This window comes from Streptomyces sp. YIM 98790, from assembly GCF_011421595.1.
Lineage (GTDB): Bacteria > Actinomycetota > Actinomycetes > Streptomycetales > Streptomycetaceae > Streptomyces.
This window is the reverse complement of record NZ_WTLH01000006.1, coordinates 1-54,739: the sequence shown is the minus strand read 5'-3', so window position 1 is coordinate 54,739 and position 54,739 is coordinate 1. Positions and strand designations below refer to the sequence as shown.

The 54,739-nt window shown below is 73.7% G+C and carries 58 protein-coding genes and 3 tRNA genes (1 of these 61 cut by a window edge); 33 read left to right on the top strand and 28 right to left on the bottom strand.

Going from position 1 to position 54,739, the window contains the following annotated elements:
• The 8 genes from serS to GQS09_RS02205 all read right to left on the bottom strand — a co-directional run.
• Positions 1 to 1,150, bottom strand: the 5' portion of a protein-coding gene (serS, locus tag GQS09_RS02240) for a serine--tRNA ligase (RefSeq protein ID WP_165984245.1). 131 nt of this gene lie to the left of the window's left edge; only the first 1,150 of its 1,281 coding nucleotides appear in the window; the start codon lies at positions 1,148 to 1,150; its stop codon lies beyond the left edge, outside the window.
• A 563-nt stretch (positions 1,151 to 1,713) separates the two neighbouring features.
• Positions 1,714 to 2,667 carry a prephenate dehydratase gene (gene pheA, locus GQS09_RS02235; protein WP_165984244.1) on the bottom strand — a complete coding sequence of 318 codons (954 nt, stop codon included), beginning with the start codon at positions 2,665 to 2,667 and terminating at the stop codon, positions 1,714 to 1,716.
• Between the two features lie 44 nt (positions 2,668 to 2,711).
• Entirely contained in the window at positions 2,712 to 4,040 is a 1,329-nt protein-coding gene (gene efeB, locus GQS09_RS02230; RefSeq protein ID WP_165984243.1) for an iron uptake transporter deferrochelatase/peroxidase subunit, read from the bottom strand.
• Positions 4,041 to 4,092: 52 nt separating this feature from the next.
• The gene (locus tag GQS09_RS02225; RefSeq protein ID WP_165984242.1) at positions 4,093 to 6,153 is read right to left on the bottom strand and encodes a copper resistance protein CopC; all 2,061 of its coding nucleotides are present in this window, start codon (positions 6,151 to 6,153) and stop codon (positions 4,093 to 4,095) included.
• Between the two features lie 23 nt (positions 6,154 to 6,176).
• Complete coding sequence (locus tag GQS09_RS02220; RefSeq protein WP_165984241.1) at positions 6,177 to 6,758, bottom strand: copper chaperone PCu(A)C; 582 nt, start codon at positions 6,756 to 6,758, stop codon at positions 6,177 to 6,179.
• Positions 6,755 to 7,432 carry an SCO family protein gene (locus GQS09_RS02215; RefSeq protein ID WP_165984240.1) on the bottom strand — a complete coding sequence of 226 codons (678 nt, stop codon included), beginning with the start codon at positions 7,430 to 7,432 and terminating at the stop codon, positions 6,755 to 6,757. Before GQS09_RS02215 ends, GQS09_RS02220 begins: the two co-directional genes overlap by 4 nt.
• 113 nt (positions 7,433 to 7,545) lie before the next feature.
• Positions 7,546 to 8,346, bottom strand: a complete 801-nt coding sequence (locus GQS09_RS02210) for a YcnI family protein (RefSeq protein WP_165984239.1) — start codon at positions 8,344 to 8,346, stop codon at positions 7,546 to 7,548.
• Positions 8,347 to 8,451: 105 nt separating this feature from the next.
• A complete protein-coding gene (locus tag GQS09_RS02205) occupies positions 8,452 to 9,309 on the bottom strand; it encodes a hypothetical protein (protein ID WP_207957370.1) in 858 nt (285 codons plus the stop codon).
• 267 nt (positions 9,310 to 9,576) lie between these two features.
• On the opposite strand from GQS09_RS02205, the gene GQS09_RS02200 reads away from it, so the two are divergent.
• From GQS09_RS02200 to GQS09_RS02185, 4 genes are all read left to right on the top strand, one after another.
• On the top strand, positions 9,577 to 10,041 hold the full coding sequence (locus GQS09_RS02200; RefSeq protein ID WP_165984238.1) for an ATP-binding protein: 465 nt from the start codon (positions 9,577 to 9,579) through the stop codon (positions 10,039 to 10,041).
• Between the two features lie 164 nt (positions 10,042 to 10,205).
• A complete protein-coding gene (locus GQS09_RS02195; protein WP_165984237.1) occupies positions 10,206 to 13,208 on the top strand; it encodes a SpoIIE family protein phosphatase in 3,003 nt (1,000 codons plus the stop codon).
• A 184-nt stretch (positions 13,209 to 13,392) separates the two neighbouring features.
• Positions 13,393 to 13,848, top strand: a complete 456-nt coding sequence (locus tag GQS09_RS02190) for a hypothetical protein (RefSeq protein ID WP_165984236.1) — start codon at positions 13,393 to 13,395, stop codon at positions 13,846 to 13,848.
• Positions 13,849 to 14,041: 193 nt separating this feature from the next.
• A complete protein-coding gene (locus GQS09_RS02185; protein ID WP_313895955.1) occupies positions 14,042 to 14,836 on the top strand; it encodes a sporulation protein in 795 nt (264 codons plus the stop codon).
• Between the two features lie 26 nt (positions 14,837 to 14,862).
• Here the strand turns inward: GQS09_RS02185 and GQS09_RS02180 are convergent, their stop codons facing one another.
• The 4 genes from GQS09_RS02180 to GQS09_RS02165 all read right to left on the bottom strand — a co-directional run bounded on the left by GQS09_RS02180 (position 14,863) and on the right by GQS09_RS02165 (position 19,232).
• On the bottom strand, positions 14,863 to 15,960 hold the full coding sequence (locus tag GQS09_RS02180) for a galactose-1-phosphate uridylyltransferase (RefSeq protein WP_165984235.1): 1,098 nt from the start codon (positions 15,958 to 15,960) through the stop codon (positions 14,863 to 14,865).
• Between the two features lie 27 nt (positions 15,961 to 15,987).
• Positions 15,988 to 17,436, bottom strand: coding sequence for a glycosyltransferase (locus tag GQS09_RS30565; protein ID WP_207957369.1), 1,449 nt, complete (start codon positions 17,434 to 17,436; stop codon positions 15,988 to 15,990).
• Positions 17,437 to 17,600: 164 nt separating this feature from the next.
• Positions 17,601 to 18,302, bottom strand: a complete 702-nt coding sequence (locus GQS09_RS02170; RefSeq protein WP_313895953.1) for an ElyC/SanA/YdcF family protein — start codon at positions 18,300 to 18,302, stop codon at positions 17,601 to 17,603.
• 159 nt (positions 18,303 to 18,461) lie between these two features.
• Complete coding sequence (locus GQS09_RS02165; protein ID WP_313895952.1) at positions 18,462 to 19,232, bottom strand: SDR family oxidoreductase; 771 nt, start codon at positions 19,230 to 19,232, stop codon at positions 18,462 to 18,464.
• A 234-nt stretch (positions 19,233 to 19,466) separates the two neighbouring features.
• Here GQS09_RS02165 and GQS09_RS02160 point away from each other — a divergent pair, with 234 nt between their 5' ends.
• Positions 19,467 to 20,786, top strand: coding sequence for a CdaR family transcriptional regulator (locus GQS09_RS02160; RefSeq protein ID WP_165984232.1), 1,320 nt, complete (start codon positions 19,467 to 19,469; stop codon positions 20,784 to 20,786).
• Positions 20,787 to 20,888: 102 nt separating this feature from the next.
• Here the strand turns inward: GQS09_RS02160 and GQS09_RS02155 are convergent, their stop codons facing one another.
• Positions 20,889 to 21,800, bottom strand: a complete 912-nt coding sequence (locus tag GQS09_RS02155; protein ID WP_207957367.1) for a DMT family transporter — start codon at positions 21,798 to 21,800, stop codon at positions 20,889 to 20,891.
• 331 nt (positions 21,801 to 22,131) lie between these two features.
• On the opposite strand from GQS09_RS02155, the gene GQS09_RS02150 reads away from it, so the two are divergent.
• The 3 genes from GQS09_RS02150 (at position 22,132) to GQS09_RS02140 (ending at position 25,137) form a co-directional block, all read left to right on the top strand.
• The gene (locus tag GQS09_RS02150) at positions 22,132 to 23,721 is read left to right on the top strand and encodes a M28 family metallopeptidase (protein WP_207957366.1); all 1,590 of its coding nucleotides are present in this window, start codon (positions 22,132 to 22,134) and stop codon (positions 23,719 to 23,721) included.
• A 223-nt stretch (positions 23,722 to 23,944) separates the two neighbouring features.
• On the top strand, positions 23,945 to 24,241 hold the full coding sequence (locus GQS09_RS02145; protein ID WP_165984230.1) for a type II toxin-antitoxin system VapB family antitoxin: 297 nt from the start codon (positions 23,945 to 23,947) through the stop codon (positions 24,239 to 24,241).
• Between the two features lie 185 nt (positions 24,242 to 24,426).
• Positions 24,427 to 25,137 carry a LytR C-terminal domain-containing protein gene (locus GQS09_RS02140; RefSeq protein ID WP_165984229.1) on the top strand — a complete coding sequence of 237 codons (711 nt, stop codon included), beginning with the start codon at positions 24,427 to 24,429 and terminating at the stop codon, positions 25,135 to 25,137.
• A 128-nt stretch (positions 25,138 to 25,265) separates the two neighbouring features.
• Here GQS09_RS02140 and upp read toward each other — a convergent pair whose 3' ends face one another.
• A complete protein-coding gene (gene upp / locus GQS09_RS02135) occupies positions 25,266 to 25,898 on the bottom strand; it encodes a uracil phosphoribosyltransferase (RefSeq protein WP_165984228.1) in 633 nt (210 codons plus the stop codon).
• A 194-nt stretch (positions 25,899 to 26,092) separates the two neighbouring features.
• Between upp and GQS09_RS02130 the strand changes: the two genes are divergently transcribed.
• From GQS09_RS02130 to GQS09_RS02100, 7 genes are all read left to right on the top strand, one after another.
• Positions 26,093 to 26,281 (top strand): hypothetical protein, encoded by a 189-nt coding sequence (locus tag GQS09_RS02130; protein WP_165984227.1) that lies wholly within the window; start codon positions 26,093 to 26,095, stop codon positions 26,279 to 26,281.
• 190 nt (positions 26,282 to 26,471) lie between these two features.
• Entirely contained in the window at positions 26,472 to 26,999 is a 528-nt protein-coding gene (locus tag GQS09_RS02125; RefSeq protein ID WP_165984226.1) for a hypothetical protein, read from the top strand.
• A 17-nt stretch (positions 27,000 to 27,016) separates the two neighbouring features.
• A complete protein-coding gene (gene tadA / locus GQS09_RS02120; RefSeq protein WP_399552382.1) occupies positions 27,017 to 27,565 on the top strand; it encodes a tRNA adenosine(34) deaminase TadA in 549 nt (182 codons plus the stop codon).
• 119 nt (positions 27,566 to 27,684) lie between these two features.
• Positions 27,685 to 27,771, top strand: a tRNA-Ser gene (locus tag GQS09_RS02115).
• Between the two features lie 322 nt (positions 27,772 to 28,093).
• The gene (locus tag GQS09_RS02110) at positions 28,094 to 28,258 is read left to right on the top strand and encodes a hypothetical protein (RefSeq protein ID WP_165984225.1); all 165 of its coding nucleotides are present in this window, start codon (positions 28,094 to 28,096) and stop codon (positions 28,256 to 28,258) included.
• 257 nt (positions 28,259 to 28,515) lie between these two features.
• Complete coding sequence (locus GQS09_RS02105; RefSeq protein WP_313895951.1) at positions 28,516 to 29,331, top strand: RNA polymerase sigma factor SigF; 816 nt, start codon at positions 28,516 to 28,518, stop codon at positions 29,329 to 29,331.
• A 203-nt stretch (positions 29,332 to 29,534) separates the two neighbouring features.
• Positions 29,535 to 30,506, top strand: a complete 972-nt coding sequence (locus GQS09_RS02100; RefSeq protein ID WP_165984224.1) for an RNA polymerase sigma factor SigF — start codon at positions 29,535 to 29,537, stop codon at positions 30,504 to 30,506.
• 277 nt (positions 30,507 to 30,783) lie between these two features.
• Here the strand turns inward: GQS09_RS02100 and GQS09_RS02095 are convergent, their stop codons facing one another.
• Positions 30,784 to 30,984 (bottom strand): hypothetical protein, encoded by a 201-nt coding sequence (locus GQS09_RS02095; RefSeq protein WP_165984223.1) that lies wholly within the window; start codon positions 30,982 to 30,984, stop codon positions 30,784 to 30,786.
• A 130-nt stretch (positions 30,985 to 31,114) separates the two neighbouring features.
• Between GQS09_RS02095 and GQS09_RS02090 the strand changes: the two genes are divergently transcribed.
• Both GQS09_RS02090 and GQS09_RS02085 read left to right on the top strand, forming a co-directional pair.
• Positions 31,115 to 32,719, top strand: coding sequence for an SDR family oxidoreductase (locus tag GQS09_RS02090; RefSeq protein ID WP_165984222.1), 1,605 nt, complete (start codon positions 31,115 to 31,117; stop codon positions 32,717 to 32,719).
• 87 nt (positions 32,720 to 32,806) lie between these two features.
• Positions 32,807 to 33,244 (top strand): hypothetical protein, encoded by a 438-nt coding sequence (locus GQS09_RS02085; RefSeq protein WP_243761041.1) that lies wholly within the window; start codon positions 32,807 to 32,809, stop codon positions 33,242 to 33,244.
• Between the two features lie 63 nt (positions 33,245 to 33,307).
• On the opposite strand, the gene GQS09_RS02080 is transcribed toward GQS09_RS02085, so the two are convergent.
• Positions 33,308 to 34,105, bottom strand: a complete 798-nt coding sequence (locus tag GQS09_RS02080) for a VOC family protein (protein ID WP_165984221.1) — start codon at positions 34,103 to 34,105, stop codon at positions 33,308 to 33,310.
• An 873-nt stretch (positions 34,106 to 34,978) separates the two neighbouring features.
• Here GQS09_RS02080 and GQS09_RS02075 point away from each other — a divergent pair.
• The 11 genes from GQS09_RS02075 to GQS09_RS02025 all read left to right on the top strand — a co-directional run bounded on the left by GQS09_RS02075 (position 34,979) and on the right by GQS09_RS02025 (position 40,667).
• Entirely contained in the window at positions 34,979 to 35,407 is a 429-nt protein-coding gene (locus GQS09_RS02075; RefSeq protein ID WP_165984220.1) for a hypothetical protein, read from the top strand.
• A complete protein-coding gene (locus GQS09_RS02070) occupies positions 35,404 to 35,775 on the top strand; it encodes a DUF6907 domain-containing protein (RefSeq protein WP_165984219.1) in 372 nt (123 codons plus the stop codon). The genes GQS09_RS02075 and GQS09_RS02070 overlap by 4 nt, the downstream gene beginning before the upstream one ends.
• Positions 35,772 to 36,575: a hypothetical protein gene (locus tag GQS09_RS02065; RefSeq protein WP_165984218.1), complete on the top strand. Its 804-nt coding sequence runs from the start codon at positions 35,772 to 35,774 to the stop codon at positions 36,573 to 36,575. The genes GQS09_RS02070 and GQS09_RS02065 overlap by 4 nt, the downstream gene beginning before the upstream one ends.
• Before the next feature lie 3 nt (positions 36,576 to 36,578).
• On the top strand, positions 36,579 to 36,725 hold the full coding sequence (locus GQS09_RS02060; RefSeq protein ID WP_165984217.1) for a hypothetical protein: 147 nt from the start codon (positions 36,579 to 36,581) through the stop codon (positions 36,723 to 36,725).
• Between the two features lie 10 nt (positions 36,726 to 36,735).
• On the top strand, positions 36,736 to 37,221 hold the full coding sequence (locus GQS09_RS30235) for a hypothetical protein (protein WP_165984216.1): 486 nt from the start codon (positions 36,736 to 36,738) through the stop codon (positions 37,219 to 37,221).
• Positions 37,221 to 37,862, top strand: coding sequence for a hypothetical protein (locus GQS09_RS02050; protein WP_165984215.1), 642 nt, complete (start codon positions 37,221 to 37,223; stop codon positions 37,860 to 37,862). Before GQS09_RS30235 ends, GQS09_RS02050 begins: the two co-directional genes overlap by 1 nt.
• 188 nt (positions 37,863 to 38,050) lie before the next feature.
• Complete coding sequence (locus GQS09_RS02045) at positions 38,051 to 39,292, top strand: helix-turn-helix transcriptional regulator (RefSeq protein ID WP_165984214.1); 1,242 nt, start codon at positions 38,051 to 38,053, stop codon at positions 39,290 to 39,292.
• Between the two features lie 100 nt (positions 39,293 to 39,392).
• Positions 39,393 to 39,641, top strand: coding sequence for a hypothetical protein (locus GQS09_RS02040; RefSeq protein WP_165984213.1), 249 nt, complete (start codon positions 39,393 to 39,395; stop codon positions 39,639 to 39,641).
• Positions 39,638 to 39,925, top strand: a complete 288-nt coding sequence (locus GQS09_RS02035) for a hypothetical protein (protein WP_165984198.1) — start codon at positions 39,638 to 39,640, stop codon at positions 39,923 to 39,925. Before GQS09_RS02040 ends, GQS09_RS02035 begins: the two co-directional genes overlap by 4 nt.
• An 11-nt stretch (positions 39,926 to 39,936) precedes the next feature.
• Positions 39,937 to 40,155: a hypothetical protein gene (locus GQS09_RS02030; protein ID WP_165984212.1), complete on the top strand. Its 219-nt coding sequence runs from the start codon at positions 39,937 to 39,939 to the stop codon at positions 40,153 to 40,155.
• 224 nt (positions 40,156 to 40,379) lie between these two features.
• On the top strand, positions 40,380 to 40,667 hold the full coding sequence (locus GQS09_RS02025) for a hypothetical protein (RefSeq protein WP_165984211.1): 288 nt from the start codon (positions 40,380 to 40,382) through the stop codon (positions 40,665 to 40,667).
• Between the two features lie 42 nt (positions 40,668 to 40,709).
• Here GQS09_RS02025 and GQS09_RS02020 read toward each other — a convergent pair whose 3' ends face one another.
• The 10 genes from GQS09_RS02020 to GQS09_RS01975 form a co-directional block, all read right to left on the bottom strand.
• The gene (locus GQS09_RS02020) at positions 40,710 to 41,312 is read right to left on the bottom strand and encodes a bifunctional DNA primase/polymerase (protein ID WP_207957364.1); all 603 of its coding nucleotides are present in this window, start codon (positions 41,310 to 41,312) and stop codon (positions 40,710 to 40,712) included.
• Positions 41,313 to 41,872: 560 nt separating this feature from the next.
• On the bottom strand, positions 41,873 to 44,275 hold the full coding sequence (locus GQS09_RS02015; RefSeq protein WP_165984210.1) for a phage tail tape measure protein: 2,403 nt from the start codon (positions 44,273 to 44,275) through the stop codon (positions 41,873 to 41,875).
• Positions 44,276 to 44,344: 69 nt separating this feature from the next.
• On the bottom strand, positions 44,345 to 45,085 hold the full coding sequence (locus tag GQS09_RS02010) for a hypothetical protein (RefSeq protein WP_165984209.1): 741 nt from the start codon (positions 45,083 to 45,085) through the stop codon (positions 44,345 to 44,347).
• A complete protein-coding gene (locus GQS09_RS02005) occupies positions 45,085 to 45,489 on the bottom strand; it encodes a helix-turn-helix domain-containing protein (RefSeq protein ID WP_165984208.1) in 405 nt (134 codons plus the stop codon). The genes GQS09_RS02010 and GQS09_RS02005 overlap by 1 nt, the downstream gene beginning before the upstream one ends.
• On the bottom strand, positions 45,486 to 45,740 hold the full coding sequence (locus tag GQS09_RS02000; RefSeq protein ID WP_165984207.1) for a hypothetical protein: 255 nt from the start codon (positions 45,738 to 45,740) through the stop codon (positions 45,486 to 45,488). The genes GQS09_RS02005 and GQS09_RS02000 overlap by 4 nt, the downstream gene beginning before the upstream one ends.
• On the bottom strand, positions 45,730 to 46,050 hold the full coding sequence (locus GQS09_RS01995) for a hypothetical protein (protein ID WP_165984206.1): 321 nt from the start codon (positions 46,048 to 46,050) through the stop codon (positions 45,730 to 45,732). Before GQS09_RS01995 ends, GQS09_RS02000 begins: the two co-directional genes overlap by 11 nt.
• Positions 46,051 to 46,253: 203 nt before the next feature.
• Positions 46,254 to 47,558 (bottom strand): AAA family ATPase, encoded by a 1,305-nt coding sequence (locus GQS09_RS01990; RefSeq protein ID WP_165984205.1) that lies wholly within the window; start codon positions 47,556 to 47,558, stop codon positions 46,254 to 46,256.
• Positions 47,555 to 48,067, bottom strand: a complete 513-nt coding sequence (locus GQS09_RS01985; RefSeq protein ID WP_165984204.1) for a hypothetical protein — start codon at positions 48,065 to 48,067, stop codon at positions 47,555 to 47,557. The genes GQS09_RS01990 and GQS09_RS01985 overlap by 4 nt, the downstream gene beginning before the upstream one ends.
• Complete coding sequence (locus tag GQS09_RS01980) at positions 48,064 to 48,303, bottom strand: hypothetical protein (protein WP_165984203.1); 240 nt, start codon at positions 48,301 to 48,303, stop codon at positions 48,064 to 48,066. Before GQS09_RS01980 ends, GQS09_RS01985 begins: the two co-directional genes overlap by 4 nt.
• Positions 48,300 to 48,506: a helix-turn-helix domain-containing protein gene (locus GQS09_RS01975; protein ID WP_313895950.1), complete on the bottom strand. Its 207-nt coding sequence runs from the start codon at positions 48,504 to 48,506 to the stop codon at positions 48,300 to 48,302. Before GQS09_RS01975 ends, GQS09_RS01980 begins: the two co-directional genes overlap by 4 nt.
• A gap of 124 nt (positions 48,507 to 48,630) precedes the next feature.
• Between GQS09_RS01975 and GQS09_RS01970 the strand changes: the two genes are divergently transcribed.
• Together GQS09_RS01970 and GQS09_RS01965 are read left to right on the top strand one after the other, a co-directional pair.
• Positions 48,631 to 49,233: a helix-turn-helix domain-containing protein gene (locus GQS09_RS01970; RefSeq protein WP_207957363.1), complete on the top strand. Its 603-nt coding sequence runs from the start codon at positions 48,631 to 48,633 to the stop codon at positions 49,231 to 49,233.
• A complete protein-coding gene (locus tag GQS09_RS01965; RefSeq protein WP_165984201.1) occupies positions 49,226 to 50,437 on the top strand; it encodes a site-specific integrase in 1,212 nt (403 codons plus the stop codon). Before GQS09_RS01970 ends, GQS09_RS01965 begins: the two co-directional genes overlap by 8 nt.
• Positions 50,438 to 50,526: 89 nt before the next feature.
• Here GQS09_RS01965 and GQS09_RS01960 read toward each other — a convergent pair.
• Together GQS09_RS01960 and GQS09_RS01955 are read right to left on the bottom strand one after the other, a co-directional pair.
• Positions 50,527 to 50,599: transfer RNA gene (locus GQS09_RS01960), tRNA-Arg, on the bottom strand.
• Positions 50,600 to 50,681: 82 nt separating this feature from the next.
• Positions 50,682 to 50,755 (bottom strand) — tRNA-Arg (locus tag GQS09_RS01955).
• Between the two features lie 492 nt (positions 50,756 to 51,247).
• Between GQS09_RS01955 and GQS09_RS30230 the strand changes: the two genes are divergently transcribed.
• The 3 genes from GQS09_RS30230 to GQS09_RS01940 all read left to right on the top strand — a co-directional run.
• Positions 51,248 to 51,376 (top strand): hypothetical protein, encoded by a 129-nt coding sequence (locus GQS09_RS30230; protein ID WP_279577685.1) that lies wholly within the window; start codon positions 51,248 to 51,250, stop codon positions 51,374 to 51,376.
• 113 nt (positions 51,377 to 51,489) lie between these two features.
• Positions 51,490 to 53,655, top strand: a complete 2,166-nt coding sequence (locus GQS09_RS30560; protein WP_165984200.1) for a prolyl oligopeptidase family serine peptidase — start codon at positions 51,490 to 51,492, stop codon at positions 53,653 to 53,655.
• A partial coding sequence (locus GQS09_RS01940; protein WP_165984199.1) for a glycosyltransferase occupies positions 53,652 to 54,739 on the top strand: 1,088 nt, incomplete at its 3' end. The genes GQS09_RS30560 and GQS09_RS01940, both read left to right, overlap by 4 nt.

Sequence of the window (54,739 nt, the reverse complement as noted above, 5' to 3'; positions counted from 1 at the left end):
GCGTGCCGTTCAGCGTGGCCAGTGGCCTGGCCCGGCCGTCGGTGCCGCGCATCCGGATGGACAGCCGCCGGGCCTGGAACTCGGTGCAGTTGGAGGTGGAGGTCAGCTCCCGGTACTTGCCCTGGGTGGGAATCCACGCCTCGCAGTCGTATTTCCGGGCGGCGGAGGCACCCAGATCGCCGCTGGCCACGTCGATCACCCGGAACGGCAGCTCCAGGCCCGCCAGCCACTGCTTCTCCCACTCCAGCAGCCGGGCGTGCTCGGCCTCGGCGTCCTCCGGGGTGACGTAGGAGAACATCTCCACCTTGTCGAACTGGTGGACCCGGAAGATGCCGCGGGTGTCCTTGCCGTAGGAGCCGGCCTCCCGGCGGAAGCAGGGGGAGAAACCGGCGTAGCGCAGCGGCAGCCGCCCGGTCTCGATGATCTCGTCCATGTGGTAGCCGGCCAGCGGCACCTCGGAGGTGCCGACCAGATAGAGCTCGTCCCGCTCCAGCCGGTAGACGTCGGCCGCCGCCTGGCCGAGGAAGCCGGTGCCCTCCATGGCCTGCGGCTTGACCAGCGCCGGGGTCAGCATCGGGGTGAAGCCGGCCGCCGTGGCCTGCGCGATGGCGGCGTTCACCAGGGCCAGCTCCAGCAGTGCGCCGACACCGGTGAGGAAGTAGAAGCGGGCGCCGGAGACCTTGGCGCCGCGCTCGGTGTCGATGGCACCGAGCATCTGGCCGAGTTCCAGGTGGTCCTTGGGCGTGAAGCCCTCGGCCGCGAAGTCGCGGACGGTGCCGTGCGTCTCCAGGACGGCGAAGTCGTCCTCGCCGCCGACCGGGACGTCCGGATGCACCAGGTTGCCGAGCCTGCGCAGCAGCTCCTGGGTCTCGGCGTCGGCGGCGTTCCGCTCGGCGTCGGCGGCCTTGACCGCCGCGGAGAGCTCGCCCGCCCTTTTCAGCAGCTCCGCCTTCTCGTCGCCCGCGGCCCGGGAGACACGCTTGCCGAGCTGCTTCTGCTCGGCGCGCAGCTCGTCGAAGCGGGCGCTCGACGACCGCCGCCGCTCGTCGGCGGAGAGCAGCGCGTCCACCAGGCCGGCGTCCTCGCCACGGGCGCGCTGGGAGGCGCGGACTCGGTCGGGGTCCTCACGGAGCAGGCGAAGGTCAATCACGGGACCAGGCTACCGGTGGCGGCCGGGCGCTCACGAACCGATTGCGCGAACGCTTCGCGGACGGGCCGGGCGGCGGTCCCGCGCGGAAATGATCTCTCTTCGGCGGTGCTCTCCGGCGGGCGCGGTGACCTGCCGCGTCCACCGTGCTGCACGCTGTTTCCACAGCGGAATCCACAGGTTGTCCACAGGGGGGTCCTTCCCCCTGTGGACAACCTGTGGATAACGCAGAAGGCCGGGTCAGCGGCCTGTCGGCCGGGCTGCGTGGCGATCAATACGGCTTTGGCGAGGCGGTAACGTTCTGTTTTGGCCGGAATTGACCGGCTCAAAGGTGATGATCAAGTGAATTGATGTGACACAACAGGATGCGTCACTCGGTGACCGTCTCTCTGCACTCGGTGGCTATTTGCCAGTAATGCCCGTTTTGATCTTTCGGTTATTCACAGGTCGTCAGACAGCCTGTGGATAACCATGGGCGCCTGTGGAGAACCGGAAACCGCCCCGCGCGGAACCGGAACCGGCACCGCGACCGGCACCGCAGGCAGCACCGCAGGCTGCACCGGAAATCAGCGACCGGTCCCGGCCTCGGTCTCCGCCGACCGGCCGTCCATGCAGCGGTGCAGCCAGTCCGCCGCGGCCAGGAAATCCGCATCCGTGGTCCCCGACTCCAGCGTGGGCCGCACGCCGTCCGCCCGCGGATAGGAACCGAGGAAACGCACCGAGGCGCACATCCGCTTCAAACCCATCAGCGCCTCCCCGACCCGCCGGTCGGTGAGATGCCCCTCGCAGTCCACCTGGAAGCAGTAGCGCCCGATGCCCTCGCCGGTGGGCCGCGATTCGATGCGCATCAGGTTCACCCCGCACGCCATGTACTCCTGGAGCAGTTCCAGCAGCGCGCCCGGGCGGTCCGACCGCAGCCACAGCACCACCGAGGTCTTGTCCGCGCCGGTCCGGGCCGCGGGCCGGGCCGGCCGGCCCACCAGCACGAACCGGGTGGTGGCGTTCGGCGCGTCGTGGATGTCGCTGAACAGCGGCTCCAGCCCGTACTTGGGCGCCGCGAACTCCCCGGCGAAGGCCGCGTCGTACCGGCCCTCCTGCACCAGCCGCGCGCCGTCCGCATTGGAGGCCGCCGACTCCCACTGGGCGTCCGGCAGGTGCGACTGGAGCCAGCGCCGCACCTGGGCCTGCGCCACCGGGTGGCCGGTCACCGTCTTGACCTGGTCGAGGGTGGTGCCCGGCCGGACCAGCAGCGAAAAGGTGATCGGCAGCAGCACCTCGCGGTAGATCATCAGCGGCTGCCCGGAGGCCAGCTCGTCCACGGTGGCGAGCACCCCGCCCTCCACCGAGTTCTCGATCGGCACCAGGGCCGCCGCCGCCTCGCCCTGCCGCACCGCGTCCAGCGCGGCCGGGACCGAGACCATGGGGACCAGCTCCCGGGTGGCCGCCTCCGGCAGCGTGCGCAGCGCGGCTTCGGTGAACGTGCCCTCGGGACCGAGATAGGCGTAACGGCTGGACGTCATGGAGCCCACGGTAAACCCGGCGCCACCGCCGGACGTGTCCGGTCTCACCTTTCGAACCCCTCCAGCAGTTGCTGACCGACCCAGCCTCCCTCGGGTGCGCCGGGCGGGACGGCGAAGACGGCGGACGCCTCGTGGCGGATGAAGGCGGAGAGCGCGTCGCCGCGGTCCAGCTTGCGCTGCACCGGGACGAAGGCCCGGCGCGGGTCCGCCTGCCAGCAGACGAACAGCAGGCCGGCGTCCGGGGCGCCGTCGTCGCGGAAGCCGTCGTGGTACGAGAAGCCGCGGCGCAGCATGGTGGCGCCGCCGTTGCTCTCCGGGGCCGACACCCGGACGTGGGCGTTGGCGGCGATCACCGGGCGGCCGTCCGCGCCGGTGGCCGCCAGATCGACCGGTGTGGTCTCGGTGCCGCCGGTGAGCGGCGCGCCGTCCGCCTTGCGCCGGCCTATGACGCGCTCCTGCGCGTCCAGCGGCTGCTGCTCCCAGGTGTCCAGCAGCATCCGGATGCGGCGGAACACGGCGTAGGAGCCGCCCGCCATCCAGCCCGGGTGGTCGCCGTCCGCGCCGCCGTCCGCGCCGCCGCCCGCTGCGGGCACGAAGATGTGGGAGCCGAAGTCCGGGTCCTGCGGGCGGGGATTGTTGGTGCCGTCGATCTGGCCCATCAGATTGCGGGCGGTGGCCGGGCGGGCGGCGGCGCCGGGCGTCCGGTTGAAGCCGGACTGCTGCCAGCGCAGCCGGACGGTCTCCCCGGCCGCTCCGGTTGCCCCGGCGTCGCGCTGCAGGGCGCGCAGTGCGTGGAAGGCCACCAGGCCGTCGTCCGCGCCGATCTGCACCCACAGGTCGCCGTCCGAGCGGTCCGGGTCCAGTTCGTCGGCGGAGAACGGGGGCAGCGGGTCCAGGGCGGGCGGCCGGGCGGCCGTCAGGCCGGTGGCGTCGAAGAAGCCGGCGCCGAAGCCGAAGGTGAGGGTGAGCGAGGACGGCCCGGCGTCCAGGGCGATGCCGGTGTCCTGCTCCGGGGTGCGGCCGTCCATCAGGGTGCGGGCCGTGTCGGACCAGCGGCGCAGCAGTGCGGCGGCCTGCTGCCGTCCGGCGCCGGGGGCCAGGTCGAAGGCGGCCAGCAGGCCGTGGCTCTGGGCCGGGGTGAGGATGCCGGGCTGGTGCGGGCCGTGGAAGGGGATGCGGGTGGCGCCCACCTCGGTGAGCGGGGTGGGCGTGGCGGCGGTGGCGCGGGCGGCGAGGGCGCCGGAGGCGGCGCCGAGCGCGAGTCCGGCGCCGCCGGCGGTGGCGGTGGCGGTGCCGAGCAGCCTGCGGCGGCTGAGGCCGCCGGCGGGCTCGGCCCGGTCCGGGGTGTCTGCGGTGCTGCGGGTGTCGGGCATGTGTGTCGACCGGGGGGTGCGGGCGGATGGGCGGATACGGGGCCGGCGGGCGTCAGCCCAGCGGGAAGGTCACCGTCACGGTGACCTGGTCGATCTCCGAGGTGCGGATGGTGAGGTCGAGGTCCCATTCTCCGGGACGCGGCAGGACGAGGTCCTCGACGGTCCAGGTCTCGGGGCCGGCGGTGAGGGTGCGCCGGGCGTCGTGGCGCAGCGGGCCGAGCTCCTCGGCGGGGAGGGTGAAGGTGGCGCGCACCTCTTCCACCCGCAGCGGTTCGCCCTGCTCGTCGGTGAGGGCGACGCGCAGGGTGTTGTCCCCGGCGGCGGCGGAGTCCAGTTCGATCAGGGCGTTGCCGGAGCCGTCCGGGCCTCCGGTGTCGAAGTACGCCCAGTAGCTGAGGGAGAGTTCCGCCACCGGTGAGTCGCCGCTGCCGTCCCCGGGCCGGCCTGTGGCGGCCGGGGGAGCGTCGTCCGCGCCGCCGGTCTCGGTGCGGGCGGGCGCGGTGCCGGTGAGCACGGTGGTGACGGCCAGCACCATCACGGCGATGAACGCCTCGGTGCGGACGGAGCGGCGCAGGGCGGCGCGGACCGGGTCGGCGGCGAGCGCCTTGCGGCGCCGGGCCTGGCGGACGGCGGCCTGCTGCCGGGCGAGCTGGACGGCTCGCTCCGGAGTGACGGCCGCCTCCGGCGGAACCGCCGCGGGGTCTCCGGCGTCTTCGGCGTCTTCGGCGTCTTCGGCGTCTCCGGGGTCCTCCGGGTCTTCGGTGTCCGTGGTGTCCGATGCGTCCGTGGCTTCCACGGTGTCCTCGGGGGCGTCCGAGGGCCCGGAGGGCTCCGGCGCGGAGGCCGGGAGGGCCAGGCGGCCCGTCCAGCGGCGGGACAGCCAGGCGACCCCGAGCAGCAGTCCCACCAGCGCGGTCTTGAGCAGCAGCAGCGCGCCGTACTCCGTCTCCGTCAGCCCTTCCCAGCTCCGGACCTGCCGCCAGGCCTGGTAGAGGCCGGTGACCGCCAGGGCCAGCACACTGCCGAAGGCCAGGGCGGAGAAGCGGCGCACCGTCTCCCGTGGCACCGGCCGCTCCCGGTACAGCAGGAGCAGCAGGGTGGCGAGCCCGCCCAGCCAGACCGCGACGGCCAGCAGATGGACCAGGTCGGCCGGGACGGCCAGGGCCCGCTGCGGCCCGGTGGCGGCGTGCTCGGACAGCGACCAGGTGGCGGCGAGGCCGATGGCCACGATGCCGCCGCCGGTCACCAGCCCGAACCGCAGGTCCCGTCGGCGCGCGGCGGTGTCGTCGTCCTCGTCCGGCTTCCCCGGGCCGGGGCCGGGCGGGCGCAGCCGGGCGTAACTGCCGAAGAGGACGGCGATGAACAGCCCGGCCGCGGCGAGCAGGATCAGCCGGGAGGCCAGCGCGGTGCCGGTCCTGCTCTCCAGCACCGCCTGCAGCCCGCTGAGGCTGAAGGCGTCGGCCGGCGTGCCGCCGGTGACATAGGGGTGGCGCAGCCACAGCAGGGCGATGGTGGCGGCGGTGAGCGTGCCCCAGCCGGTGACCACCAGGCGCTGCACCGCCCGTGTCCGGGCCGCGGCCGGCCAGCAGCACAGCACGAACACGCTGCCGCCGACCAGCAGCAGGAAGCCGGTGTAGGCGGCGTAGCGCCCGGTGTCGTACAGCAGGCCGACGACACCGCCGCCGGGTTCGGCGAGCTGCACATCGGCCGTCTTCTCCGAGGGGGCGCCCAGCGAGAAGGTGAAGGCTCCGGAGATGGGGTGGCCGTCGGCGGAGACCACCTGCCAGACCACGGTGTAGGTGCCGTCGCCCAGGCCCTCGTCGAGCGGGACGGCGTAGGTGAAGCCGTCACCGGGGACCCGGCCCGGCGCCGCGCCGGGGTCGGCCCGGTTGCCGTCCGGGTCCAGGACCCGGACCGAGCCGGCCGAGAGCGCCACCTCCTCGGTGAAGGTGAGCCGGACCTCGGGGGGTGCCTCGGGCACCACGGCCCCGTCCTCCGGGTCGCTGCCGCTCAGCGAGGCGTGCGCGGCGGCGGCCGGTGCGCCGAGCAGCAGTACGGCGGCGGCGGCGAGCGCCGTCAGCAGAACGCGCGGGGCCGTGGCGAGGGAGCGCATGCTGTCTCCGTTCGGTTCACTGGTCAGTGGTCGCCGTGACCGCTCTCACCGCTCCTGCCGCTCTCGTCGCCGCCACCGCCGCCACCGCGCTGACCGGGGTCCGCGGCGTCCGCGCCGGGGCCGGTGCCGTTCCCGGTGTGGGTGGCGGCCATGACCGGGACGTCCACGGTGAGCGGGTCCGAGGTCCGGAAGTGCAGTTCGAGGGTGACGCTGTCTCCCTCGGTGAGCGTGCCGGTCAGTTCGATGAGCATCAAGTGGTCGCCGCCGCGCCGCAGTTCCAGCGTTCCGCCGGCAGGCACCGGGAAGGAGTCGACCTGCCGCATGGCGCTGTCCTCGGTCGTGTGCAGCTCGACCGAGGCCGCCGCCGGTGTGGTGACGGACACCAGGGTGTCGTCGGTGTCCCCGGTGTTCTCCACGGTGAGGAAGCCGCCCGCCAGGTCGTCGTTGACCGGCTGCGGGATGAACGCCTCCACCACCGCCAGCTCCGGCCCGCCGCCGTCCGTGCCCTCCGTGGCTTCCGGGCTTTCCCCGCCGCCGCAGGCGGTGGCGGCGAGCGTGCCGGCCAGGGCCAGCGCCGCGAGCGCCGTCCCGGTGCGGCGCCTCATGGCAGCTCCCCCTCGACCAGCTTGGGCAGGTCCCGCTCGAAGGTCTCCGCGGTCACGCCCTCGGTGTAGATGACGTGCGCCCGGTTGTCGGTCGGCAAGAAGGCGATCACCTGGGCGCCGTGCGTGGAGACGATGTCACCGTTGTCGTCCGCATAGGGCTCCTCCAGGGCCACGCCCAGGCTTCGGGCGGTCTCCTGGATGGTGGCGAAGTCGCCGGTCAGGCCGATGAAGTCCTCGTCCTGGGCGGCCAGCCATGCGCCCAGGGACTCGGGGGTGTCCCGCTCCGGATCCGAGGTGATCATGATCACCCGCAGCTTGTCGCGCTGCTCCGGCGAGAGCTCATAGGCGCCGAGCGCGATATTGCTCATGGTGAGCGGACAGATGTCGGGGCAGTGGGTGTAGCCGAAGTAGATCAGGGTGGCGTGGCCGTCGGTCTCGGCCGCCAGGTCGAAGGGCTCGCCGCGGGTGTCGGTGAGGACCACATCGGGCTTCTCCCAGGGTTGGCTGAGCACGGTGCCCTCGTCCGGCGCATGGCCGCCGGAGACCTCGGCCACGGGCTCGTCGCCGTGGTCGCCGTGCCCGCCGTCCGAGGATTCCGAGGACGATCCGCAGGCGGCGAGCAGCAGGGCGGTGGCGGCGGCGGTCAGGGTCATGCCGACGCGACGGTGGTTCATGGTGGTTCTCTCTGTGGTGCGGAAGGGCTGGCGAGGGGTCGGGCGCCGGGTGGGGCGGGGCGGCGGACGGCCGCCCCGCCCCACCCGGTGGTGCGGTCCGGGGACGGTCCGGGTCAGGAGCCGGCCGTGGTCCGTCCGCGGCGGGCGGTGAGCAGGGCCAGCGTGACGCCCGCCGCGCCCACCAGCAGGCCGAGGACGGCCAGGACGCGGGCGGCGGTGTCGGCGGAGTCCGGGGCCGCCGAGGACGTCGCGCTGCCGGTGTCGCCGCCCGGTGCGGAGTCCTCCTCCGCCTGGACGGCGGTCCCGCCCTCGCCGCTCTCGCCATTCTCGGCGTTCTCGGCGTTCTCGGCGTCGGCCGGGGCGGAGCCGTGGCCCTCCTCCGCCGCGGGGGCCAGGGTGAGGACGGCGGCCGGGTGCTCGGCGTCTTCCGCCGGTTCGTCGATCCAGCGCACGACCTCGTCATTGTCGTAGGTCTGGATCGCCTTGAAGGTGAGCTGCCCGGCGTCCTCCGGGAGGCGGCCCAGCGAGACCGGGAACTGCTGGAACATCCCGGGCCGGATCTCACCGCCGCGCCAGGTGATCTTTCTGGGGGCCTCGGTGATCTCGTTGCCGTGCACCTCCAGCGGTTCCTCCAGCTCGGTGATCTCGACGTCGATCTCCCAGCCCGGCACCGGCTGCGGCATGGCGGAGGCCACCGGGTGGTCCGGGTCGAGGAACAGTTCGATCTTGATGGTGGAGGCGTTGTCCCGTTCGTTGGGCACCTTCACATTGACGGTGCTGTAGCCGCCGGCCGGGACCTCCTTGGGGTCGACGGTGACATGGGCGGACGCCGGGGTGGCGACGGCCAGCAGGGCGGCGGAGGCGCAGGCGGCCACCACGGCGGCGGCCCGGAAGCGCGTCAGGGTACGGCTCATGACAGGAATCACTCCACGGTGCTGTCGGATGGGGGTGTGCACGGCGAAGCGGCACCCCCGCCCGGCCGCCCGGTTCCGTCCGGCCGTCCGGTGAGATGTGACGCGCTACGCCGCGAGAGCGAGCCGGGCAACCGGATGCCCGGGCTCGCGGTGGGGTGGTTCCACGTGAAACGGCGGACCGCGCCGGGTCACCGCCTCCGCCAGCAGAGATGTCCCGGCGGGGCAGCGGGTGCCGGCCCGGCGGCGCGGCCGGCCGGCCACCGGCTCGGGGAGCGGCCCGGCCATGCCCAGCGTGCGCGCCAGCGTCAGCGCCACCTTCAGCGGGCGCGGCAGCGGCAGCGGCGCCCGGGTGCATGCGGAGCGGGAGAGCCGGAGCAGCCGCCACAGCGCGGCCTCGCCCCGGCGCAGCAGCCAGCCCGCCGCCAGGGCGGCGAGGAGGTGGCCCAGCAGCATGGGGGCGTCGGCCAGCTCCCGGAGCTCCTGGAGTATCCGGTCCAGCAGGTGAGCCGGGCCTGCCGCGGAGGCCGCCGCCGTGCCGGGCGGCAGGGGCGTCAGCCCCGCGTCGCGCAGTACTTGCTCGGCCTCGGCCGTGGTCAGGGGGGCGGCGTGGTCGGCGCAGAGCAGCCGGGCGGCCAGGGCCAGTGCGCCCTGGGCGGGTCCCGCGGGCTGTTGCCCGTGTGCCGCGGTGCCGTCCACGGCGTGTCCGCCGTCCGGGCGGCCGAGGGCGAACAGGCAGTGCAGCAGGATCTGGCAGACGGCCAGCAGCCCGGCCATGGCCGGGAGCGAGCCGCGTTCCCGGCCCGCCAGCGGTGCGGTGACCGCCAGCACGGCCAGCCAGCCGGCCAGCAGGGCGGCGGGGGCCACGCCGGGCCCGGCACTGAGGTGTCCGGCCGCGGCGAGCGCGACACAGGCCGCGGCGAAGACCGCGGCCCGCAGCAGGCGCAGATCTACGGCGGCAGGCATGGCGGCGCCATCATCTCATCGCGTCCGGGAGGAGGGGAGGACGGGATGCGTTCCTATCGAATCCGCACAAAAGTGCGCCCCCTCCCACCTCTTTCGCCCCTGTTATATCGAGTTTCACCTCGCGCACATCCGCCGATCGAGCGGTGTTCGGACGGTCACGTGCTTACCCGGCGTTCGCTCGGCAATACCTAGGAGTATGTCGAGCCGTGGCAAACGGGTGCCGCGCGGCTGGAGACCGGTCTCCAAGGGATCTCGAAGGGATGCGGTATGAGCATCTGGTGGTCTCTCCATCTGCGGCGGGAGGCTGCCAGCGTCCCGCTCGCCCGGCGGCTGCTGCTCGGTGCCATGCGCACCGCAGGCGTGGAGGACAGCGTCTCCTACGAACTCTCCGTCGCCCTCTCCGAGGCGTGTTCCAACGCGGTGCTGCACGGCGGTGGCGGCCGTTCCGACAGCTTCCGGGTGACCGCCGCCATCAGCGGCGACATCTGCCGCATCGAGGTCACCGACTCCGGTCCCGGGTTCCCGGCCGGGGTGCGTGCCTCCGGTACGCGGCCGGCGGCCGCCGTGGCCGTCCGGGAACAGGATCAGGAGCACGGCCGCGGCCTGGGGCTGATCGAGGCGCTGGCCGACCGGGTCCGGTTCCGCAATCAGCCCGGTGACGCGGGCGGTGCCGTGGTGTCCATCGACAAGATCCTCACCTGGCGCGAAGACGCCCTGCTGCACGCCTCGTGAAGCGGACGCCGTCCCGGCCTTCCGCCCGCTGAACTGGGCACCGGCCCGCGGCCGGACCGGGGAGTGATTTTTGTCACCTCCGGTGAAATGTCCGAATTGGTCTACGGTGGGGTTAATCGGCGTGTGACCCCGTACACGTCGGCTCAGCCAGAGCAGGTAACCCCATGAGCGATCCCTGGACCAGCTCCCCGCTGAAGGCCCGTGCCCACGACCGTTTCGTGCACTTCGGACGCGAACCGTCGGAGGACGAGATGCGGGCGGCGATCCGAGCCTCCTGGAAACGGTCGAAAAACCTCGGTGTCAGCCAGGAGCAGCTGATCGTCCCGGCCGATACCGGCCTGGACCCGGAGCCACGGCTGCTGCGGGCAGCCCGGCCCGCGCTGACCGAACTCCGCGACCGGCTGGCGGACGAGCCGGTGACCATCCTGCTGACCGACGCCCATGCGCGGATCGTGGCCCGGCGCGGCTGCTCCGCCATGCTGGAGCTGCAGGAGGAGCAGAACCTGGTGGTGGGCGCGAGCTGCGCCGAGCGTCACCTGGGCACCAACAGCATCAACATGTGCCTGTCCACCCGCTCGCCCTTCGTGGTGGTCGGCGAGGAGCACTACTTCCACACCTTCCAGGCCCTGGCCTGCATCGGATCACCGATCCGCGATCCGCTCAGCGGCGTGGTGCAGGGCGTGGTCAACCTCTCCATGCTGCGTGAGTCCGCCCATCCCCGGATGGCGGTGGCCCTGGAGCGCACGGCGAGCCGGATCGAGCACCGGCTGCTGGAGCTGAGCACCGCGCGGGAGCGCGCGCTGGCCGCCGAGTTCCTGACCCTGCGCGGGCACGGCAGCGGCACGCTGGTGCCGGCCGCGGCCTCCGGCACCGGCGCGCCCCCCGCGTTCTCCGGCCGTTCGCTGGCCTCCCTCTCCGCGCTCCCCCTCTCGGCCGAGGACCAGGACCTGCTGCTGGAGCGGGCCAGCGAGATGATCGCGGCCGAGGACGTCACCTGGGCGGAGGTCCCGCTCAGCCATGGCGGCCGGGCCGTCCTGCACCGGCGGGTGGTGCGGAACGCGCATGCCGAGGGCGCGGCGGTCGAGGTCAGCGTGCGGCGCGGTGCCCGGCACGACGGCCCGGCACCTCCCCGGACCGCCCCGGCCTCCGGGGACTCTGCGGCCTCTGCGGCCTCTGCGGCCTCCCCGCTCTCCCCGGCCCCCTCCGCCCCCGCGGCCGATGCGGACGGCGCGGTGCACGCCGCGGCGCTGCCGTCCGCGGTGCTCCCGCCGGCCGTGGTCGGCCCCCGCCCCTCCGACGGCACCGCGGCCGGATCACGGCCCGGCGGTGTGGACCGCTGGCTGCTGATGGTGGGCGAGCCCGGGGTGAGCAGCGTGGCGGTGGCCGCCCGGCGGCGGCTGTCGCTGCTGAACGAGGCCAGCCGCCGGATAGGCAGCACGCTGGACATGGAGCACACCGCCCGCGAACTGGCGGAGATCGCCGTGCCGCGGCTGGCCGACCTGGTGGTGGTCGATCTGCTGGGCCGGGTCGCCGAGGGCGAGGAACCGTATCCCGGCACGGCGGCACCCGGCTCGTCGCTGGTGCGGCTGGCCTCGGCCGCCCGCCCCGGTCTGCCGCCGGTGACCGCCCCGCCCGGCGACCGGGCGGCGCCCTTCCGCTGGCCGGAGCACGCGGCCCAGACCCGGGCCCTGGCCCAGGGCCGCTCGGTCCGCGAACCGGTGCTGGCCACCGCCTCCGCCGACGATCCCGCGGACCCGGCGGCGCGGCTGGGCCCCGGCGGCCACCTGGTGCTGGCGGTGCCGCTGACCGCCCGGGGCGTGGTGCTGGGCGTGGCCGGGTTCTACCGCTCCGGCGGCTCCGAGCCCTTCGAGGCGGACGACCTCACCCTGGCCGAGGAGCTGGCCGCCCGCACGGCGACCTGCCTGGACAATGCCCGCCGCTACGCCCGCGAGCGGGCCGCCTCGCTCACCCTCCAGCACAGCCTGCTGCCCTGCGCGCTGCCCGGTCTCTCCGCGGTGCAGACCGCGCACCGCTACTTCCCGGCCGACGAGACCACCGACGTCGGCGGCGACTGGTACGACGTCATCCCGCTCTCCGGCTCCCGGGTGGCCCTGGTGGTCGGAGACGTGGTCGGCCATGGCCTGCACGCCGCCGCCACCATGGGACGGCTGCGCACCGCCGTGCACACCCTGGCCGATCTCGACCTGCCGCCCGAGGAGGTGCTCGCCCATCTCGACGAGCTGGTCAGCCGCTCCTCGGCGGACCACGCCGGACGGGAGGACCCGGCCAGCGGCGCGACCTGCCTGTATGCCGTCTACGACCCGGTGTCGCGCACCTGCACCGCCGCCCGGGCCGGGCATCCGCCGCCCGCCGTGGCGGAACCCGGCGGCGGTCCGGCCCGCCTGCTGGACGTCCCGGCCGGCCTGCCGCTCGGCCTGGGCGGCCTCTTCCCGTACGCCGCCACCGAGACCGTGCTCCCGGAGGGCAGCGTGCTGGCCCTCTACTCGGACGGCCTGTCCACCGCCCGCGCGGCGCGCGGCGTGCAGGGCGCGGAGCGGCGGACGGACGACGACCGGCTGGAGGTTCTGTTCCACGCCCTGTCCCGGGCCGCCCGGTCCCCCGACGCCTCGCTGGAGCTGGTCTGCGACAAGGTCACCGGCATGGCGCTGACCGAGGGCGCCGCCGACGACCTGACCCTGCTGCTGGCCCGCACCCGGGCGCTGTCCGCCGACCGGGTCGCCGACTGGGCGCTGCCGCCGGACCCGGCCGTGGTGCACGACGCCCGCGACCTGGTGCGGCAGCGGCTCGCGGGCTGGGGACTGGCCGGACTGTCCGGCGCCACCGAGCTGGTGGTCAGCGAGCTGGTCACCAATGCCATCCGGTACGGCGGGGGCGGGCCGGTCGGGCTGCGGCTGATCCGGGACACCTCGCTGATCTGCGAGGTGTCCGACCGGAGCAACTCGGCGCCGCGCATCCGGCGGGCCGGCACCAGCGAGGAGGGCGGGCGCGGGCTGTTCCTGGTCGCCCGGTTCTGCCGCACCTGGGGCACCCGCTACACCCCGCGCGGCAAGACCGTCTGGGCCGAACAGCCGCTGGACGCCGCAGGCCCCGCCCCGTCCGCCGCCGACGACGAGGAGACCCTGCTCTCCCTCTACGCCGACCTCTGATTCCCGGACCGGACCCCGAGCCGGACCCCGAGCCGGACCGGTGGCCGGGCCGGAGACGGGGCGGCGGCCGTGGTGCGGCGTGGCGGAGGAGAGGTATATGCGCAGAGGGTAACTTTGCCAGCACACCGTGTGAGGGGTGTGGTCCGGGGCCGCGCCCCGCACGTCCGGACCCGAGGAGCTGGTGATGTACCGACGACTGCTGACCGCGGCGAGCCTGACGACGGCCGTGTCCCTGATGCCGGGAGCGGCGCCGGCCGCCGGAACCGGCGGCGGCCTGCAGGAGGTGCGGGAGGCCACGGCCACGTACCGGAATGTCTGGGGCGCGCTCGCCGACGGCTATGAACTGGCCTCGCCCTGTGTGCCGGGCATGGGCTTCCACTTCCTCAGGTCGGTCGCCGCGGACCAGAGCGAGCTGGAGCCCACCGAGCCGAACGTCCTCCTCTACGCCCCGCTGCCGGACGGCAAGCTGCGCCTGGTGGCGGTGGAGTACGCCTCGTACGAGCCGGCCTCGCTGCTCGGCCGGACCTTCGACCCGCCCAGTGCCGAGGTGCCGTTCCACAGCCTGCACGCCTGGGTGTGGAGGGAGAATCCGGACGGAGTCTTCACCGCGGAGAACCCGGAGGTCTCCTGCGACGTCTGAGCCGTTGTGCCGCGCCGCGGCGAAACCGGTAGCGCTTCGCCCGCCCGTGTCCACAGGTTCCGCCGCAACGGTTGCACCGCGACGGTGGTAGCTGGGACTGTTCGGGGTAGGTGTGCAACGGTTCCGCCGCGGGGCGGAGGCCCGGTCACGTGACCAGGGCAAAGGCTGCACAGATGCACATGAATGAAGGAGTGTGAGCGCCGGCATGGTGTTCAAACGGCTGCTCGGTGCGCTCGGGGTGGGCGCTCCCAAGGTGGACACGATTCTCGCGCCGGGCGCGGTCTACCCCGGCGGGACCCTCACCGGTGAGGTCCATATGCTCGGCGGTACCGCGAGCTTCGACATCCAGCAGGTCTCGCTGGAGTTCGCGGGCCGGGTGGAGATCGAGACGGAGGACTACGAGGGGCACCGCCTGGTCGGCTTCGACAAGGTCGCGGTGGGCGGCGCCTTCCGGCTCGCGGAGGGCGAGCAGCGGTCCATCCCGTTCCAGATCGCCGTTCCGTGGGAGACACCGGTGACCGAGATGTACGGGCGTCAGCTCGGCATCGGGCTCGGGGTCCGGACGGAGCTCGCCGTGGCGAACGCGGTGGACGCGGGCGACATGGACCCGATCTCGGTGCTGCCGCTGCCCTCGCAGGAGGGCGTGCTGGACGCGCTCTCCCGGCTGGGCTTCATCTTCAAGGCGGCCGACCTGGAGATGGGCCGCATCCGCGGCACCAGCCAGCAGCTGCCGTTCTACCAGGAGATCGAGATGGCGCCCGGGCCGCAGTACCAGGGGGTCATGAACGAGATCGAGGTCACCTTCCTGGCCAACCCGGGCGGGCTGGAGGTCATCCTGGAGGCCGACAAGCGCGGCGGGCTGTTCCGCTCCGGTGGTGACGTGATCCACCGCTACACCGTGCCGCACGAGGCGCCCGGCCAGCGCGACTGGGTGTCCGAGGTGGACGGCTGGATCCGCGCCATGGTCGACCGGCGCGGCGGCTTCTGAGACCGGGCGGCCCGGGGCGGGCGCGGTCAGCCGCGCCCCGGGCCGCCGGGCCCGCCGGGCCCGCCCCGCCCGCCGTCCCCCGGGGACCGCGGAGGCAGGGCCGCCCGCAGCCGGGCGGCGGCGTCCTCCGGCGGCACGGGGGTGATGGACATCTCGGTGCCCAGCTCGAAGCCCGCGCCCGCCGCGGTGCGCGGCACCAGGGTGAGCTGCCAGGAGTACCAGGGCACACCCTCCTCGCCGTCCGGGGCGTTGGCCAGCACGTAGTTGTAGGAGACCGGGCCGAGCACGGAGAGCACGGCGGTGACCGTGCGGCGCAGCAGGGAGGCGGTCTCGGCCAGTTCCCGGTCGTCGGCGTCGGCGAAGGACGCGGCCGGGCGGCGCGGCAGAATCCAGGTCTCGTACGGGCCGCGCCCCGCGTAGGGCACCAGGGCGACGGCGTGCCCGCCGACCGCCACCAGTCTCCGTCCGTCGGCCAGCTCGGCGTCCAGCACGTCGGCGTACAGGCTCGAGCCGTGCCGTTCGAAGTGGTCCCGGGCGGTCTCCAGCAGCCGCCTCCGGCTGGGCGGGACCAGCGGCAGGGCGATGATCTGCGAGTGCGGGTGCGGCATGGACGTACCGGCCGCGGGCCCGTGGTTGCGGAACGGCACCACCAGGCCGGGGTGGCGGCGGGCGCGCAGCGCGCGGGTGCGGTCGCGGCAGGCGCGCAGCACATCGGCCACGGCGTCGTCGTCGCCGTCCGGGATGTCCCAGCCGTGGCTGCGGGACTCGATCACCACCTCGTGGCTGCCCGTCCCCGCCGCGGCCCGGAACAGCCGGCGTCCCGCCGGCTCTCCCGGCCCGGGGTCCTGCGGGCCGTCCGGCTCCGCCGTCGGCGCGGCCGGCGCGGCCGTCGGCTCCGGCCCGGGGACCAGCACCGGGTAGCGGTTGCGCACCACGCGGACCTTCCAGTCGCCTGCCTCGTCGGCCAGCCGCCACAGCTCCTCCGGGGTACTGGACTCGTGGCCGGGGCAGAACGGGCACTGCGGACCGTCGGCCGGCGCGTCGCCCGGGTGCGGGCGCCGGGCCCGCTCCGGGGCGAGGATCACCCAGTTGCGGGAGAACGGATCACGGCGCAGCTCGGGCACGGCGGGCGCTCCCTTCCGGCGGGCGGGTCAGGCGCCGCCGCGGCCGCCCGCCGCGGCCGGGGCGCGCAGGAACGGCTCCGGGTCCGCGCTGAACTGCCCGGCGCAGGACTCCGAGCAGAAGAAGAAGGTCCTGCCCTCGTGCTCCCTGCGGTGCGGGGTGCCTCCCTCGACGCGCATGCCGCACACCGGGTCGCGCCGCTCGCCCGCGGTGCCCGAGGCCGCGCCCGCCAGGGCCGCCGGGGCGGGGGGCCGGCCGCCCAGCAGATCGCCGACCAGCCGCAGTTCGTCGGCGAGCAGCCGGGGCAGCAGGAACCGCCCCCGGACCAGCTCGGTGCCCTCGGAGGCCAGCGACCTGGCCGACGCCCGGTCGCCCAGGAACCGCAGCACGGCCTCGGCGCACCCCTCCACCGAGTCCACCAGGCGCCCGCCCACTCCGTCGCCGAGCTGGAGCGGTATCCCGCCGGCCCGCCCGGCCACCACCGGGGTGCCCTTCCACAGCGCCTCGGACACCACCAGGCCGAAGCCCTCCCGGATGGACTTCTGGATCACCACGTCCGCGTGCCGCTGGAAGGCGTTGACCTCGATGTTTCCCACGCCGGTGAGGTTGGTGAAGAGGAACATGTCCGGGTCGTCGGCGTCGGACACGCTGATCTCCCGGTAGACCTCCCAGCCCTCCGGGTCGTCCAGCGCCATCGAGCCCACCAGCGCGAGCTGCACCTCGGGAATCTCCCGTTTGACGATCCGGTAGGCGGCGATGACGCCCAGCGGGTCCTTCCAGCGGTCGAACCGGGAGACCTGCACCAGCAGCGGGCGCCCGGTGTCCACCCCGATCCAGTCCAGCACCCCCTTGGCCAGGGAGCGGTCGATCGGCATGTTCTTCGGGCTGAGCGGGTCGATGGCCGGCGGGATGATCTCCACCCGGCCGACCGGCACCCGCGGCGGCACGAACGCGCCCAGGGTGAACACCGCGGCGTCGAACTCGGCCAGGTAGGGGCTGAGCCGTTCCCAGACCGTGGAGTTGGGCGCGGAGCTGTCGATGTGGCAGCGCCACACCCAGCGGGCGCCGCCGCGCCCGCGCAGCAGGGGCAGCGCGAGCGGCTGCGGGTCGTGCACGATCACCACGTCGTACTCGTCCCGCAGGAACGAGGCGACCCGGGCCGAGGTCTCCCGGTAGACGTTCCAGTCCTTCTCCTGCAGGCCCCGGGGGTCGCCCTGGAGGGCGTTGTGGATGCCCTTGGTGATCCTGAAGAATCCGTTCTCCTCGCCGGGGCTGATGGTCTTCCAGTCCACCGCCAGTCCCAGGTCCCGCAGCAGCGGCACCTCGGAGCGCAGAATCTCGGCGACACCGCCGCCGTAGGGGGTGGCGTTGACATGCAGGACCCGGGCCCCCCGCAGCGGCTCGGCCAGGGTGCGCAGTGCCTGCACCACCTCGTCACCGACGCAGGCGCGGTACGAGTCCAGGTTCTGGCGTCCCACATCAACCCCTTGCAGCATCGGCCCCACCGTCCCTTCAGCCCGCTGATCGCCCGGCCGTCCGTGTCGGTGCGCAGGTGTGCGTGCACGCCCGGTACTCCACGGCTCCACGCGGGTACCCCGGCGCGCAGCGGCTGAACGGCCCGCCGGTGCGGGGGCCGGGCGGCCTACCGGTCCGGGCCGGAGAGGGCCGTCTCCAGGCTGGTCTCCGGCGGCCCCGGGAACCGTGCGGAGGGAGTGAAGAACGCCTCGAACGCGGCCTTGGCCGCGCCGGGCACCTCGCGCAGCGAGCCGTAGAGCCAGATGCTGTCGCGCGGCTCGCGCACGGCCACGCCCCAGGCGTCGATGCCGGCCGCCCGGCACAGCGCGAGGGCGCGTCGGATGTGGTAGTCCTGCGAGACCAGCAGGGCCCGGCGGACGCCGAACACGTCGTGCGCGCGGGCGCAGGAGTCCCAGGTGTCGAATCCGGCGTAGTCGGCGACGATGCGGTCTGCCGGGACGCCCCGGCCGGTGAGGTAGTCGCGCATGGCGTCCGGCTCGTTGTAGCCGTGCACGCTGTTGTCCCCGGTGACCAGCAGGGCCCGCACCTTCCCGTCGTGGTAGAGCCGGGCCGCGGCGTCCAGCCGGTGGGCCAGGTAGGGGGAGGGCTCGCCGTCCCACAGTCCGGCGCCGAAGACGACGGCCACCGGGGCGGCCGGGGCGTCGGCCGGGGTGCGGATGCGCTGGCCGTCGGTGGTGGCGAACAGCCAGGCGGACGGCAGCAGCGCCAGCGAGCAGACGAGCACCGCCAGCCGCAGGGCCCGGCGCCGGCCCCGTCGCGTACGGGGCAGCCGCGGACGCAGCCGGCGGAGCCAGGTGCCGCGCGCCACGCCACGCGGTACGTCACGCGGTACGGAACGGGCCCGGCCGAGGATCACCATGCCTGATACACGTGCCGGGCGCACGGGGAGTTCCTGACCGGCCCGCCCCGGCCCGCGCCCGCCTGCCTCGGGCCGGCCCGGCACGGCCCGCCCGGCCCGGCCCCCGGCTCAGGCCAGCCGGGCGACCAGCCGCAGCGGCATGCGGCGCAGCAGGAAGCCCAGCGGCACCCAGGGCCAGGCCGGCACCCGGGCGTCAGCCCGTTCCCGCTCGATGGCCCGGACCATCGAGCGCACCCCTTTCTCCAGCGGCACCATCAGCGGGGTGCGGGCGGCACGTTCACTCAGGTCGGTGGCGATGTAGCCGGGGTGCACGGCGGAGACCCGGACGGGCGTGCCGGTGGCGAGCATCTCCGCCCGGATGCCTTCGGCCAGCGCGGACAGGCCGGCCTTGGTCGCGGCATAGGTGGTGGAACTGCGCGGCAGGCCGCGCAGCGCGCTGACGGAGGAGATGACCACCAGGTGGCCGGACCGGTGCTCCCGGAAGTGCTCCATGGCCGCCTCGCACTGGGCCAGCGCGGCGGTGAAGTTGGTCTCGGCGGTCTGCAGATTGGCGCGGAAACCGCCGGTGCCGATGGGCCTGCCCTTGCCCAGCCCGGCGTTGACGATCACCCGGTCCAGCCGTCCGCCGAGGTCGCCGGCGAGGGCGCGGAACGTCTCGAAGACCGCCGGGTGGTCGTTCACGTCCAGGGCGCGCACGGCCACGGTGATGCCGGGGCGGGCGGCCAGCAGTTCGGCGCGCAGCGCCTGGAGCCGGTCGGTGCGGCGGGCGCAGAGCGCCAGATTGCGGCCGCGGGCGGCGAACTCCCGGGCCATCTGTTCACCGAGGCCGGAACTCGCGCCGGTGATGAGGATGTTGCGGCGTTCGCTCAACGGCTGCACCTTCCGTGCGGGTCGTGCGGGGCGTGCGGGGCGTGCGGGGAACCGGGGCCGGAGGGCCGCCGCCCCGCAGAACTGATTACTGAGCGGTAGCCCAGCGCGCATGCTAGCGCCGCGGACCCGCCGCCGTCTCCCCCGCCCTGCGGCTGTGCAGGTGCACAGGGTGGCCGGCGTCCTGCTGGGCAGCGGTCCCGTCCGCCCGGCCTGCGGCGCGGCATCCGCCTAACCTTCCTGACCATGGCGAGCGACGGGACGGATCACGCCGGTCAGCGGCTGCGCACGGCGCTGGCCACCGCGCTGCTGAGACGTCTCGACACGCTCGCGGCCCGGGTGGTCGCGGACATCCACGCGCACAGCACGCTCTACGCCGCCGGGCATCCGGTGAGCACCGAGGATCTGCACGAGACGGTCCGGCAGAACCTGCTGCACTCCCTCCGGGAACTGGGCGACATGCCCGCCGACAGCCGCGGCGACTTCGAGGCCGCCGCCCGCGAGACCGGACGCCGCCGCGCCGTGCAGCAGGTCCCGCTGGAGACCGTGCTGCGCGCCTACCGGCGGGGCGGCCGGGTGGTCTGGGAAGCCATCACCGAGCTGCTGCGCGAGTGGTCCGTCGAGCCCGGGCACCGCGCGCTGGACGTGGCCGGCGTGGTCTGGGAGACCATCGACACCTACTCCTCCGCCATGAGCGAGTCCTACCGGCTCACCCAGCTCGAACTGCACCAGCAGGAGGACACCCGGCGCGGTGCCCTGTTCGAGGCGCTGCTGGACGGGCGGGGCGCCGACCCGACGGTCGCCAAGGCGGCGGCGGCCGTGCTCGGCATCCCGGAGCAGGACCGCTTCGTGGTGGTGGCCGCGGCCCAGGACCCGGCCGCGCCCACCGATCCGGCGCCCGCGCTGGAGGCGCACGGCGTGTGGTCGTTCTGGCGGCCCCGGGCCGCCGGCCGGCTGCCCGGCCCGCCCGCCTGGGGGGTCAACGCCGGGCTGATCCGGCTCGGCGGCCTCGACCCGGACCAGCTCTCCGGCATCCTGCGGGACCGGCTGGGCGCCACTGCCGGGATCTCCCCGGTCATCCTGCGGCTCGCCCAGGCGGACGGGGCGCTGCGGCTGGCCGAACGCGCGCTGCGCACCCTGCCCCCGGAGGGCGGCGAGGTGGCCGCGCTGGACGAACGGCTGCCCGAGGCGCTGCTGTGCGAACAGCCGGACACGGCGGAACGCCTGGTGGACCGCTACCTCGGCGGGGTGCTGCGCAGCACCTCGGAGCGGCGGGTGCTGCTCGACACGCTGCGGGTGTGGCTGGACACCGGCGGCTCCGCCACCGCCTCGGCGTCCCGGCTGTACTGCCACCGCAACACCGTGCTCAACCGGGTGGCCAGGATCTCCGAACTCACCGGCCGGGCCGCCGACTCGGGGGAGACCCGCCTCGGCTGGGCCCTGGCCCTGCGGGCCCTGCCCCTGCTGCCCCGTGCGCTGCCCCCGGCGGCGGTCCCGGCCCGGACGGAGCCGCACCCGCCGGCCCCGGCCCGCCGCCCGTCCCGCTCCCGCCCCGAATCCGCCTGACTCCCCTTTCTCTCTTTTCTCCCCTTTTTTCCTTTCTCCCCTTCCTCCGGCGCCGCGCTTCCGCGTGCTGCCGCCCGCCCGGTGAGCACGCCGGGCCGGCGCTCAGCCCCTCGCGGGGACCGGTGCCGTGCCGGTGCGCCCGCGGCTCCGGGGACCGGCCAGCCCGGCGGTCACGCCCAGACCGACCAGAGCGGCACCCGCCAGATCCGCCGCGGTGGGCGCCCCCGTGCCCAGCAGCCAGGCCGCGGCCACCGCACTCGCCGGTGCCACCCCCGCGCACAGCCCCGCGCGGTCCGCGCCCAGCCGGGCCACCGCCGCGTACCAGAGGACGAACGCCAGGGCCGTCACCGCCACCGACAGATAGACGAAGGAGGCGAACTGACCCGCCGTCGGCATCGGCAGCGCGCCGCGCCCGTCGAACGCCAGCGCCGCGCCCAGCAGCAGCGGCACCGACAGCACCGAGGCGTACGCCGACACCCGCAGCGGCCCGTAGCGCGGCAGCAGCGGCAGGGCCGCCAGGGAGAACGCCACCTCACCGGCGAGTGCGCCCAGCGCCCAGGCCAGTCCGGCCGGGCTGCCGCCGCCCAGCCCCTGGGTCAGCGCCACACCGCCCGAGACCACCAGGGCGGCCGCCACCAGACGGGGCCGCGGCGCCCGCCGCCGCAGCAGCGGGTCCAGCACCGCCAGCACCACCGGCAGCCCGCCGATCACCGCCCCCACGCTGGCCGGATCGGCATGGCGCACCGCCTGCACGTAGCAGACGTTGAACCCCGCCAGGCCGGTGGCGGCCACCACCGTGAGCCGGGCCAGTTCCCTTCCGGTGGGCCGCAGATGCCCGATGCGCCGCAGCCGCAGCAGGAGCAGCAGCACGGCCGCCGCCCCGGCGTAGCGCAGCGCCTGGCCGCCCAGCGCCGGATACTCCGCGATCCCGGCCAGCACCGCCGCCGAACTCCCGGCCAGTGCCATTGCCCCGACCCCGTACACCGCCCCCTGCCGCACCGGCTGTTCGGCCACTTCCGGTTCCCTTCCGTACCCCGGGGCGACGGCACCGCCGCCCGCTTCCGGGCCCAGTAGAGCCGTGCGGCGTCCCGCCGGGCAGACCACTTGGCGGCGGATCGGGAGGACCAGTTGCGGGCGGGCATGAAGTGAACCCAACCGGCTTATTCTTCGCATTAATCAGGCTAATCATCAATGACACGTGTCCCACACGTTCCCCAGATGACCGGATGCCGGTACTTTCCCCTCCACTGCGTCCGCAACCCGGACGCGATGTGTCGTTCAACTGTCCCCGCCGTATTCCTCGGAAGGACCTGCCCCTGTGGGAATCCGTGTGACACGACCGCCGATGAGGTCCCGCGGTGCGCTGGCGGCGATCGCCGTGCTCGCCGTGGCCACCCCCGCTCTGGTGACCTCCACCGCCGCCCATGCCGACACCGGCACCGTCACCACCACCGCCGCATCCGCCGCCCACCACAAGAAGGACAAGGACAAGGGGCGGCAGCTGGCCCGGAAGCTGGTGAAGCGCACCAGCGCCGAGAACACCATGCGCCACCTGTACGCATGGCAGGCGATGGCCGACGAGCACGGCGGCAACCGCGCCGCCGGCGCGCCCGGTCACGATGCCTCCGCCGAGTACGCCGGCCGGCTGCTGGAGGCCGCCGGCTACGACGTCACCTACCAGTACTTCGACTTCGAGTACCGCGAGACCCTCGCCGAGTCCCTGCGACAGCTCACCCCGGCCGAACGGGACATCGAGATCATCGCCATGTCCTACACCGCCAGCACCCCGGTCGGCGGCATCGAGGGCCAACTGGCCGCCACCCCCGTCGACGAGGACGACACCAACGGCTGCGAGCCCGAGGACTTCGCGGACGGCGACTTCACCGGCCGCATCGCACTGATCAAGCGCGGCGGCTGCACCTTCGCCCTCAAGCAGCAGAACGCCGCCGCGGCCGGCGCGGTGGCCGCCATCGTCTACAACAACACCGAGGGCCCGCTCAACGGCACCCTGGGCGGCCCGGAGGAGACCGCGCTGCCCACCGGTGGCATCACCCAGGAGGAGGGCGAGGCGCTCGCCGCCGGCCTGGCCGAGGGCGAGGTCACGGTGGCGCTGGAGCTGCGCGAACTCCGCGAGACCCGCACCACCCCCAACGTCATCGCCGAGACCCCCGGCGGTGACCCGGACAACGTGGTGATGGTCGGCGCCCACCTGGACTCCGTGCCGGAGGGCCCGGGGATCAACGACAACGCCTCCGGCTCCGGCGGCGTGCTGGAGACCGCCCTCCAGCTCGCCAAGGCCGACCGGCACGGCAAGGCGCCCAACAAGGTGCGCTTCGCGCTCTGGTCGGCCGAGGAGTTCGGCCTGCTCGGCGCCGAGCACTACGTGTCCGAGCTGACCGAGGAGGAGCGCGAGGCCATCGCCCTCTACCTCAACTTCGACATGATCGCCTCGCCCAACTACGGCATCTTCGTCTACGACGGCGACGGCTCCGAGGGCCAGTCCGACCCCGGCCCGGAGGGATCGGCCCAGATCGAGTACGCCATCAACACCTTCCTGGACGGCAAGGGCAAGCACCCGCGTCCGACCGCGTTCAGCGGACGCAGCGACTACGGACCGTTCATCGAGGTGGGCATCCCCTCCGGCGGCACCTTCACCGGCGCCGAGGGTCTCAAGACCGAGGCCCAGGTCGAACTGTGGGGCGGCGAGGCCGGAGTGGCCTACGACGTCTGCTACCACGCCGAGTGCGATGACATCGACAACATCAACATGGCCGCGTTCGAGACCAATGTCGACGTGATCGCGTACCTGGTGGGGATCTACGCCTGGAGCACCGACTCGCTGGGCCAGGAGGTGCCGGCCGCCGGACCGGCCGATCCGGAGACCGCCGCCCAGGGCGGCCTCCACGACGGCCACGGCCACGCCGACGCCGCCTGACCCCGGTCCCTGACCATCGCCGGGTGACCGCTCGCCGGGTGCGTGGGGCGTACGCTCCGCGCACCCGGCGCACGCCGCCGGCGCGTCAGGTCGCGATACCGGCCGCCCCGCCGGAGAGCTCCCGATCAGTCCGTCCGCTTGATCCCCGCATGCCCCCGGATGCGAAGATCGCGTCCTCGGCGCAAGGCTGCGGGAGAAGGCACCCGACCGGTAGGCTCTCACTGTGATCTTCAAGCGCATCGGAAATGGGCGGCCGTACCCTGACCATGGCCGGGAGACGTCCCGGCAGTGGGCAGACGTCGCACCGCGGCCTGTGCGCCTGGACCAGCTCGTGACCACCAAGGGGCAGCTCGACCTGGAAACCCTGCTCGCCGAGGATTCCACCTTCTACGGCGATCTCTTCGCCCATGTCGTGAAGTGGCGGGGTGACCTGTACCTGGAGGACGGGCTGCACCGGGCGGTGCGTGCCGCGCTCCAGCAGCGACAGGTACTGCACGCCCGCGTCCTCGAACTCGACTGACCCCGCAGCTTCCGCACGTTCCCGCATCACCCGCGGCCACCGCCACGTTCCCGCAGGCCCCGGAACGGCCCGGCCGGCCGCCCAGAGCACGGAACGATCAAGTCTCTGCCCCGTTTGGGCTGCATCTCCCACTTTCAGCTGATCATCTCGTAGGCGGGACCGCGGTACGCCACTACGCTGCGCCCATGAGCATGCTGACCCCGCCGGGCATGGGCGGGAAGTACCGCATCACGGGCAACCGCTATCCGCGGATGGTCCAGCCCAAGCGGCGCGGCCGGAAGGTGCTGGCCGTGTTCGGCACGCTGGTGGTGCTCGCCGGCCTGGGCTTCGGCACGCTCCAGCTCACCGGCATCCTCGGCTTCGGCGACTCCGGGAAGCCGGCCGAGGCCGGAGAGCGCGACGGCAACGGCAGCCCCGGGAACACGAGCTGCCCGGCCGGACAGGACGATGCCAAGCCGGCCGCGCCGCCCGAGCCGGAGACCATCACGGTGAACGTCTACAACGCCACCACCCGCTCCGGCCTGGCCCAGTCCACCGCCGACGCCCTGGCCGAGCGGGGCTTCGTCATCGGCGTGGTGGACAACGCCCCCGCCGACCTGGACGGCAAGGTGCGGGCCGCCGGGCTGCTGGTGGGCTCGGCGCAGGCGGAGGACAAGGGCGTGCTGGCCGTGCTCGGCGCCCATCTGGCCGAGCCGGAGACCAGAGTGGGCGAGCCGCTGGTGCCGCCCTCGGCCACCGGGGAGCCGGCCGCCGGGGAGCCGGCCGCCGGGGACGGCCCCTTGGCAGTGGACCTCGTGCTCGGGAACGCCTTCGAGGAACTGGCCCCGCCGGCCCAGGCCGATGCCGTGATCACCGCGCTGGCCGCCGAGGCCGAGAAGGCCGCCACCGGCTGCTGACCCGCGCCGGGGCAGCCGGTGCCATCCGGGCGCGGCCGGCACACGCGCCCCGGAACCGCCCCGGGGCGTGGCCGCAGCGCCCCGGGCCGCCCCGCAGCCCGTCCGCGCCGGCCCCCGGCCCGGGGCGCTCAGACCACCCCGTACATCCGGTCCCCGGCATCGCCGAGACCCGGCACGATGAAACCGTGCTCGTTCAGCCGCTCGTCGACGGCCGCGGTCACCACCGTGACCGGCGCGCCGGCCAGATCGCGCTCCAGCACCTCCACCCCCTCCGGCGCCGCCAGCAGACACACCGCGGTCACGTCGTCCGCCCCGCGCCGCATCAGCTCGCGGATGGCGGTCACCAGCGTGCCGCCGGTGGCCAGCATCGGGTCCAGCACATACACCTGCCGCCCGGAGAGGTCCTCCGGCAGCCGGTTGGCGTAGGTCGAGGCCTGGAGGGTGGACTCGTCCCGGATCATGCCCAGGAAGCCGACCTCGGCGGTGGGCAGCAGCCGGACCATGCCGTCCAGCATGCCCAGCCCGGCCCGGATGATCGGCACCACCATGGGGCGCGGCCGGGACAGCCGTACCCCCGTGGTCCCCGCCACCGGGGTGCGGATGTCCACCACCTCGGTGCGGACGTCCCGGGTGGCCTCGTAGGCCAGCAGAGTCACCAGTTCATCGGCCAGCCGCCGGAAGGTGGGGGAGTCGGTGCGCTCATCGCGCAGCGTGGTCAGCTTGTGCGCCACCAGCGGGTGGTCGACGACATGGATGCGCATGCTCCGACAGTAGCGAACAGCTCCGGCACCCCGGCGGCGTGCGGGTCTGTGCGTCCGTGCCAGGGGCGGCAGCCGGGCGGCGCACACCGCTGGACGCGGTCGCACAGCGGGGCGAGAGTAGACGAAGAGGCTGGTGAAGCAGCCGCGTGCAGGAGGCGAAGAAGAGACGCGGGGAGGAAGGAGGGTTCACGGGCATGCCGCGTCCCGGCCATCCCGAGGAACCGGATGCCGCCCGCCGGCGCCGCCGCGCCGAGTTCCTCCGCGAGCTCCAGGAGGCCCAGGCGCTGCGCGACCGGGTGCAGCCGCGCCGGGCCCGGATCGCCCGGCTGCGGCAGCACCACCGGATGCGCACTTTCCGCTGGACGGCTCCTGGGCAATCCTGAGCAACGCCCCTGAATACCCTGGTGACGGCGCGCCGCGGGCGTGCCCGGCCGGGAGATCTCCGCACGCAGGCCGCGGGGGCGCCCGGCGCAGAAATGAAGCTTTGAGTTACCCGACAGGACTGGCCTTTTCTGTCACGATGCCAGAAGGCAACCAGAGAAGGCACTGCCGAACCGAGTGGGGAGAGTCGAGGTGTACTTCACCGCACTGCTCGCGCGGACCGAAGACGGTTGGGAAGCGCGTGACACTGAGCTCGACGATGTGGAGAGCCTGGACGAGCTGGCCGAGCTGGCCCGCGCGGCCTCGGTGGACGACGAGCCCGTGCTCGTCTGCATGGAGCAGGAAGGCGTGTGGTTCGGCATCGTCCGGGTGGACGGTGAGGACGACCCCCGGGTGTTCGTCTCGGACGCGGCCCGGGCCATGCGCAGCGCGTACGGCGAGATCCTGCTCAGTGACGAACTGCTGGGCCGGGAGCCGCAGAGCTCCCCGGACCTGGAGGCGTACACGGATCTGGAGGTGACGGAGGAGGAGACCGCCGGCGGGCTCGACGACGAGCCGGACGCCGCCGAGGCGGTCCCGCCGGGCCCGGTCGGTGACCCGGAACTCATGGAGGACTTCGGCATCTCGGCCGGCGCGGTGCTGGCCCTCACCCCGGAGAACGCGCTCGGCGAGGTCGCCGACGCGCTGGGCTGTGCCGAGGTCCTGGAAGCCGTCCGTTGACCGCACCGGCAGACCGGCTGCCGGTGCCCGGCACCCCGCCCCTCCCCGCCGACGAATCCCCGCGCGAGCCGGCTGCCGGGCCGGTGCCCGACCCGCTGCGCGATCCGTGGGTGCCCGCCATGCGGCGCGCCCTGGCCGAGGCCGCCGCAGCCACCGGTACGGGTGACGTACCGGTGGGCGCGGTGCTCCTCGGCCCCGGCGGCCCGGACGGCCGGGTCCTCGCGGCCGGCCGCAACGAACGCGAGGCCACCGGGGACCCGACCGCCCATGCCGAGATGCTGGCGCTGCGCGCCGCCGCCCGGGCGCGCGGCGAGTGGCGGCTGTCCGGGTGCACCCTGGTGGTCACCCTGGAACCGTGCACCATGTGCGCCGGCGCCGCGGTGCTCTCCCGGGTCGACCGGGTGGTCTACGGCGCGGTGGACCCCAAGGCGGGCGCGGCGGGCTCGCTGTGGGACGTGCTCCGGGACCGCCGGCTGAACCACCGGCCGGAGGTGATCCCGGGCGTGCTCGCCGCGGACTGCGGCCGCCTGCTCACCGACTTCTTCGGCCCGCACCGCCGCCCCTGACCCCCGCCGCGCCCGGGCCTGCCCCTCGCCCGGCGACGGGGGCCGTGCGCCGCCCGCCGCAGCCCCCCGCGCGGATACCGATTTCGGCCCCGGCCGGGACGTGGGCTAAGCTCTCTCCCGGTAGCGTGTCCGAGCGGCCTAAGGAGCTCGCCTCGAAAGCGAGTGTGGGGGCAACTCCACCGAGGGTTCAAATCCCTCCGCTACCGCCGGTGAACACGGACAGGGGCCGGACCTTTTGCGGGTCCGGCCCCTGTCCGTGTTCCCTCCACCGGTCATCGGTCGCCGTCGACCCGGGTGGAGACCGGTCCGGGGGGCGGGTACAGGGGGGACATCCCCGCCGCCCCGGACGCTCTTCCAGCATCCGGCGACGTGCTTGACGAGGAAAGACCCGAACGTCCCGTATTGCCGGGACCTACGGCCCGGTGCGCCGACGGAAATGTATGACGGAAGTCAAATATCCCTGGCTTCTCGTTAGACTCACCCGGCAGCCGCCGGAAGCGCGAGGCATCGAGGGGGAGGCGCACGAAGATGGCCCAGGCCAAGAAGATCACGCTCTATATCCTGGTCGTTTTCGTGCTGTACACGATCATCAACTCTCCGGACCGGGCGGCCGAGATCGTCCATCTCGGTTTCCAGGGGGTCTCCAACGCGGCGAAGGGCGTCGGCGACTTCATGACCGCGCTGGTCCAGTAGCCGATCGGCAGCGGCCCGGTCCGCGCAGGCCGGACGGGCCGCCGGGAGACGGTGCGGGCCGGGCGGAGCGGCTTGGGGCCGAACAACACGGGCCGGGGCGGTGCTTGCACGGCTGGACATGTCTTGTGATGCTATGACCGCTCTGCAATCTTTTGCATGTATTCCGGGTCAATTCACCTGATTCTTTCATCGGGCGATTTCGATGCTTCCACTTGCGGCGGTTCGCCGGACCGAGGTGGCGGAGGGGCGGTAGGCGCGTGGCGGAGAGCGAGTGCCATGCCGACAGCCGTGAGCACGACCGCAGGACCCGGGGCGCCCGGGCGCGTGCCCTGACCCAGGCCCTCTTCGAACGGCTGACCGCGCTGGAGCCGGGTACCGCCGAGCACGGCCGGGTGCGCGGCGCCCTGATCGAGGCGAATCTGCCGCTGGTGCACTATGTGGCGCTGCGCTTCCGCAGCCGCAACGAGCCCCTGGAGGACGTGGTCCAGGTGGGCACCATCGGGCTGATCCACGCCATCGACCGCTTCGACACCTCGCGGGGGGTGCAGTTCCCCACCTTCGCCATGCCCACGATCATCGGGGAGATCCGCCGCTACTTCCGGGACAACGTGCGCGCCGTGCACGTGCCGCGGCGGCTGCACGAGACCTGGATTCAGGTGCACGGCGCGACCGAGGACCTGACCCTGTCGCTGGGGCGCACCCCGACCACGGCGGAGATCGCCGAGCGGCTGGAGATCCCGGAGGAGGAGGTGCTGGCCGGCCTGGAGGCGGGCCGCGCCTACCGGGTCTCCTCGCTGGAGGCCGTCCAGGACCGCGAGGACGCCACCCCGGGGCTGGTCGACCGGCTGGGCTACGAGGACCCGGAACTGACCGGGGTGGAGCACCGGGCGCTGGTGCGGCATCTGCTGGTGCAGCTCCCCGAGCGCGAGCAGCGCATTCTTTTGCTCCGTTACTACCGCAATCTGACGCAGAGCCAGATCAGTCTGGAACTGGGGCTGAGCCAGATGCATGTCTCGCGACTGCTGACGCGCAGCTTCGCCCGGTTGCGCGCCGGAAATACGATCGACGCTTAACTCCTGCGCAGGACACAATCCCCGGGAACCAGCCGCTGAGCTCGCGCGTTTTGTCGACAAGGCGCTACATCGCGTTGACGACCTGTGACATTCTGCTAGAACCGCGTTTGCCGCGGCGTCAGCTCCGGTATTCACGAGAGGGCGACGCACTTCTCGGCTCGGAGAGCGCCGCTGCGACCCATCCACGAACCCAAGGGGGTGGCATGTCCGTCGAACTGGACAGCTCCAAGGTGCTCACCACACCCGACACGCCCCAGGTGCCGCTGATCCCCGCACCCCAGGCACCCGCGGACATCCCGGCCGACGAATCGACCGGCGCGGCTCACTTTGACCGTTCCGACAGCAGTCATGACCGTCCCGCCAGCCCCGCCGGCGTCGCCGGAGCTGCCAGTTCCGGCACATCCGCCGACAGCCTCGACACCCGCACCCTGTCCCGCTCGCTCTTCCAGCGGCTGGCCGAGCTGGACCCGGACAGCCCGGAGCGCTCCTACGTCCGGGACACCCTCATCGAGCTGAACCTCCCGCTCGTCCGCTACGCCGCGGCGCGCTTCCGCAGCCGGAACGAGCCGATGGAGGACATCGTCCAGGTCGGCACCATCGGCCTGATCAAGGCCATCGACCGGTTCGACTGCGAACGCGGCGTGGAGTTCCCGACCTTCGCCATGCCGACCGTGGTCGGCGAGATCAAGCGCTTCTTCCGCGACACCTCGTGGTCGGTGCGGGTGCCGCGCCGCCTGCAGGAGCTGCGGCTGGCCCTGACCAAGGCCAGCGACGAACTCTCCCAGCGGCTGGACCGCTCGCCGACCGTCGCCGAACTGGCGGCCTGCCTGGGCGTGTCCGAGGACGAGGTGGTCGACGGCCTGGCCGTCGGGAACGCCTACACGGCCTCCTCGCTGGATTCCCCGACCCCCGAGGAGGAAGGCGGCGAGGGATCGCTCGCCGACCGGCTGGGCTACGAGGACGGCGCCCTGGAGGGCGTGGAGTACCGGGAGTCCCTCAAGCCCTTGCTGGCCCGGCTGCCGGCCCGGGAGCGCCGCATCATCATGCTGCGCTTCTTCGGGAACATGACCCAGTCCCAGATCGGCGAGGAGGTCGGCATCTCCCAGATGCACGTCTCCCGGCTGCTCACCCGTACGCTGGCGCAACTGCGCGAGGGCCTGACGGCCGAGGAGTGAAGGTCCCGGGCCGGGCCCCGGCCCGGGACTCAGAGCGCTCCGCGGACCGTGAACATCCGCGAATTCCCGTCGGCCGGGCCGGCCGGGCTCCACTCGACCGCCCCGCGACGGCTTCCCGCGGCTCCCGGCCGCTGCCTGCCGTTTTCTGCTGCTGCCTGCGGCCTTCCTGCGATCTCCTGTGACCTGCCCGAGTTCCTGGGACACCCAGGACGTCCCTGCGGCGCCCCGCGGGCGCGCGCCCCGCACGGTGACGGTGTGCGGCCCCGGCCGCCCGCGCTCAGCCGAGCGCGAGCCAGCCGACCGCGGCCAGCACCAGGACGCCCAGGATCACGCCGAGGACCACCCCGGCGCGCATCCCTGACCGGCCGGAGGCCCGGTCACGTGCCGGCTGGTCGTCGACGAATGCCCGGAACATCTGCGTGCTGCCCGCCGCATCGGCATCCTGCGGGCGCTGGGGAGTGTGGGGGTTCTGCACCATGCCTGCGGACCTTAGCGAACACCGCTCCCTCCCGGCACCCCGGGGCCGTCCGGGCGGACCGGCCCCCGCCCCGCGGACCGTGGACGGTCCCTGGGTGGCAGGACGCCCCGGGGCGGCCCAGCATGGCCTCATGCCCACCCCCGCACCGCCACCGCCGGCGCCGTCGCCGGCGCCGTCGCCCGCCGCCCGGCCGTCGCCGCCCCCGGGTGCCGGCGCCGGACAGCCACTGCGGATTCTGGTCACCGGTGCCAGCGGTTACCTCGGCGGACGGCTCGTCCCGGAACTGCTGGCGGCCGGCCACACCGTCCGCTGCCTGGCCCGCACCCCGGCCAAGCTGCGCGACCACCCCTGGTCGGCACAGGTGGAAGTGGTGCGCGGCGACGTCACCGACCACGGCTCCCTGCGGCGCGCCCTGGACGGTACGGACGTGGCCTACTACCTGGTGCACGCGCTCGGCTCCGGCCCGGACTTCGAGGAGACCGACCGCCGGGCCGCACGCCTGTTCGGCGCCGCCGCCCGGGACGCCGGAACCGGCCGCATCGTCTATCTCGGCGGACTCACCCCGGAGGGCGTACCGGAGCGGGAACTCTCCCCGCACCTGCGCTCCCGCGCCGAGGTCGGGCGCATCCTGCTGGCGTCCGGGGTGCCCACCGCCGTGCTCCGCGCCGCCGTGGTGATCGGCTCCGGCTCGGCCTCCTTCGAAATGCTGCGCCACCTGACCGAACGGCTCCCGGTCATGGTCACCCCGCGCTGGGTGCGCACCCGGGTGCAGCCGATCGCCGTCCGGGATGTGCTGCGCATCCTGGCCGGCTGCGCCACCCTGCCGCCGGACGTCAGCCGGACCTTCGACATCGGCGGGCCCGACGTCCTCACCTACCAGGACATGATGCGGCGCTACGCCGCCGTGGCCGGGCTGCCGCCGCGGCTGATCGTGCCGGTGGGCGTGCTCAGCCCGCGGCTGTCCAGCCTCTGGATCGGGATCGTCACCCCGCTGCCCGGCCCGCTGGCCCGCCCGCTGGTCGAGTCGCTGCGCCACGAGGTGGTGTGCCGGGAGCACGACCTCACCCGCTGGCTCCCCGACCCGCCGCAGGGCCCGACCGGCTTCGACGCGGCGCTGCGGCTGGCCCTCAAGCGGATCGGCGACGGCGAGGTGGCCACCCGCTGGTCGTCGGCCGCCACCCCCGGGGCGCCCAGCGACCCGCTCCCCACCGACCCCGACTGGGCCGGCGGCAGCCTCTACTCCGACACCCGGGAGCGGACGGTGGACGCTTCCCCGGAGGCGGTGTGGCGGATCATCGAGTCCATCGGCGGGGAGAACGGCTGGTACTCGCTGCCCGCCGCCTGGGCCGCCCGGGGCTGGCTGGACCGGCTCTCCGGCGGGGTGGGGCTGCGCCGCGGCCGGCGGGACCCCGCCCGGCTGCGGGTGGGGGACTCGCTGGACTTCTGGCGGGTGGAGGAGGTCGACCCGGGGAGACTGCTGCGGCTGCGGGCCGAGATGCGGCTGCCCGGCCTGGCCTGGCTGGAGATGGGCACCGGCCGGTCGGAGGACGGCCGCACCGTCTACCGGCAGCGCGCGCTGTTCCACCCGCACGGGCTGGCCGGGCACCTCTACTGGTGGGCCGTCTCCCCCTGGCATCACCTGGTGTTCGGCGGCATGGCCCGCAATATCGCCGCCACCGCGGCCGGAGCCGCCGCGGCCCCGCGGGGCACCGGTGCCGGTACGCCGACCGGGTGAATGTTCCCGCAAAGCACCGGATCGCCGCGCAACCACTCCACTACTCTGCGCATTCGGACCGTATGCCCCCGAACCGACAGGCCGCCCATGCCCCGCAGCACTTCCCGGACCACGTCCTCCGGTTCCCCCGCCGCCCGGCGCGCCGGGCGGGCCCGGCACGCCGCCCGTCCGGCACGCCGCCGCTCCCCCGCGCTGCTGCGCACCTCGCTCACGCTCTCCGCCCTGGGCGCCGCCCTGGGCACGGCCGCCGCCCCCGCCCAGGCCGACACCGGCGGCGGGGCTCCCCCGCCCGGTCCGCTGACCGCGATCGGCTACTCCCTCGGCCCGCTCAAGACGCTTCCGCTCAACCCCATGGCGGGCACCGGCAGCGATCCGCTGGACAACTCCGCAGGCACCCAGCTCGCGGACTTCCCGCCGGTCAGCACGACCCTGCTCACCGGCCCGCTGGCCGAGGGCGGCGGCCTGACCGACCTCCCCCTGGCCGGCCCGGTCCTGCACCGTCTGATCCCCGGCACCCCCGCCTGACCACGGCCCCGCCCCGGCCGCCGCCCGCCGCCCCGGCGGCTCCGGCGGCCGGGGGGCGGCGGCTCAGGAGGGCGGAGCCGGCTGGAGCAGGACGAAATCGGCCCCGGACGGGTCGACACAGACGGCCGTCCGGCCGACGCCCTCCATGTCCTCCGGGCCCATCTGGAGAGTGCCGCCGTTCCCCGTCACCCGGGCCGCGGCGGCGTCGCAGTCCTCCACGGCGAAGACCGGGTGCCAGTAGGGGCCGCCGGCCCAGGAGAGGGCATCGGCCGGCATTTCCATCACCCCGCCGAGCTGCCGCTCCTCGCCGCCGCCCTCGGTGGCGACCAGCCCGTACGACCCCTCCATGCCGCCGGGCAGCGGCACATCCGTGTACTCGAAGCCGAAGAGCCGGCGGTAGAACTGCTTGGCGGCCCCGGCGTCGGTGGTCATCAGCTCGATCCAGCAGAGCGTGCCGGGCTGGTCCACCGCCTCCAGGCCCCCGCTCTTGACCGGCTCCCAGGCCGCGAACTGGCCGCCCTGCGGGTCGGTGAACTGCGCCAGCCTGGCCCAGCCCTCGGCATCCATCGGAGGCACCCGCACCGTGCCCCCGGCCTCCTGCACCGCCCGTGTGGTGGCCTCCACGTCCGGGCTGTGGAAATAGATCATCCAGGCCGGGCGGGCGCCTTCCTCGGTCAGCTTTCCGACGGCCGCCACCGTCCTGCCGTCCTGGACAAAGGCGCCGTACCCGTCCGCCTCCTCACCGAAGGGCTGGTACTCCCAGCCGAAGACGGCCCGGTAGAAGGCCGCCGCACTCCGGACATCGGGCGCCCCGAGATCGATCCAGCTCGGCGAGCCGGTGACGAAATCGGTAGTGATCATGGCGATTCCCTTCGCGGATCTCTCACTGGCCTTCAGCGTGACATCCGTCACTGACAATCGCCCGGCGGACACCGGCGGCCACCGCCCGGCCGCGCCCGCACCGCCCCCATCCGGCCCAACCCCGCCCCTGCCCGCCGCCGTCGCCCCGGCCTTCCTGGTCACCGAACTCAAAGCCCGCCACGTCCCCGACGGCCGCGACCGTCGTGACGAGCGGGCACGCCTCGGTGAGGAGGACCTGGACGGGTGCGGGACCGGTTGGACGAGGTGACCGGGACGCCGGGCACCCGCAGGCCGGAGCCGGAGCCGGACCAGGGGGAGCGGGACACGGGCACCGCTGCTGATCCGGTCCGGCCGATGTGTGCACAACATGCGTACTGCCCGCCTCCGGCATCCGGGGCGAGCAGTGGCGATCTGGCCTGTGACCAGCGTTCTTCGGTTGTGTCGTGCGCGCTCGGCAGGATTCGAACCTGCAACCTTCTGTTTTGATCAGGCGCCTCACTGACCAGTAAGAACGTCGGTACAGGCCGGTTGACCAGCGAAAACGCCTCTCGGCGTATCCCGCAATATCCCGGCCCATCCGAACCTGATGTGTACGGAATCCGTACTGACAGGCTCACGAACGAAGCGGCCNGGCAGGATTCGAACCTGCAACCTTCTGTTTTGATCAGGCGCCTCACTGACCAGTAAGAACGTCGGTACAGGCCGGTTGACCAGCGAAAACGCCTCTCGGCGTATCCCGCAATATCCCGGCCCATCCGAACCTGATGTGTACGGAATCCGTACTGACAGGCTCACGAACGAAGCGGCCCCGAACCGGTGTAGCACCACCGCCCGGGGCCTGGGCCGGACCCTTCGCAAGCAAGGAGTCCCACCGTGAGCACCACCGTACCCGCACCTGACAACCCCGCCAGAGGCTCCGCCGCCGGCCCCGTGCCGGTCCTGATCGAGCGGGCCGAACTCGACCCGGGCGTGCACCTGGTCCACCGGGACTACGGCGACAAGATCCGCGTCGCCTACGACCCGCGGCAGGGCACCGAGGGCGCGGCCATGGCGCTGCTGCTGGTCTACGTCCCCCGGATGGTGTCCGCCGGCTGCCGCCTGGTCTACGTCGACACTCCGCACGGCATCTCGGCGTGGGCGGCGTGCGAGCTGCTGCGCAAGGTCGCAGAGAGCGCGGCGCCGGACGTCGCCCGGGTGCTGCGCCAGGCGGAGGAGATCGTCGCCGAGACCGGTGACCCGCAGGCGTTCGCCGTGTGGCTGCTGGCCGCCCTGGACCGGATCAACGCCGGGGGTGCGCGGTGAGGGAGCATCGCACGGTCACCGTGCACACCATCGACTTCGGGCCGGTGACGGTGCCGGAACCGGCCTGGTGCCTGGGTGAGCACGTCGACGGAACCGTCCGGGGGGACATCGAGCACGCCGGGGCGGAGACCGTCATGGAGTTCCGCGGGCGCCACATCCTGGGGTTCGAGCTGCTGGCGTACCCGTTCGCCGAGCGGATGCCGCGCGGGCCGCTGATGTCGGTCGAGCTGGACGAGGCGATGTCGTTCTACGACCCGGCCGCCCTGCTGGAGCTGGCGGACGCGCTGACCGTGCACGCCCGGCGGCTGCGCGGGGCGGCGGCGGTGCTGGCCGCGGTCCTGGACGCCGCCGGGGGTGAGGGCCGGTGAGGCGGGATGTGCTGGGCTGGGCGGCCCTCGGTGCGGCGATCGTGGTCACGGCGTCGGCGGAGTACCAGCTCGCCCGTGCGTGCGGTTTCGGCCCCGTCGTGGCGGCGGGGGTGCCGGCGGCGCTGGACATCTACGCCGTCCGGGCGCTGCGCGCGCACCGGGACGTGTTCGCGGTGGTGCTGGCCATGATCGGCGTGAACGCGGCGGCTCACTTGGTGGCGGCCGGGCTGCTGCCGGTGACCTGGCATCTGGTCACCGCCGTGTCCGCTATCGCTCCGCTGGTGCTGTGGCGCGTCCACGCCCTGCGGGATGGTCCGGCCGGAACCGCCGGGCGGCCGGTGCCCGGGCCGGCGGAACCGCGGCCGGTTCCGCTGGTTCCGCCCGGGGCGCGGCTGCTGCCCGTCGTCGCCCCGGCCGAGGCTCCGGCGGTGCGGCTGGAGCGTGAGCGGGTGCCGGTGCTCGGCGAGTTCGCGCCCCTGCCGGAACTGCCCCCGGGCTTCGGCGGAACCGCCCCCGGCCAGCCCGTTTCCCCATCCGCGGTTCCGGCCCGGACCGTACCGGAACCGCGCCCGGAACCGGCGGAACCGCCCGGCGGAACCGGCGGAACCAGAAGCGGCCCCGGCGGCGGCGATGCCGAGTCCGAGCCGAGCGAAGACACCCGCTTCCGCGCGCACGTCGAGCGCGCCCGGAACTGGCTGGAGCGGGAGCCGGAACTGACCGGAACCGCGATCGGCTCCCGGCTGGGCGCCTCGGACTCCTACGGCCGGCGCGTCAAGCGCGCGGCCCTCGCCGGGCGGTAGCCCGTGTGGCCCGCCCTCGGGTGGGCGCTGACCGCGGCGGCCGGGCTGCTGGCCCTGGCCGCCGTGGAGCGCACCGCCGTCGCGCCCGTCCTCGCCACGACCGTCTTCATCCTCCTGCTCGCCGCCGGTGTGGCGGCCGTACTCCCGTAGGGGCATCCTCGTGAACGTCACTCTCGGCGGCCTGACCGTCGGACTCGCCATCCTCGCCGCTGTCCTCACCTGGTGGTTCATGCGCGCCCGCTTCAAGTGGGCCCGCATCCTGCCGTTCTTCTGCGCGCTGGTCTTCGGCACTCTGCTGATCGTCACCGTCGGCGGGCTCCTCGGCGGCGCCGCTGCCGTCGCCCTGTGGGGCTCCAACGCCGCCGGCGACCTCGCCCTGGTCTACGGCGTCGGCGGCGGCACCCCCGATGTCACCCGCACCGGCCGGGCCGGTCTCACGGACGGCGGGCACGCCGTCGTCATCGTGCTGGCCGTCGTCTACCTCGTCGCTCTGGTCCTCTCCCGCCGGGCCCGGTCCTGGCTAATCGCCCTGGGCATCCTCGCCGGGGTCTGCCTCGGGCTGTCGGCCGGGTGGGCCGGATGGATCGCGGGCTGGGCCGGGGCCGGGGTGAACGCCCTCGGTGCGCTGCTGACGGGGGGCCACTGATGGCCGCCCGCATCACCGCCGGGTCCGGCGTGCTGCTCGGCCGGTACGGCCGCTGGATCACCGCCGACGGGCCGCGGGCCGCGGCGTCCCGGGTAGCCGGATGCGGGGGAGCGGCCGCGCTCGGGGTGTGGACCACCGCCGAGCACCTGCCGTGGCTGCCGCTCCCGGCCGCCGCCGCCTGGTGCGCCGCCGCCTGGGCCGCCGCCCCCGAGCCGGACTCCGCGGACACCGAGCCGGAGCCGGAGGTGTTCGACCCCGACCAGTGGCTGCGGATCGCGCACGACGCGGTCGGCGGCGCCCGGGGTGTGCACCTGTCCGCGCTCGCCGCCGCCCTCACCGAGGCGCTCGGGGAGGAGTGGAGCACCGAGGACGTGCGGGCCGCCGCCGACGAACTCGGCGTCCCCGTCACGGCCTCGGTCCGGGTCGGCGGGCGTGTGTCCACCGGCATCCGCACGGCCGACCTGCCGCCCCCTCCCCCGCCCCTTCCCGACGACAAGGAGGGGTGTAGTTCCGCAGGTCACGCGGCTACAGCTACAACTACACCGGTGGTGGAGAAGTGGGCCGGAGGGGCAGCGACCACGATCTACCCGCACGGCCGGCAGGCCGCCGAACCGGCCCGGCCGGAACGGAGGGCCGACTGATGCGGCGCGGCTGGGAGACCTTCTACTGCGCGATCTGCGGATGGTGGTACCCCGAGCGCCACCACCACGGCTGAAGCGCCTGTACCGGACACAGCACAACGGCCCCACCACAGTGGGGCCGTTCGCTGTTCCCCGGCATGTCGCCGAGGGGTACCGTCCTGAGTGTCGAGGTCAGAACGGAGCCCATTATGTCGGACGGCACTGACTTTCCCCCTGAACTGTCCATGGGTGAGCGCATCAAGGTGCTGCGCGAATCCCGCGGCATGTCCCGCCCGGTCCTGGCCGGCCTGTGCGGCCGTGGCCCGGACTGGTTGAAGAAGATCGAGACCGGAGAGCGTGAACTGCGCTCCCACACCCTGCTGCTGCGTCTGGCCGCAGCCCTTCAGGTCTCCGACCTGTCCGTCATCACCGGCGGCCCGGCCGAAGTCGCCCAACCCGTGCCGGTCGGCAGGCTCAGCCACCCGGCCATGCCCGCCATCTGGACGGCCGTGATGCAGCGCACCCTCTCCCGGGCGCCGGCCGAGCCGGTGGACGTGGCCGCTCTGCAAGGCCGCATCGACCAGACGTGGCGGCTGTGGCACACCTCCGGCAACAACCGCACGGAAGTCGGCGCGCTGCTCCCGGAGCTGATCCGCACCGCGGAAACGGCCGCGCACACCCTGACGGGGCAGGACCGGCGGTCCGCGCTGGTGGCCCTGTCAGACGTGTACCGCCTCACCGGGCAGGCCACCGCCTACGTCGCCCCTCCCGAACTGGCGTGGGTGGTCGCTGACCGGGCCCTGGCCGCAGCGCAGGAGGCCGACGATCCCGCCGCCATCGCGGCAGCCGCCTGGAACATGGGCAACATCCTGCGGGAGACGTCCTACCCGGAAGAGGCACTGCGGGTGGCCACCGAGGCAGCCGGCCTGATCCGCCCGCACCTGGCCGACGCCCCTGCCGACTGGCGCGGCATCTACGGTGCCCTCCAGCTCCACGCCGCCGTCACCTGTGCCCGGGAGGGGCGCGAAGGCGACGCCTGGCGGTACTGGGACGCCGGCGACCAGGTGGCCAAGTCCCTGCCCGTCGGCTATGTGCATCCGTCGACCGTCTTCGGCAGGGCCAACGTCGACTTCCACGCGGTGTCGGTGGCCACCGACCTGCGCGCCGCCAGCAAAGCCCTGTCGCTGGCCGACGACATCGACCCGGACGTGATGCCCTCCACCGAACGCCGGGCCCGGCTGTGGGTAGAGGTTGCCCGCGGGCACCTTCAGCGCGGGGACCGCACTGCCGCCCTGCACGTGATGAACCTGGCCCACCGGATCGGCGCCGAGACCGTCACCTACACACCCTCGGCACGGTCGGTGGCCGCGGACCTGTGGCGTCGCGCCCCGCGAGCGCTGCGCGGAGAGGCCGGCCGTCTCGCCGAGGCCATCGGCATCAGCACCGCATAGGGACAGCCGGTGCCACAGGGACAATCTGTCCCCCTTGCCCGCCCCCAACACTCCTACGGTGAGCACGCTGTGACAATGCGTCAGTCATCGAGGGAGCGTCATGCCCAGCAACGCCCAGTTGCACGCCTCGCCCCGCCGCGGCGGCACCGCGGCCGGCGATGCCCGAACCGGTGAGATCCGGGTTCCGCTGTCGCTGTACGAGTTCGACCGGCACCGAGGCGACATAGAGCTGGTGCTCTCCCGGGGCGAAGCGGAGACACTGCACGCGGCTCTGGGCGGCCTGCTGGACCGGCCCGGCCGGTGCGTCCCCGCCGTGCCGGGCCGAGGGCTGGAGGAGAGCGAGCGGTGACCGCCGAAGCCGTCCCTACCGTTGCCCGCCGGATGTGCGTGGACTGCAAAGAGATGACCGACTGGCCGGTCATCGTCGGCGGGGTGGAGCAGAACAGCGGCCCCGGGTGGATCGCCTACGCCTGCCCGGCCTGCGCCCACCACTACCGCACCGCGGACGACCTCGGCGCTGCCCTGGTCACGCACGCCGTGCACTGCAAGGTGTGCGCCGCCGCGGGAGCGGACTGCGCCACCGCCGAGGCCCTGCGCGAAGCCCACGGCGCCGCGGCGGAGGCCGGCCGGTGACCGCGCCGGCCATGACGCTCGGTATCCCCGCCGAGCCCGGCCGGCCGGTCACCGGCATGTGCTGGCTGTGGTGCGGCGGCACCACCGTGCCGGTCTGGTGGGCCGGGCACGTCCGCATCGGCGCCGCCGCGGCCGGGCTGTGGGCCTGCCAGGGCTGCCTTCAGCACCTCACCCGCATGGTCCGTGCCGCGGACGACGCCGCCGAGCGCGCCCGCCGCCTCACCACCTGAAGACCGGGCCGCCCGCCCGCTGCACTGGGGCGCGGCCGGGCGGCCCCACCAACTCCCGCGCCGGGCACTCCGGCCTCCCACGGCCGGCGCGGGACACGGCCGCCGGCGCTCCCCCTGACGCTGGCGGCCCACCAAACGCCGTCCGCCCGCACCTGTCCCCCCAGGCAACCGCGGGCGGACGGCTCACCGATGGGTGTCAAGCCCCGGCGCTAGTCTGTCCAACCATGAGTAGCTACGAGGGACGCGCCACTATTCGACTCGACAGCGGGCGCGAACTTGCCGTCGCTGCCCGCCTGCACAAGACGATCATCTCCGGCCGAACCATCTGGGGCGGCACGCTCAGCGTCCCTGCCAACAGCCAGCCGATCGAACTGACCAATCTCCCCCAAGGGATACTGATCATCGGCGATTGTGAGGGCGCATTCATCCGCCCCGACGTCTCCGACTGGCTCAGCTCACCTGCCGGGCGCTTCGAGATCACCATCGAAGGCAACGGCGACGCCCCGTTCTGACCGGTGGCTCGCCGGTGGGCGGCAACCATCCCCCTACGGGCCTCAGGTCAGTTCGGCCACCAGGTCGCTCAGGTCCGCCAGCTCCAGCGGAGACCGCTCGTGCCGCCGCCCCAGAGCGATGTACCGACCGGCCCCGTACACCTCGATGTGCGCCCCGTCCGGCCGGCGGATCCGCCGGCCCCGGGTCACCTCCCCGCGGCCCCAGATGTGCAGCCCCGTCCCGGAGGGCGAGACCTCCGTGTACGTCGGCGGGCAGCGGTCCACGATCTTCCGCGCCCAGCCGGCCAGCCGGCCGCCGCTCAGGCAGTGGTCCAGGTCGATGCACACCAGCCTGTCCCCGGCGGCCAGCACGCGCCCGAGTCCGTCACCGTGCTCCGACCGGGCCGCGCGCGGGTGCGTGGTCCAGGTGAACGGATCCGTCGCGCTCGCCGACCGCCCGTTGTCCGCCCGGATAGGCCGCTTCCCGTCCCGCCGCACCCACCGGCGCCCCCGCGCCAGCTCCGGCGGCAACGCCTCCTCCGCGCGCCGGGCCCGGTACGCGGCGACCCGGCAGCGCGTCGAGCAGTACGACGGCACCCGGCCCCGGCCGCCCACCGGCAGCCGCTCCCCGCACCGGCGGCACCCCGCACGCTCCGTGGTCTGCATGCGCCCAGTCTACCCAGTTGGTGTAACGAGTAGAACCCCTGAGCTGCGCAGTTCCTCAGTAGCTCTCACTGAGGATGCTCACCGCCCGTGATGCCCGCAGGCCAGCAACCCGTACAGGACCGGACACGCTATGCCGCACCGTGGGCCACGGCGCAGGGTGGAGGGGGTCACCCCCCACCCTCTGTGATCATTGCAGGTCAATAGGGTGGCGTGTCGTGACGTGGTGTGGCTTCCCGTGTCCGGTCGCGTGTTGTGTCGCTGGTGATGAGCCCTGGATGTGCCTCGGCGGGGCGTTTCCTGGGGGGTGTTTCTCCGCGGGCGGCCCTGGCTTGGAGGGCGGTGCGTCGGCGGTGGTGGGGGGCGCACAGGGTGCGGAGGTTGTCCGGGGTGTGGTCGTCGGGGGCAGTCCCACCAGTTCCGTACCGGCGAACGAAACTGGCGCGCGGTACGACTCGCGTGGTCGCGCGGCGGATGCCGTGGGTTGCTTGCTGGTCGGCGCGGGGCCGGGCCTGGGCGGGGGCTGAGGGTGTGCGGGGTGTCGTGGCCCCGGGGCATCGTCGTCACCTCCCCCTTCCGGGTCGTCCGAGTCGGGTGGCGTCGCCGCCGAGCTGGGTGTCGACGGCGAGCTGCACCATCTGCACCAGGAGCCGGGACATCTGGGTGCCGTCCGGCCGCATCACCAGCTGCGGCGCCGCGGCGGCCCCGGCGCCGGCCGGGGTCATCGCGGCGTGCGCGGGCAGCCCAGGCACGGCTGCGTCGGCCGCCATCCCGGCGGCGTCCCGGATGCCGGGCAGCCCGTCGCGGATGCCCAGCGCCAGACCCGACGCGACATGCCGCCCGATCTCGTCGCGCATCAGCTTCGAGGGCGAATCGATGCCCAGGAAGCCCTCGATGGGGTCGGGGATCACGGACTTGGCCCACGCGGTGACCTGGCTCTTCAGCCAGCCGCCCATGGACTTGATCCCGTTCCACAAGCCCCGCACGATGTTCAGGCCGGCCGACAGCAGCCAGGTCCCGGCGCCCTTGAAGGCGCCGACGACCCAGTCCTTGATGGCCACGACGCGGTCCCGGATGCCGCGGGCCCTGTCCCGGACGGCTTCGTAGCCCCGGCGCATCATCTCGGCGATCTTGTCCTTCACCCACCGCCAGGCCGCGCCGGTCTTCTCCGTGACGAACCCCCAGGCGGAGGCCACGAGGTTCTTGGCGATCGTGAATCCGGTCTTCAGGATGCGGTGCAGGATGTTCCAGGAGTTGCGGACGAGCCCGACAATGACGTTCCAGGCGCCTTTGCCGATGTTCTTCACGCCCTCCCACATCCGGGACCAGTCCCCGGTGAGCAGCCCCGCGAAGACCTCGAAGACGCCCTTGAGGATCTGGAAGGCGCCGCGGATGATCTGCACCAGGCTGGACCAGTGCTCGCGCAACGCGGCGGTGATCTCGCCGCCCCAGTCGTTCCAGATGTCCCGCACCGCCTGCGTGGCGGTGGTGAACATGCTCTTCATCTCGCCGACTGCGCCGCCGAGCTCGCCCTTGCCCCCGGACCACCACGCGCGGATACCCGACGCGAGGCTCGCCTTGTCGATACCGGCATCCGCGAACGCGGCGGACACCTCGGCCTTCAGGCCGGACAGGCCAGGGAACACCTGGTCGCCGATGAAGTTCACGAGGCCCTGCTGCATCGACCGCTTGAAGGCTTCGACGCGGGTGGCGGCGTTGTCCCGCAACGCGTCGCCGAGGTCCCCGGCGGCGCCCTCCATGTCGCCGAGGGCTTGGGTGGCCTTGTCGACGTCCAGGGCGAAGATCCCGGCCCCGAGGTCTTCGCCCGGGCCGCCGAACAGCTCCTGAATGGCCGTGGCACGCTCGGTCGACTTCGGCATCTCCCGCAGCGCGTCGAGCACGTCTCGCAGGGCGCCGCGTGCGGACTCGCCTCCGGCGGCGACGGCCGCGCCCATCTCCTCGCCGCTCAGTCCGAGGTTGGCGAAGGCGTCGTTCACGGCCTCGGTGCCGGTGACCGCGCGGAGAGTGAACTCCTTGACGGTGTCACCGATCTTGTCGGTGTTGTGGATGCCGGCTTCCATGCCCTGCCGTATGAGCCCGAAGGCGGTGGCGGCGTCGATGCCGGCGAGCTGGAACTGTGTGGAGTACTCGGTGACGGTCTCCAGCAGGTCACCGGCGCGGGTGTCGGTGCCGTCAAGGCCCTTGGCGATCGCGTCGAGGGCTTCGGTGGCGTCTCCGGCCATGTTGTTGCGCATGAGCTGGCCGACGGCGGTCGCGGTCTCGCCGAGGTCGAACTGGAAGGCGTCGGCGACGTCGGCAACGCCGGTCGCGATGGTTTTCAGTTGGGCGTCGGTGGCGCCGGTCGGGAGGAGCCCGTTCGCCATGACGCCGCGGATGGCGTCGGCCGCGCCCTGGAAGTCGGCGGTGATGGCGTCGGCGTAGAGCTGTCCGGCGATGCGGCCGTAGCGCTGGGCCTGTTCCGGGGTGGCGCCGAGCTGGGCGTCGAGCCGGGCGGTGATGCGGTCCTGCTGGAGGTAGTCGTTGAAGCCCTTGGCCAGCAGGGCGCCGGCGGCAAGCCCGAGCCCGGCGAGGCCGCCCTTGAACGCCTGCCCGAAGGTGCCGGCCGCGCCCCGCCCGGCCTGGTCCATGGGGGCGTCGGCGCCGCGTTCGATGTCCTGGGCGACGTCTTGGCCGATGTCGCGTCCGGCGTCGGACAGTTCCCGCCGCAGCTCCTGTTCGATCTCCTGCCCGATGTCGGTGCCGACGCCGTCGGTGGCGCGCTCCAGATCGGTGGCGATGTTGCGTCCGGCATCGCGTCCGGCGTCGGACAGTTCGGCGCGCATGGTGTCGGTGACGGTGTCGCCGATGCCTGCGAGTTCGCCGCGAAGCTGCTGCTGCACCTCGCGGCCGAAGCCGCGCATGCTGGGGATGAGCCGGACGAACGCGCTGCCCACTTCTTCGGCCATGCCGCGCTTCCTCTCCTTGTCGTGCTGGTGGGGGAGGCGGCGCGGATCGCCTCACGGGTGGGGGTGGGCTCAGGCGGCGGGTGCCTCGGTGGCTCCGGCGTCGGTCTCTTCCGGGGCCAGTTCGATCAGGGCCCGGGGGGGTGTCGTCCGGGCGCGGGTCGCGTTGTGGCGCATGACCTTGTCGTTGTAGGCGTCGACCAGGCGGGGAAGCTGTGCGGACTCGTCCGGCTTGGGCACGGCGGCGAACGCCTGGGATACCCACAGGTTGTCGATGCTGGCACCGGTCATGAGGGTGCGCAGTTCCCGCCACTCGGTGAAGTGCTGCCCGGCCTCGGGGTTGGCGGCGGCGGCCCACCTCTCGACGGTGGGCCACTGGGAGTCGTCGACGGCGGCGGCCAGCACCGCGCGGACGGTGGTGGCATCGCCGTAGCGCTCGGCGTCCTCCAACATGGTCAGGCGCTGTTCCGCATCGGCGGCGCGGGCGGCGTCCAGGGCGGTCCGCCACGCGGCGAGCAGCACCTGACGGTCGGCCGCCGAGGCGTCAGCGGGAATGTCGGGCCGGATGGGGAGCTGCTGCTCCAGCCACGAGAGCCGGGCCTGCCGGCGGCCGGTGAGGTCCCGGTAGTGGCCGCGCATCTCGGCGACGGTGGACCGCCACGCCTTGTTGATGGCGCGGGCCCGGTCCAGTTCGGTGACGTTGCCCTGCACGCGGATGCGGGCCACGGCGTCGAGGTAGGCCGCGCGGGTGGTGCGGGCGGCGTGCACCGCGGGGTCGTCCTTGGGGTGGGGCAGGGGCGGGGGTGTGGCCATCAGGCTGCGTCCTTCCGTGTGGCTTGCAGGTGGTCGGCGTCGGTGGTGTGCCAGGCGCCCCGGGCCGCGGGCCGGATACCGGAGGCGGCGGCGAGGCGCCTGGCGTGCCGGTCGCTCACGCCGAGCCGGGCGGCGAGTTCGGCCGTGGTGACAAGCGGCTGTTCGCAGGCTGCCTGATCGGCGGCGGGTGTCCGGCTGTCCGGTCCGGCGGCGGACATGTGGGCGTGTGCGGCGGCCCGCAGCGCGTCCAGGGCGGCGGCGATGTCGGGGCGGAGCTGCCCGCCGTCGGCCCGGTGGCGCCCCAGTTCCCGCCGCAGGATCTGCCACAGGGGGAAGCAGGCCGGGCCGGGGATGTAGGCGCCGCCGGGAAGGAACGCGGCCGTGCCGCCCGGGCGGCCGGTCACCGCCCGGCCTGCCCGGCTTCGAGGTCGTTCACCACCGTCTCGGCGAGGCCGGCCTCCCGCAGCACCGCGGCCATGCCGCCCACGGCCCGCAGCAGCACCCACGGGTGTTCGGAGGGGGGCAGCGTCAGGACGGCGCGGGCCATGGCCTCGTCCTGCCCGCGCAGGGCGGCGAGCACGATGCGCTCGGCGGCGGCGTCGCGGTCGAACGCGGCCAGGGCGGGGGCGGCCTTGCGGCGGCGCTTACTGCTCATCGGTGGTTCTCCTGTCGTTGTGTCGTGCGAGTCGCTGGCGGCGGCGTGCGTCCAGCCCGTAGGCGCGCGCCGCGGCCAGCTCGGCGCGCTCCCGGGCCCGCCGCTCCCGCCGGGCCGCCGCGGCGGCGATCCGGGCCGCCACGGCGGCGCGCTTCAGCTTCGGCGGCTCCGGGCGCGCGGGCTCGTCAACGACCTCGGCGTCGAGGATGTCTGTCTGGCCCGGGTCAACCGACGTGTGCGGCTCGTCGCGCACCGGGCGGGACGCGCTGTACGTCTTGCCGTCCGTGCCGGTGGTGGTCGAGGTGTTCATTTCTGAACACCTGCCGAGATCGCCAGCGACGGACCCGACACTTGCCCCCGTCGCCGAGGCGATGGCTCGGACGCTCAGCCCGCTCTCGCGAAGCGACGAGACAACTTCCTGCCGCTCCTCGCGCGGGAGCCGGAGGCGCGTCTGGCCGAACTCGGCGGTGCCGAGCTGGAGGCCGCCTCCCTTGCGCCGGTCTGGAAGCGGGATCACGCGGCGCTCCGGCAGTTCTCGGCGTGGGCGGTCTTGGGGCACCCGCAGGCGGCGCAGTAGCCCTCCGGACCGACCGGTCCGGCCGCTACTTTCAGTGACGGACTTCCGTTCATAGGCGCCATAGGCGCCATAGGCGCCAACTCCTGAGGGCTGGCGCCTATGGCACCTATGGCGTCCTCCCGGGCATCTATGGCGTTGCCGGTCACTTTCAGTGACCACACCCATTCCTTGCCGAAGCCCGCTCGCTGGGACGTGACACCGGCTTTGCTGCGCGCCCGCTGAAGGGTCCGCTTGGCGATGCCGTCCTTCTCGGCGGCCTTCAGCACCTCGCCGGCCGTGGCTTCTCCACCGTGGTCGGTGAGGTAGCCGATCAGCCACTGCCGGGCCTCTTCGCGCTCGCTCGCCGCGTCGGGGTCAGCCGGGGCGCTGAGGGTGTCCTCAACGGTGCGTTCCGAGATGCCGGTGAAGACGATCCGGCCGACGTTGGCGGCGCCGCGGCGCGTGGGCACGTCGCACCCCTCGATCATGTAGCCGAGCGAGGGCAGGTCGAGGCGCCCCAGGCTGTTCTTCGTCTGGGTCATCACCTGTTCGTCGGTCTCCCGGTCCCGGGCGAACGCCAGCACCGCGCGGGCCAGATCCTTGAAGGCCCCGGAGCCGGAGATGAGCTGCGAGGGGTCGGTGCCGGCGGCCTTGTTGAAGTGGGCGATGCCCAGGGTCAGAGCGCGGGTCCGCTCCGCCATGCGCACCAGCGGCTCGAGGGCCTGGCGCACATCCTGGGTGCGGTGGGCGTCGGTGGTCTTGCCCAGGGTGGACATCAGCGGGTCCACGATCAGCGCGGCAACGTCATGCTCCGCGATGGCCTGTTCGATCAGTGCGACATCGAGAGGCAGGCTGATCATCGTCTCTCCGCGCAGCACGTCCTCGACGTCGATGCGGAACACGCGGTCGAGGTCTGCCCCGGCCGCGATCAGCCGCGGGACCAGCGTGCGGGACCAGGAGTCCTCAACGGCCGCGTAGAAGACGTTCCTGGGCTGGCCGTAGAAAGTGCCCGGGAGTTCCCCACGGGAGAGGCGAGCGGCCAGCCAGATACCGAAGCTCGACTTCCCGGTGCCTTCCCGGCCGGCGGCCAGCGTCAGCGCCCCGGCGGGGATGCGGCCCTGCCCGAGTTCCGGCTCCCAGGCCCAGATCACGGGCTCTGGCTCGATGGCCGAAGCCGGGGTGAGCTTCAGCCGCCGCGTCGGCGGTTCCGGCTGCTCCGGCTCGGTGCCGATGATGCCGGCCACGGTCGGGTCGTTGCTCACGCCGCGCTCCGTTCCTGGTTGATCTCGCGCCCGGGAAGGTCGACCTGGGCGCCGTTGATGCAGTGGCGCCACCAGCCGGGCCGGCCGGGAATCTGGACGGGCCAGCCGGGCGTGGCCACGACCGGGCGCGGCGCCCGGAGCGCGGCGGCCGCGCGGGCGGCCTGCGCGGCCCGGATGGCATCGAGGCGGGCGGACAGCGGCCGGCCGTCGCCGCCCGGGCGGCGTGCGGCGCGCTGGGCCTCGGCGGGTGCGTCGCCCATCGCGTCCCAGAAGGCGGCGGTGTCGCCGGACATGAGGGCGGCCTGCGCTTCGGTGTGGCGCCGCCATGCCTCGGCGGCGGTGATGACGGCGGCGGCGCGGCGCGGGTCCTCCCGCCCCAGGCGAAGCCATGCGGCGGTGCCGTAGTCGGGCACGGTGATGCCGTCGGGCTGGCCGCGCAGCAACTCGGTCACGCGGGCGGTGGCCCACGCCTCGGCGGCCTGCCCGGCGGTCACGGTGTCGTCGTTCATGCCGCCTCCCGCCGGGTGAAGCGGTGGCGGATCTCCCAGAGCTGCCAGCCGCCGGCCGCGCACCGCCGGACCTCGGCGCGGATCTCCCGCAGGGTGAGGCCGTAGGGGTTGGCGGCCAGCAGCTCCCGCGCGCTGGGGGCGCCGGGGGGTAGGCTGTGGTCAGTCCCACCGCCCGCAGCGAGGACTCTCAGACGGCCGCCGGTTCGCCCCCGGCGGCCGTCGCCGTTCGTGGTCAAGCCGCCGCACCCCCAGCCGTCACCGTCTGCGCCTTCAGCCACGCCTCGATGGCGCTGCGGCGGTACTTGATCCGGCCGGCCTTCCCCGGGGTGGTCTTGATGTAGTCGGGCCCGCTCCCCATCCATCGCCAGTTGGCGAGCGTCTGCGGGCTGAACCCGTAGTCAGCGTGGACCTGCTTCGGGGACAGAAGTTCATCGGTCACAGTCAAACCTTTCCACCAAGCAATGCATATCTGCATTGACTCATGCTAGAGTTTGGGTGTGACCAAGACACTAACACCCCGTTGGGGCTCAGCGAACCTGGTTCCGCCTCATAGGCTGTGGCGCATGACCGAAGAGCAGCGGCGTCGTGGCCCGGCAGCCACGCAAGTAGAGGCGACTGGGCAGACCGTGCGGCAGAACGTGGCCCGTCTGCGGAAGGTCCGCGACATGACCACGTACCAGATGGCCCAGCGCATGGCTGAAGTTGGCCGACCGATCCCGCAATCGGGTATCTCGCGCATCGAGTCGGGAGCACGCAGGGTCGACGTTGACGACCTGATGGCGCTTGCCGTGGTGCTGAACGTGTCGCCCTCAGCGCTGCTGCTGCCGCTGGATGACAACCCGGCCCACGCCGTGGCGGTCACCGGTGCCGGTGATGTCCCGGCCGATGTTGCATGGGCGTGGCTGAGTAACGAGCGGCCTCTGCATCTCCCGGAGGGCGACACCCGGACGGCGATGTGGGAGTACCAGCTCTACAGCCTCCCGCCCGGGCGACGGACGCCGAAGGGCGTCTACCTGGAGGGGGAGCGAAGCCCCGAGGAACTGGCACGACAGCGCCGGGTGCATGAGCGGCTGGCCGCCATGGGTCCGGCTGAGACTTCGCAGCAGCGGCTTGAAGAGATGAAGCGGTTCGACCCTGAGGCGTGGCGGGAGGCGGACGATGGCTAGGGTCTGGATTGAGGACCGGGCGAAGCACGCCGATTACCTGGCCGCGGTGGAGAAGGCGAAGGCCAGCCGGCGGGAGCCGCCGGGCCGGTGGCGGGTCCGCTGGTACGACCCGGACAACAAGCCGAGGGCGAAGACGTTCGCGCGGAAACCGCCGGCTGAGGCGTTCCGGGATGAGCTGCTGCGCCGCCTGGGGGACGGCTCCTACCGTGACCCGGCCGCCGGCAGGGTGACGCTGGAGAAGGTGGCGGAGGAGTGGTTCGCCGCCCAGGCGCACCTGAAGCGCTCTTCCCGGGCCCGCTACCGCCGGGCACTCGACGCCTACGTGCTGCCGAAGTGGGGCAGCACCCCGGTCGACCGCATCCGGCACGAGGACATCGCCGAGTGGATCGGGCACCTGTCGACCGCGGCCGGCCTCGGCGGCAAGCCGCTGGGCGCCTCGGTGATCCGCGGCCTGCACCGGGTGCTGTACATGGCCCTGGCGTGGGCGGTGCGGACCGGGCGGATAGCGGCGAACCCGGCCGCGAAGGTGCCGCTTCCCCGGCGCGGCCTGTCGGATCACGTCTACCTCACCCACAACCAGGTGGAGGCCCTGGCCGCGGCGGCGGGGAAGTTCCGGCCGCTGGTGCTGCTGCTGGCGTACACCGGTCTGCGATTCGGGGAAGCCTCGGCGCTGAAGGTGGGCCGGGTGGACCTGGCCGCCCGGCGGGCGCACGTGGTGACCGCATTCGCCGAGGAGAACGGGGAGGTGTACGAGGACACCCCCAAGGATCACGAGCGGCGCGCGGTGCCCCTGCCGGCCTTCCTGGTCGCCGAGCTGAAGCCGGTCATCGACGGGCGCGGCGCGGAGGAGCTGCTGTTCCCCGCGCCGCGCAAGGGCCCGCTGCGGGCCCACAACTTCCGCTCCCGGGAGTTCGCCGCCGCGGTGAAGGCGGCCGGGCTGGGGGACCTGGGGGTGACGCCGCACAAGCTGCGGCACACTGCCGCCTCCCTGGCGATCGCGGCGGGGGCGGACGTGAAGGTCGTACAGACGATGCTCGGGCACGCCTCGGCGACGATGACGCTGGACGTGTACGGGCACCTGTTCCCGGACCGGCTGGACGAAGTCGCGGACGCGCTGGACGCCCAGCGCACGGCCGCCCGGAAGCCCAAGCCGGACGAGGGGGAGGAGCAGAACGCGGGCGGCGCGGCTGAGCCGTCCGGCTGATGTGTACAAAATGCGTACTGCCCGCCTCCGGCATCCGGGGCGAGCAGTGGCGATCTGGCCTGTGACCAGCGTTCTTCGGTTGTGTCGTGCGCGCTCGGCAGGATTCGAACCTGCAACCTTCTGATCCGTAGTCAGATGCTCTATCCGTTAAGCTACGAGCGCCTACGGCCCGTGGCCGGGCCGCCGTGTGGTGCGGGGACCACATTACAGTACGGCGGCGCCACGGATGAAATCCATTCTGGATAGCCGCNGGCAGGATTCGAACCTGCAACCTTCTGATCCGTAGTCAGATGCTCTATCCGTTAAGCTACGAGCGCCTACGGCCCGTGGCCGGGCCGCCGTGTGGTGCGGGGACCACATTACAGTACGGCGGCGCCACGGATGAAATCCATTCTGGATAGCCGCTCTGACCTGCGCAAACGCAAGGATCTCGGAGTCGTGGCGGCCGGCGGCCCGCGGGGCCGGCGCGGCCGGCCGCATACCGGTGTCGAACCGTCGGCCAGGTGTTCCCATACCGCGTACCCCTACGTTCTCGCTCAGCCGGTGCAGCGGACGCCGCCTACCGAGGAGGAACGGCATGGCCGAGGAGACGAACCCGGAGCCCGCCGAGAACGAGGNACGCCGCCTACCGAGGAGGAACGGCATGGCCGAGGAGACGAACCCGGAGCCCGCCGAGAACGAGGCCGAGGCCGAGGAGATCGAGGTCGTCGCGCACAGCGAGGACCAGGAGGAAGAGGCCGGCTGCGTCATCAACAACAGCGAAGCACTCCACTGACACCAGACGCCCAGTCACAGACCGGAGGGAACAGCATGTCCGAGAACACCAACCCGGAGCCCACCGAGACCGAGGCCGAGGAGATCGAGGTCGTCGCGCACGGCGAGGACCAGGAGGACGAGGCGGGCTGCATCGTCAACAACAGCGAGGCGATGCAGCAGTGACCCGGCACGCCGGGCCGGCCCGCTGAGCGGGCCGGCCCGGCCCCGGCCCCAGCCGGTCCTCGGCCGGGGCCGGGGCCCGCGGCCAACCCCCGCCAGCCCCAAGGGAGCGCCCAGTGACCTCCGTCGTCCGACCGACACAGCGCCGGTACCCGCACGCGGTCCGGCAGGACATCGCCGAAGAACTCCACGGGCTCCGCATCCGCGACCCGTACCGCTGGCTGGAGGACGCCGAGGCCCCCGAGACGCTCCGCTGGAGCGCCGAACAGGAGGCCCTGTACGCGGCGGAGCGGGCCACCTGGCCCGGCCTGGACCGGTGGCAGGAGGAGATCACGGCGCTCACCGACCTGGACCGCGTGTCGCCGCCCAAGGTCCGCGGCGACCGGGTGTTCTGGCTGCGGCAGGACGCCGGCCAGGAACATCCGGTGCTCGTGGTGGCCGGGGCCGGGGCGGGCGGCCCGGGCCAGGAGCGGGTGCTGCTGGACCCCTCCGCGCTCGACCCGACCGGGCGGACCGTGCTCGACGCCTGGCAGCCCTCCCTGGAGGGCGACCTGCTGGCCTACCAGGTCTCCCGGAACGGCACCGAGGACTCGCTGCTCCGGGTGATCGACGTGGAAACCGGCCGGCTCCTCGACGGGCCGGTGGACCGGGTGCGGAAGACGTCGATCGGCTGGCTGCCCGGAGGCACGGCCTTCTACTACATCAGACGCCTGGACCCGCGGCTGCACCCCGGCGAGGAGCGCTACCACCGCCGGGTCTGCCTGCACCGGGTCGGCACCCCGCCCGACGAGGACGCCGTCGTCTTCGGCGAAGGGCGGGACCGGACCCAGTTCTACAGCGTGTCGGTGACCGCGGACGGCCGCTGGCTCGCCGTCACGGCCACGCTCGGCACCGGCCCCGGCACCGACCTCTATGTCGCCGACCTCTCCGCCGGCCCCCCGGACCGCCCGCTGCTGCGCCCGGTCCAGGAAGGCAGGGGAGCCGCCACCCGGCTGCACGCCGTCCCGGACACCGGTCCGCACGACCCGGTGTGGCTGCGCACCGACCGCGACGCCCCCCGCGGCCGGGTCGTCGCCTGCCGCCCGGCCGACTTCGCCCAGGGCCCCGCCGCCTGGCGCGAGGTGATCCCGGAACGTCCCGACGCGGTGCTGACGCACTTCGTGGTGCTCTCCGGCCCCGAACTGGAGCACCCGCTCGGCCTGGCCGCCTGGACCCGCCACACGGTGGCCGAGCTGACCGTGCACGACCTCACCGAGGGCCGGCAGGTGGCCACCGTCCCGCTGCCCGGCACCGGCGCGGTCGGCGACTTCTCCGCCGGGCCGCACGGAAGCCACGCGGCCTGGTTCTCCTACACCGACTTCACCACCCCGCCGCAGGTGCTCCGCTTCGACGCCAGGACCTGCCGGGTGACGCGCTGGGAGCACGACCGCGGGAACCCCCCGCGGGTCGCCGCGGTCACCCGCCAGATCGCCTTCCCCTCGCGGGACGGGACAACGGTGCGGATGTTCGTGGTCTCCCCCACGGGCCGTCCCGATGTGCCGCGCCCGCTCCTGCTCACCGGGTACGGCGGCTTCGGCCGGACCATGTCGCCCCGGTACCGGGCCCAGTTCCTGGCCTGGGTCAGGGCGGGCGGGATCTTCGCCTGGACGGGGCTGCGCGGCGGCGGCGAGGAGGGCGAGGACTGGCACCGGGCCGGCAGCGGCGCGCACAAGCAGAACACCTTCGACGACTTCGCCGCCGCCGCAGACCACCTGGTCGCGGCGGGCTGGGCCGACCCAGGCCGGATCGCGGCCATCGGCGGCTCGAACGGCGGGCTGCTGGTCGGCGCGGCCCTCACCCAGCATCCCGGGAAGTACGCCGCCGTGGTGTGCATGGCCCCGCTGCTGGACATGGTCCGCTACGAACTGTCCGGGCTGGGCCCGAGCTGGGTGCCGGAGTACGGCAGCGCGCGCGACCCCGCCCAGCTGCGCACACTGCTCGGCTACTCCCCCTATCACCGCGTCACGCCCGGCACCGCATACCCGGCGGTGCTGCTGACCGCCGCGGACGGGGACACCAGGACCGACCCGCTGCACGCGCGCAAGATGTGCGCCGCGCTGCAGCACGCCACGTCCGGCGACGCGCCGGTACTGCTGCGGCTGGAGCGCGGCGTGGGGCACAGCGACCGCGCCCGCTCCCGCGCGCTGGCGATGCAGGCCGAATGCCTCGCCTTCCTCGCCGGGCACGTGGGTCTGGCGGCGCCCGCGTCCCGCGCGCAGCGGTCCGGCCGGGAGGCGCCGTGAGGATTCTGCTCTGCCCGCACAGCGACGGCGGCTATCTCTACCCCGCGCTCGCGCTCGGGCGGGAGCTGCTCCGCCGCGGCCACCGCGTCGGCGTGCTGGGCCGGGCCTCCGCCGCGCCCGTCGCCGCCGAGGCCGGGCTGGAGTTCGCCGCGGCCGAGGACTACGGCGGCCGGCGGGCGTTCTCCGTCACCTGGTGGGGACAGACCGGCCTGGCCCAGTACCGGGCGACCGTGCGCGCCGCCCGGGAGGCGCGGGCCGACCTGCTGGTCACGTCGGTCCTGTGCAACGGCACCCTGCTCGCCGCCGAGGCGCTGGATCTTCCCGTGGTGGTGACCGGGCTCGCGGTCCACCTGTGGGACTACCGGTCGGGCGGCGAGGGTGAGCCGCCGCAGGGCCGGACCCGGGAGAACCGGACCGGCGAGACCCGCCGGCTGTACGAGGCGGTACGGGAACAGGCCGGCCTGGCGGCACGCGGTTCCCGGTGGCGGGACAGCCCGCTGACGGGCGACGCGCTGCTGCTGCGCGGCGCCCCGGCGCTGGAGTACCCCGGCGCCCGGCTGCCCCGGCGGGTGCACCACGTGGGCCCGCTGGCCTGGGAACCGGCACCCGACCCGGCCGAGACCGAGGCGGTCCGCGAGCACCTTGCGCGGTCCGGCAAGCCCGTGGTCTACGTGCACCTGGGCAGGGTCTTCGGCGGCCGGAGCCTGTGGCCCCGGCTCAACGCGGCCTTCACCGGCGGCCCGTTCCAGGCCGTGGTCGAGCAGGGCCGGTCCCCGGACCCGCAGCCGGCACCCGGCGCCGACATCCTGCCGGTGCGCAAGCCGTGGATGGGACCGCTCATCGACCTGGCCGGGCTGGTACTGACCAACAGCACCTCCGCCCCCGTGCTGTCCGCCCTGCTGCGCGGCCGGCCCCTGGCGGTCTCGCCCAACGGCTCCGAACAGCCGCTGCTGGCCGCCGCCTGCGTACGGGCCGGGGTGGCCGTACGGCTGCCGGCGGCCGCGTCGGCGGCCCCGTCGGCGGACTGGGCGGCGCCGCTGGAACCGGCCTGGCGCGACGGCGGCCTGCGGCAGCGCGCCCGGGC

Bases quoted from the DNA above. Each gene is read 5' to 3' on its own strand.
- GQS09_RS01970 (WP_207957363.1), top strand. From the start codon at position 48,631: ATGACCGAAGAGCAGCGGCGTCGTGGCCCGGCAGCCACGCAAGTAGAG.
- GQS09_RS02225 (WP_165984242.1), bottom strand. From the start codon at position 6,153: ATGCGCTCCCTCGCCACGGCCCCGCGCGTTCTGCTGACGGCGCTCGCC.
- GQS09_RS02030 (WP_165984212.1), top strand. From the start codon at position 39,937: ATGACGCTCGGTATCCCCGCCGAGCCCGGCCGGCCGGTCACCGGCATG.
- GQS09_RS01995 (WP_165984206.1), bottom strand. From the start codon at position 46,050: ATGAACACCTCGACCACCACCGGCACGGACGGCAAGACGTACAGCGCG.
- GQS09_RS02140 (WP_165984229.1), top strand. From the start codon at position 24,427: ATGAGCATGCTGACCCCGCCGGGCATGGGCGGGAAGTACCGCATCACG.
- GQS09_RS02095 (WP_165984223.1), bottom strand. From the start codon at position 30,984: ATGGTGCAGAACCCCCACACTCCCCAGCGCCCGCAGGATGCCGATGCG.
- GQS09_RS02020 (WP_207957364.1), bottom strand. From the start codon at position 41,312: ATGCAGACCACGGAGCGTGCGGGGTGCCGCCGGTGCGGGGAGCGGCTG.
- efeB (WP_165984243.1), bottom strand. From the start codon at position 4,040: ATGCCCGACACCCGCAGCACCGCAGACACCCCGGACCGGGCCGAGCCC.
- GQS09_RS02090 (WP_165984222.1), top strand. From the start codon at position 31,115: ATGCCCACCCCCGCACCGCCACCGCCGGCGCCGTCGCCGGCGCCGTCG.
- GQS09_RS02205 (WP_207957370.1), bottom strand. From the start codon at position 9,309: ATGCCTGCCGCCGTAGATCTGCGCCTGCTGCGGGCCGCGGTCTTCGCC.
- GQS09_RS01985 (WP_165984204.1), bottom strand. From the start codon at position 48,067: ATGAACGACGACACCGTGACCGCCGGGCAGGCCGCCGAGGCGTGGGCC.
- GQS09_RS02045 (WP_165984214.1), top strand. From the start codon at position 38,051: ATGTCGGACGGCACTGACTTTCCCCCTGAACTGTCCATGGGTGAGCGC.
- GQS09_RS02110 (WP_165984225.1), top strand. From the start codon at position 28,094: ATGGCCCAGGCCAAGAAGATCACGCTCTATATCCTGGTCGTTTTCGTG.
- GQS09_RS02220 (WP_165984241.1), bottom strand. From the start codon at position 6,758: ATGAGGCGCCGCACCGGGACGGCGCTCGCGGCGCTGGCCCTGGCCGGC.
- GQS09_RS02200 (WP_165984238.1), top strand. From the start codon at position 9,577: ATGAGCATCTGGTGGTCTCTCCATCTGCGGCGGGAGGCTGCCAGCGTC.
- GQS09_RS02160 (WP_165984232.1), top strand. From the start codon at position 19,467: ATGGCGAGCGACGGGACGGATCACGCCGGTCAGCGGCTGCGCACGGCG.
- GQS09_RS02080 (WP_165984221.1), bottom strand. From the start codon at position 34,105: ATGATCACTACCGATTTCGTCACCGGCTCGCCGAGCTGGATCGATCTC.
- GQS09_RS02100 (WP_165984224.1), top strand. From the start codon at position 29,535: ATGTCCGTCGAACTGGACAGCTCCAAGGTGCTCACCACACCCGACACG.
- GQS09_RS02050 (WP_165984215.1), top strand. From the start codon at position 37,221: ATGGCCGCCCGCATCACCGCCGGGTCCGGCGTGCTGCTCGGCCGGTAC.
- GQS09_RS02195 (WP_165984237.1), top strand. From the start codon at position 10,206: ATGAGCGATCCCTGGACCAGCTCCCCGCTGAAGGCCCGTGCCCACGAC.
- GQS09_RS02130 (WP_165984227.1), top strand. From the start codon at position 26,093: ATGCCGCGTCCCGGCCATCCCGAGGAACCGGATGCCGCCCGCCGGCGC.
- GQS09_RS02085 (WP_243761041.1), top strand. From the start codon at position 32,807: ATGCCCCGCAGCACTTCCCGGACCACGTCCTCCGGTTCCCCCGCCGCC.
- GQS09_RS02000 (WP_165984207.1), bottom strand. From the start codon at position 45,740: ATGAGCAGTAAGCGCCGCCGCAAGGCCGCCCCCGCCCTGGCCGCGTTC.
- GQS09_RS02040 (WP_165984213.1), top strand. From the start codon at position 39,393: ATGCCCAGCAACGCCCAGTTGCACGCCTCGCCCCGCCGCGGCGGCACC.
- GQS09_RS02010 (WP_165984209.1), bottom strand. From the start codon at position 45,085: ATGGCCACACCCCCGCCCCTGCCCCACCCCAAGGACGACCCCGCGGTG.
- GQS09_RS02210 (WP_165984239.1), bottom strand. From the start codon at position 8,346: ATGAGCCGTACCCTGACGCGCTTCCGGGCCGCCGCCGTGGTGGCCGCC.
- GQS09_RS30230 (WP_279577685.1), top strand. From the start codon at position 51,248: ATGTCCGAGAACACCAACCCGGAGCCCACCGAGACCGAGGCCGAGGAG.
- upp (WP_165984228.1), bottom strand. From the start codon at position 25,898: ATGCGCATCCATGTCGTCGACCACCCGCTGGTGGCGCACAAGCTGACC.
- GQS09_RS02015 (WP_165984210.1), bottom strand. From the start codon at position 44,275: ATGGCCGAAGAAGTGGGCAGCGCGTTCGTCCGGCTCATCCCCAGCATG.
- GQS09_RS02215 (WP_165984240.1), bottom strand. From the start codon at position 7,432: ATGAACCACCGTCGCGTCGGCATGACCCTGACCGCCGCCGCCACCGCC.
- GQS09_RS02150 (WP_207957366.1), top strand. From the start codon at position 22,132: ATGAGGTCCCGCGGTGCGCTGGCGGCGATCGCCGTGCTCGCCGTGGCC.
- GQS09_RS01965 (WP_165984201.1), top strand. From the start codon at position 49,226: ATGGCTAGGGTCTGGATTGAGGACCGGGCGAAGCACGCCGATTACCTG.
- GQS09_RS02190 (WP_165984236.1), top strand. From the start codon at position 13,393: ATGTACCGACGACTGCTGACCGCGGCGAGCCTGACGACGGCCGTGTCC.
- pheA (WP_165984244.1), bottom strand. From the start codon at position 2,667: ATGACGTCCAGCCGTTACGCCTATCTCGGTCCCGAGGGCACGTTCACC.
- GQS09_RS02025 (WP_165984211.1), top strand. From the start codon at position 40,380: ATGAGTAGCTACGAGGGACGCGCCACTATTCGACTCGACAGCGGGCGC.